Consider the following 57671-nt stretch of genomic DNA (forward strand, 5'->3'; position numbering starts at 1 on the left):
TCAACACTCCCTTTATGGCAAAAAAGAAAATATACATCTTTCCAAACTTTGCTTCTAGAGGTAATTTATACGTTGATCCGGTACTCGAATCCTCACGTACGTTTGTGTACGCTGCGGTTCGAGGTGAAGTGTCTCCTTTAAATTCCTCTCTATAAGCTGGTTTGGAAAGATATCTAATAAAAGATAAAGCCCATAAAAAAGAAAGTATGATTTATATTACTACTCCAAATCAAGCTTTAGCAAAATTACAAACAAAAGTGCAAGATTATATATATACTACAGGAGAAAAAATTTCTCTGGTAGATGAATTAATTAAGTTAAGAAGAGCAAATAGATAGTGTTTTCGGTTTATTTAAAATTTGATAAAATTATCTAAATATAGTATAGTATAGAACTTTTTATAATATTTAAAATTTTATGAGTAAGAAGCTTTATATTAAGACCTATGGCTGTCAGATGAATGTTTATGACTCCGTTAAGATGCAGGATTTGCTTTATCCTTTTGGTTATGAACCTACGGAAAATATTGAAGAAGCTGATGTTATTATCCTAAATACCTGTCATATCAGAGAGAAAGCAGCCGAGAAAACTTATTCTGAACTCGGTCGTATTAAGAAACTACAAGATACTAGAAAAAAACAAGGTTTAAATTCTGCAATAATAGTTGTAGCCGGTTGTGTTGCTCAGGCGGAAGGTGAAGAGATTTTCTCAAGAACTCCTTATGTCGATATTGTTGTCGGTCCGCAATCTTATTATAACCTACCAGAATTAATCTCAAAAGTCGTTAGACATGAAAAACATTTAATCGATCTTGATTTTGTTGAAGAAGTGAAATTTGATAATTTACCGGAACAATTATATCCGCAAGGTGCTAGTAGTTTTATATCGGTGCAAGAAGGATGCGATAAATTTTGTACTTTCTGTGTGGTGCCTTATACAAGAGGAGCTGAATTTTCAAGGAACGTAGAACAGGTTTACAGAGAAGCATTAAAAGTAGTTAGCAGCGGTGCTAAAGAAATTATGCTGCTTGGGCAAAATGTTAATGCTTATCACGGTAAAGGACCTGATGATAAGATATTTACTCTAGCCGATTTACTCAAACATCTAGCACAAATCCTAAATTTAGAGAGATTGCGTTATATGACATCACACCCGATAGATATGACTGATGATCTAATAAAACTGCACGGCACTGAACCTAAATTAATGCCGTTTTTACATCTTCCGGTGCAATCAGGTTCAAATAAAATATTAAAAGCCATGAACCGTAAGCATGATCGGGATTATTATTTTGATATAATTAATCGCTTAAGAGAAGCAAGGCCCGATATAGTTTTATCCTCTGATTTTATTATCGGTTTTCCCGGTGAAACGGATGAAGATTTTGAAGATACTTTAGATTTGGTCCGCAGAGTAAAATACGGTCAGTGCTATTCGTTTAAATATAGCCCTCGTCCCGGTACTCCGGGAGCGACTAGAACGGATCAAGTTCCGGAACACATAAAATCAGAGAGATTAACTATATTGCAAAAAGAACTAATGGCTCAGCAACTAGCTCTTAATGAAACTTGTGTCGGTAGTACTATGAAAGTTCTATTTGATCGTAGTGGTAAATTCGATGATCAAATAATAGGTAAAACTCCATACATGCAGTCTGTATATATCCAAAACCCTAATAAATCTTTACTTGGTAAAGTCATTGATGTAAAAATTACTAAAGCTGTAATGAATAGCTTAAGTGGCGAGATAGTTTAATTATGTAATTTACATATTACAAAATAAATGTTATAAATAATAGCTTATGTATGTTATTATTTACAACATGATAAAAAGACATATAACATCGTTTGTAAAGCAATCTTTAAAAGATTTTTCTGCAGTTCTTGTTATTGGAGCGAGACAAGTTGGTAAGTCTACAGTAGTAAAACAATTATATGACGAAGGAATTTTTAAATCATATATTACTTTAGACGATATTTCGCAATTAGAAGCAGTAACTAATGATCCTCACGGATTTATAAAAAATGCAAGTTATCCTCTTGCTATTGATGAGATTCAAAGAGTCCCGGATCTTTTAAAAGCTATAAAAAAGTCAATTGATGAAGATAAGAGACCGGGGCGTTTCCTTTTAACCGGATCGGCTAATATTTTTTCTTATCCGGGAGTATCTGAAAGTTTAGCAGGGCGTGTTGACATAATACATCTTGAAGGGTTAAGTTTAGGAGAAATTTTAAATCAAAATAACCCTTCTTCTTTTATATTAGATATTTTTTCAGGAGCAACTATTCCTGAATTAAAAGACAAATGGACTAAAGAGTTAGAATATAAACCAAAAATAAATAACCAATCTTTAAATGAATATATTTTCTATGGCGGATTTCCGGAAGTTATATTAAAAAAGCAAGAAAGATTTCGTGAACGTTGGTTTTCTTCTTATCAATCAGCCTATATTGAACGAGATGTACGAAATATAAATAAGTTTTTAGATGTTGTTTCCTTTGCTAAACTTTTTCGCTTGATTGGTTTACAAAGCGGTAATTTATTAAATCAAAAAAATTTAAGCATTGAAATAGGATTAGATCAAAGAACAATATCAAGATATTTAGAGATTTTAGAAACAACTTTTCAAGTAAATCAATTAACGCCTTGGTTTAGTAACACACGTAAAAGATTAATAAAAACCTCTAAAATTTATATGAATGATTCAGGTTATGTATCGTATTTAAACGGCATAACAACTCCTAACTTATTGTTAAATAGCCCTTACTATGGAACAATATTTGAAACATGGTTATGGGCGGAACTTAGAAAAATATTAACCTTAACTACGGGTATAGAGCAAGCATTTTATCGTACGCATTTAGGAAAAGAAGTTGATTTTTTTTTATATAAAGGTGATGTATTTTGTGGCATAGAGTGTAAAGCCACAGAAACTATTCAGAGCCGGCATTTTACGGGTCTTAAAGATTTATCGGAAGCATTAGCCCCACGAATTATGCGTGGCATTATACTTTATAACGGCGATGAAATAATCAGTTTTTCTGATAAATTTCTTGCACTGCCTATAAAGTGTATAATTTAAATGCTCTTTATGTCATTCCCGCATGGCGTTGTTGCGTGGATCAATTTCACCTCTGTCATCCCGTGGTCAAGCCACGGGGTGACGCAGTAGGTTTTACCGGTCCACGCAACAACGTCTTCCCGCTTACGCAGGAATGACATCGGTATCCATGTGGGCAATACCTATATTCTATTATAATGTAAAAAAATATTATCTATTAAATGTATAAATCTCTATTTTTTTGTTTAAAAATTTTTACCGTACTTATTTTATTAGGTTGCGGGATTACTGCTTATATAATATATCACTATTTACGTGATTTGCCTGATTACTCGCAGCTTGCACGTTATTATCCCCCATCGGTAACGCGTATTTATTCCCGTGACGGTAAATTAATGGAGGAGTATGCTTTTGAACGTCGTGTATTTGTACCGATTAATAGTGTACCGAGTTCATTAATAGAAAGTTTTATTGCAGCTGAGGATAAGAATTTCTATAACCATCCGGGCGTCGATTTACTTGGAATAGTTAGAGCGGCATTTTTAAATATATCTAATTATTTACATCATAGGCGTATGGAAGGAGCGTCTACAATTACTCAGCAAGTGGTTAAAAATTTTCTGCTAACTAACGAAGTTTCTCTTGAACGTAAGATTAAAGAAGTGATTCTTTCTTATATGATTTCAAGAGTATTTACTAAGGATCAAATCTTAGAATTATATCTTAATCAAACATTTTTTGGTCGTGGTGCTTACGGTGTTGCGGTAGCTGCACAAAATTATTTTAATAAATCCGTAGAGGAACTTACTATTGCAGAATCAGCTTTTATTGCGGCACTGCCTAAAGCCCCTTCCGAACTTAATCCAGAGAGAAACTACGCTAGAGTAAAAGCTCGTCGTGATTATGTAATAGCACGTATGTTTGAAGATGGTTATATAACAAAAGATGCTGCGAAAGAAGCTATGGATAGCCCGATAGTTTTATGTAAACGAGCTAAAGAAGAAACTGTTACGGCAGATTATTATGCTGCACAGGTTATAGAAGAAGTAATTAGGATGTTAAATAGTAAGGAAGAATTTTATACCGGAGGTCTTACTATTATCACTTCTTTAGATGCAAAGATGCAGCAATTAGCTGAAAATTCTCTAAGAAAAGGTCTGAGAGAGTTTGATAGAAGGCGTGGTTTTAGAAAGCCTATAGCTAATATTCCTCTTGATAATTGGCAAGAGGAGCTAAAAAAACTACCGACTCCTCCATCACTTTTAGAGTATAAATTAGCTGTAGTTCTGGATGTGAACGATAATCATGCAGAGATTGGACTTATAGACGGTAGTAAATCTAAGATGCCTATTGCTGAAATGAAATGGGCAAGAAGTAATCTTAAATCAGTTAAGACCTTGCTTAAAAAAGGTGATGTGATAGTGGTTGAGCCTATAAAAGACGGCTATGCTCTTCGTCAAATTCCTGAGGTAAACGGTGCTATTATGGTTATGAACCCAAATACCGGACAGGTACTTGCAAGCGTCGGCGGTTATGATTTTTCCACAAGTAAATTTGATAGAGTAACTCAAGCACTTCGTCAACCGGGTTCTTTGAGTAAAACCTTTGTTTATTTAGCAGCTCTTGAAAACGGTATTAAGCCGAATCAGATTTTTAACGATGGGCCTATTGAGATTTCGCAAGGTCCGGGGATGCCTAGCTGGCGTCCTAAAAATTATGAGGGTAAGTTTTTAGGTGAAATTACTATGCGTACCGGTCTTGAAAAATCTCGTAATCTTATAACTGTAAGAGTTGCAACTGCCGTAGGACTTACAAAAATCGTTGATATAATTAAGCGATTCGGTATTAATAATGAACCAAAAAAAGTTTACTCTATGGTACTTGGTTCAATTGAAACCACACTTAGCAGAATGACTAATGCCTATGCAATTATTGCTAACGGCGGTAAAAAAGTTGAACCTCATTTCGTAGAATTAATTAAAGACCGTAACGGTAAAATTATTTATAGGCGAGATAATAGAGAATGTCTTTCTTGTAATGTTTCGGATAGCAATTTAGATATCGCAATATTAGAAATACCGAAAGAAGATATTTATAGAGTTACGGATGAAGCTAGCGATTATCAAATTACTTCGTTTTTAACCGGAGCAATAGATAGAGGTACCGGCTATGCTGCGAAGAAGTTAGGGAAAATTATCGGTGGAAAAACCGGTACTAGTAACGATAGTAAAGATACATGGTTTGTAGGTTTTACACCCAAAATAGTAGTAGGTAGTTATGTTGGTTATGATACACCGAAAGAGCTTGGAAAAAGAGCAACAGGTTCAAACGTAGTATTGCCGATTTTTATTGATTTTATGAGTAATGCTTATAAGGATGAGCCATCGCTGCCTTTCAAAGTTCCAGATTCAATTAAGCTAATCGCCGTAGATAGAGCAACCGGTAAAATTACACCAAGTGGTACGGTTATGGAGGCGTTTAAAGTCAATAATGTTCAGATGCTTGAGAATGAAGATATGATCGATAATCGTGATAATAATGATATTTTTGATTATGTGTCGAGCAAAGAAGATCAGTCTCAAGAGATTTATTAAACTGTATACTTGTTTAAGCCTATGTCATTCTCGCGGAAGCGGAAATGACATAGGCCACGTAACAATACCTCCTCGCAAGGCGTTGTTGTGTGGACCGGTAAAACCCACTGTGTCACCCCGTGGCTTGACCACGGGGTCCATAAAAACAATTAAAAATACTAAAATTATTAGTATTTTTAATTGGATCCCGTGGTCAAGCCACGGGATGACAGAGGTAAAATTGATCCATGCGGGCAATGCCTCGCGGGAATGATAGCGTATATAAGAAAGCTAACTACTTATTTATTCAGAATTTTAACCTATGAAAAAAATTATTTTATATCTAACTGCACTAATATCACTTACTAAACCTTTTATAACTAAAGCTGATTGTTTTTTAGTTAAAGAAAATGACAAGATTATAAAACAAGAAGGTAATTGTGAGTCTCGTTATGCTCCATGTTCAACATTTAAAATTGTCTTAAGCTTGATGGGTTATGATGATGGGTTTTTAATTGATGAAACTCACCCGAAGTTACCTTTTAAAGAAGGATATGACGATTATCTTGAAGTTTGGAAGCAGCCGCATATGCCTAAAGACTGGATAAAAAACAGCTGTCTTTGGTATTCACGTCTTATTACTAAAGAATTAGGTTATGAAAAATTCTGTGATTATATAACAAAATTTGATTACGGTAACCAAGATATTTCCGGTGATAAAGGCAAGAATAACGGCTTAACCAATGCATGGCTTTCTAGCTCTTTAGAAATTTCTCCTGAAGAACAATTAGCTTTTCTTCAAAAACTTGTTGCAAATCAATTACCTGTAAGCCTTAAAGCTCAGGAAATGACAAAAAATATTATGTTTATTGAAGATTTTGCAGATTGGTGGAAGCTCTACGGCAAAACAGGTAGTGGCAACCGCCAGATAGAACCGTAAAACTACAAGATCGTCAAATAGAGTGGTTTGTAGGTTGGTTACAAAAAAATGATAGAACAGTTTTCTTTGTACATTTCATTGAAGATACTAAACCTTATGATTCTTATGCAGGGCGACGTTCTAAAGAACCAGTGAAAGAAAAGCTAAAAGAATTGATAAATAAAGAATTGAAATAAATTTCAATTTTTATTTTCGAGGAACAACCAACAGTGAATTTGCTATTGGTTGTTGATTAAAAAGCAAGAATCTAAGTTATCTATACAGGAGTACCTTCGTCATCATAGGAGACTCCGGTCATATCTACCGTAGTATGATCGTTATGCTCTTCAGTATCGTTAGCAGCAAGTTTATTTTCAGCAGCTCTTTCAGCTTCAATTTTATCAATATATTGTTTTAATTTAGCTTTTTTTGCGTTTTTATTTCTAACATACCAAGTTAATCCTGCAACTATTGCTACACCTATAACGGCAATTCCAGCTATACCAATTTTTATATACGGAGCAACTAAGGAAGTATCGTTATCACTCTCATCAAACATATTTTCTTGATGGTTATAAGTTGAATTGAAAGCAGTATTAGTAAGGTTTGCTACGGTGTTATTAATTGTATTATTTGCTATTTCTTTCCAGCTTTCAGTATTATTGGGAGAGGTTAATATATCATGTATTGTATCATATAGATTTTGTAATGTATTTTCTTTAAACACCTCAAATATTTCACACCTATTATAATTTAGAGTCAGATAGTCTTCCATAGTATTATTCCTTGCTATATCAAGTATATACTCGGTAGTAGGATGCGGAATTTTAGCCATTGTAAGATTTGAATAAACCCTATAAAAATCTTCTTTACATGCTTCAATTGTAGAATTATCAAATAGAAAAGAGAAATTTTCGTATTTTGTTAATATATAATCATTTATATCATTTCCGCTAATAGTTGACGTAATAATAGCTTGAGTATCACTTAATGCTTCTTTTATCGTAAAATTTCCTTGAAATATCAAATCTGCAGAATTTTTATTTAATAAAGTGATTCCTAAATGCCTAGCACTTAGATCATTGTTCACTTTTATCACATATTTTTCAATAGTTTCGGTTATAAGATACTTTAGTGAGCCTAGGTTTAATATAGTATATTTTTTATCTCCCATTGTTGTTGGTCCATCGAAGCGTGCTTTGATAGTTGTTAGTAAGTGTAATAGATAGTAATTCATTTTGCTATTCCTTTGGATTTTTAAAATTGAAAGGCATGGTAAGCGGTACTTAGTTTGATAGTCAAGAAATTATTAATAAAAATTAATAATTAATATATAATCATTGTAATTAGATGAAAAATATGAAAATTATGTAAAATTCAATATCTCTTGAAGTATCTAAAGAAATGTTATAAAGTCAAAAAGTTCATAAAAATTTGAGGATATTATGCAAGTAGTAAAAGCTTTAGAACAAATTTTAGCAGATAGCTATGCGTTATATTTTAAAACACAGAATTATCACTGGAATGTAGAAGGAGCAGAGTTTAGAAGTCTACATTTATTATTTGAAGGACAATATGAAGATTTAGCTGAAAGCTTAGATGAACTTGCTGAAAGAGTGAGAAGTTTAGGTGCTAAAGTCCCCGCATTATCAAATTTAATAAAGCTTGCATCTATAGATGAGGCAAATCCAAACATAACAGCAAACGAAATGCTTAAAAGTCTAACAAAAGATCAAGATATTATTAGAGATACATTATATAAGGGACTCAAAGTAGCACAAGCAGAGGGCGATGAGGGGACGGCCGATATGATTATTGGACGGATTAAGGTGCATGAAAAAAACAGATGGATGCTGAAGAGTAGTATACTCTAGTGTCATTCCCGCGTAGGCGGGAATCCAGGGTAAAGCGAGATAAATCGAGCTTTTCAAAAAATCTTTAAAGTACTGGATTCCTGCTTCCGCAGGAATGACATAGACCTAAATATAACAAAACCAATAAAACAAAAATAAAATGGAACAATACGATGTAGCCGTTATAGGCGGTGGTCCTGGTGGATATGTTGCAGCAATTAGAGCAGCACAATTAAAGAAAAAAGTTGTATTAATAGAAAAAGAACATTTAGGAGGAGTGTGCCTTAATTGGGGATGTATACCGACTAAATCCCTGCTTAAATCTGCTGAGGTTTTTGAATATATAAAACATGCTAAAGATTATGGAATTGATTCTAAAGGTGCTGAAATCAACATTAAGAAAATAGTCGAACGCTCAAGAGAGATTTCAAATAAACTTGCAGGCGGTGTTAAGTTACTACTGAAAAAAAACAAAGTTACCGTAATAGACGGAGTAGCAAGCCTTGCAGGGAATAAGATAATAAATATAAATGATAAACCTATAGTAAAAGCAGATAATATTATTATAGCTACCGGAGCAAGATCTAGGGTTTTAAAAGGCTTTGAGCCTGACGGCAAGCAAATATGGACTTCAAAAGAAGCTATGATACCGCAGCATGTACCGAAATCTATGATTATTGTCGGCTCAGGTGCAATAGGTATAGAATTCGCTTCATTTTATAATAGTATTGGTGTGGATGTTACCGTAATTGAGGCACATAATAGAATATTATCTGCTGAAGATATGGAAATTGCCGGAATCGCTTATAAGAGCTTTGAGAAGAAAGGCATAAAAATTATTACAAATGCTAAATTAATTAAGCAAACAAAATCAAAAGATAAGATAGAAGTTGAGCTAGAGTTATCGGGTAAAACACAAAAATTACAAGCTGAAATCTTACTTATGGCAGTAGGTATTACGGCGAATACAGAAAATTTAGGACTTGAAAAGACCAAAATTAAAGTAGAAAACGGCTATATAGTTACTAACGGATTAATGCAAACTGTGGAATCAGGAATTTATGCTATAGGCGATGTAGCAGGAGTGCCTTGTTTGGCTCATAAAGCAAGCCATGAAGGTATTATTGCAGCAGAAAGCATAGCGGGCTTAAAACCCCATGCTATCAATAAGCATAATATACCGGGTTGCACTTATTCTTCACCGCAAATAGCAAGCGTCGGACTTACGGAAGAAGCAGCGAAAGCTTTAGGTTATGAATTAAAAATCGGTAGGTTTCCTTTTATGGCTAACGGTAAGGCTTTAGTAAGCGGTGATAGCGACGGCTTAATTAAAACTATATTTGATGCTAAAACCGGTGAGTTACTCGGAGCTCATATGATAGGTTCAGAAGTAACAGAATTAATACAAGGATATGTGGTTTCAAAAAATTTAGAAGGAACGGAGTTGGATTTAATTAATACTATCTTCCCGCATCCGACTTTATCGGAAATGATGCACGAGTCGGTGTTAGCTGCATTTGATAGGGCAATACATGTATGAACAAAGATAATTTAATCGAGAATTATGCAGTGGCGTTATTTAATAATGCTATGGTTGATAATATACAAGATAAAATCTTTGAAGAAATTACCGCTATAAATCGTATAATTACCGATAATTTTGATATTAGAGAATTCCTATTTTCTCCTATAGTAAATAAGGATGATAAAATTAATGTGGTTAATTCGTTAGTAAAAAATACTAAATTTAACAAAATAGTGAATAATTTTTTATTGTTATTGGTAAAAAATTCTCGTACTGCTATTTTATCTAATATAGTAGATGCTTATAATACTTTACTATATGAAAGTAAAAACATAAAGATAGTTCAGGTTATTTCTGCAAATAAGTTACAACCTAAAGAGCAAGAGTGGATTAAATCTCGTATAGAAAAAGAATTAAATCAAAAAACAGAAATATTATTTGATATAGATAGTACTATTATTAGCGGTATTGTAATTAAATATGATAGTATGCTGCAAGATTACTCAATTAAAGGTAGTTTAGAGAAAATAACGAAAGCTTTAAAGAAAGTTAGGGTTGCTGCTTGAGTACTATTGTCATCCCGCGGCTTGACCACGGGATCCATAAGCAATCTAAAGCTATATATTATTTTATCATTTTTAACTGGATCCCGTGGAGGAGCTATAGTATCAGACATTTTTCGTTTTATGTCATTCCCTCGTAGGCGGGAATCCAGTAAAGTAAAGCTTTTTTTAAAAGCTTTACTTTAAAAAAACTATGTAATAAAAAATCTTTAAAATTAAAGATTTTTTAATATGGATTCCCGCTTTCGCGGGGATGACATCGAGATTTTTAAAAAAAATGTCCGGTACTATAGGACAAGCCACGAGATGACAACGTGCATATTAGTAGGAGACGTAAACCACATGAAACTAAAGCCTATTGAAGTAGCTGAAATATTACAAAAGGAAATAGCTAATATTAATTGCTTGAGTGAACTTGAAGAAGTTGGGCAGGTAATCTCGGTCGGTGACGGTATAGCTAAAATTTATGGTCTTGCTAATGTAAAATCCGGTGAAGTAGTAGAGTTTAAATCCGGTGTTAAGGGTCTTGTTTTAAATCTAGAAAATGATAGCGTAGGTGCTGTAATTATGGGCGATGATAACCAAGTACAGCAAGGCGATAATGTCAAAAGAACTAAAGAAGTTTTAGAAGTACCAATAGGAAAAGCTTTGCTTGGTCGTGTTGTTGATGCTCTTGGTAACCCTATTGACGGCAAAGGCGATATTGCAAGTAAAGAGTACAGACATATCGAGATGAAGGCTCCGGGAATAATAGAAAGAACGAGCGTAAGCGAACCTATACAAACCGGAATAAAGGCTATAGATTCGTTAATTCCGATAGGTAGAGGGCAAAGAGAGTTAATAATCGGTGATAGACAAACCGGAAAAACGGCGATAGCGGTTGATACTATTATTAATCAAAAACAAGCTCATTCACTTACTAATGAAAGCGATAAAATTTATTGTATTTATGTAGCTATTGGGCAGAAAAGATCAAGTGTTGCACAAATAGTAAAAAAACTAGAAGATGCTGGAGCAATGGACTATACAATCGTTGTTTCGGCTACTGCTTCGGAAGCTGCAGCTCTTCAATTCATTGCCCCTTATTCTGCCTGTAGTATGGGCGAATATTTTCGTGATAACGGTATGCATGCACTTATTATTTATGATGATTTAAGTAAGCATGCCGTCGCATATAGACAAATCTCATTATTACTTAGAAGACCTCCCGGGCGAGAAGCATATCCCGGTGACGTGTTCTACCTGCATTCAAGATTGCTTGAGCGAGCTGCTAAAATGTCAGAGAAAAAAGGCAATGGTTCACTTACTGCTCTTCCTATAATCGAGACGCAGGCAGGTGATGTATCTGCTTATATCCCAACAAATGTTATTTCAATTACCGACGGTCAAATTTTCTTAGAAAGTGAGTTATTTTATAAAGGCATAAGGCCTGCCGTTAATGTCGGTATTTCAGTAAGCCGTGTTGGTTCTGCAGCACAAATAAAGGCTATGAAGCAGGTGGCAGGTTCGGTAAAGCTAGAACTTGCTCAATTTAGAGAGCTGGAGTCTTTCTCGCAATTTGGATCAGATCTAGACCCTGCCACTAAAGCACAAATCGATCACGGTAAAAGATTAGTTGAGATATTAAAACAAGCTCAATATCATCCTTTTCCGGTAGAAGAACAAATAGTAAGTATTTATGTCGGAACTAAGAAATATTTAAATGATGTACCGCTTCAGAAAGTAAAAGAATTTGAAGATAAAATGCTTACGGAGATAAGGTTAAATAAAAAAGATATTTTGGAATCAATAAAAAACGAGCAACGTATAACCGAAGAAACCGAGCAGAAACTAAAAGCATTTTTAGAAAATTTCGTTAAGGAATTTGTGAAAGCAGGTTAATTAGTGTTATGTTATTACCGTACTCTATGTCATTCCCGCGTAGGCGGGAATCCAGTTTAAAGCAAGATAAATCGAGCTTTTAATTTTAAAAATTTAGTATGTTTGTACTTTTTAATTACTGGATTCCCGCCTACGCGGGAATGACATAGGTTTATAAAGAAATAAAACTATATGTCAAATTTAAAGCAATTAAGAACTAGAATTAAAAGCGTTAAATCTACACAAAAGATTACTAAAGCAATGCAACTAGTATCAGCTTCTAAAATGGCAAAAATAAAAAGTCAAATAGCCAATTCAAATTTTTATATTGAGGCTATTAGTAAAATGATGTCCGATATATTATCAATTGATATGTATGAGCTATCTATAGAAGAGCAGAAATTTTTTAATACTATACCGAATAAAGCAAATTTATTGATAGTTATGACATCACAGCGTGGTTTATGCGGAACGTTTAATTACAGTATAATTAAGCAAGTTAAGAATGATATTAAAGAGTTAGAAAATAAAGGCGAACAAATAAAGCTTATCATTATAGGAAAAAAAGGTTATGAAGCACTAAAAAGGCAATATGCAAATTATATTGATAGTTATTTTGAGTTACCCAAAATTCATGATGAAAATCTGATGCTGCAAGTAAAACAAAAAATTATGTCGCTAGTCGCAAATCTAGAAGTTAGTAATTGTGTTATATATTTTAATAAATTTAAGAACGCAATGACTCAAATTATGACTAGACAACAGGTTTTACCGATAGAAAAATATCATGATGATTCTAAAATAGAGAATGACCATTATGAGTATGAGGGAGAAAATCTAATTTCTAATCTAATTAATTTATATGTGAATTCCCAAATAAATTATGCTTTACTACAAAGTAGAGCAAGTGAAGAGGGAGCTAGAATGACCGCTATGGAAAATGCAACAAATAATGCTAATGATTTAATAAGTAAATTAGTTTTAAAGTTGAATAGATCAAGACAGGCTATTATTACTACGGAGTTGATAGAGATTATAGCCGGCTCTGAGGCGGTGTAGATATAAGACTGTGTCATCCCGTGGCTTGACCACGGGATCCATAAAAAACAAAAAAGACTAGATCCCGTGGTCAAGCCACGGGATGACAAAACAAAAGAAAAAATTATGACAAAAAATATCGGTAAAATTACTCAGATTATTTCAGCGGTGGTGGATGTAAAATTTACGAATAACGGTGAGTTACCGGAAATTTTAAATGCTCTAGAGTGCTATAACGATAAACAAAGGATAGTGCTGGAAGTAGCACAACATATAGGCGATGATACGGTGCGTTGTATTGCTATGGATTCTACTGAAGGATTAGTGCGGGGTGTAGAAGTAATAGATACAGGCAGTCCTATTCGTATTCCTGTAGGTACTGAGACGCTTGGGCGTATTATGAATGTTGTAGGTGAGCCGATTGACGGTAAAGGAGACATTAAAAGCTCAAATATTTCTTCTATATATAAGTCTGCTCCTGATTTTACCAATCAGTCAACCGAGCGTAATATATTAGTAACCGGTATTAAAGTTGTTGATTTACTTGCTCCTTATACTAAAGGCGGTAAGATAGGATTATTCGGTGGTGCAGGGGTAGGTAAAACCGTGTTAATTATGGAGCTTATTAATAATGTAGCTAAGGCACATGGCGGTTATACGGTATTTGCAGGAGTCGGTGAGAGAACTAGAGAGGGTAATGATCTTTACCATGAAATGATTGACTCCGGTGTGATTGACCTTGAGAAACCGGAAAATTCAAAAGTAGCTCTTGTTTATGGACAAATGAACGAGCCGCCGGGAGCAAGGGCAAGAGTTGCGTTAAGTGGTCTGACCATTGCGGAAAGTTTTAGAGATATGAATGAGGGGCAAGATGTTTTATTCTTTGTAGATAATATTTTCCGTTTTACTCAAGCAGGTTCTGAAGTATCAGCGTTGCTTGGTAGAATTCCGTCAGCGGTAGGGTATCAGCCTACTCTTGCTACTGATATGGGAGAGCTACAGGAGCGTATCACCTCTACTAAGAACGGCTCAATAACTTCCGTGCAGGCTATATATGTACCGGCAGATGATTTAACCGATCCTGCTCCTGCTACTTCTTTTGCACATTTAGATGCTACAACAGTACTTAGCCGTCAGATAGCCGAGCTTGGAATTTATCCGGCAGTTGACCCGTTAGATAGTAATTCTCAGGTACTTGACCCGATGATTGTCGGTGAAGAGCATTATAGCGTAGCAAGACAAGTGCAGCAGATTTTACAAACTTATAAATCGTTGCAGGATATCATCGCTATTTTAGGTATGGATGAGCTATCCGAAGAAGATAAACTAACCGTGTCGCGTGCTAGAAAAATACAGCGTTTCTTATCACAGCCTTTCCATGTCGCTGAAGTATTTACCGGAGCTGAAGGCAAATTTGTTAATTTAGCTGATACTATAGTAGGCTTTAAAGGGCTTGTAGAGGGTAAATACGATGATTTACCAGAAGCTGCTTTTTATATGGTTGGAACTATGGACGAGGCTATAGAGAAAGCGAAAACTCTGAAGATGTAGTCATTGTCATCCCGTGGTCAAGCCACGGGGTGACATTAAGGATAAACCAAAATATGAACGAAACAACTCTAGTCAAAATAATTACTCCTTTAAGTATTGCATTTGAAAAGCAAGCTAAAATGGTAACAATGCCGGGTGAGGAGGGTATGTTTGGAGTGCTGCCGAATCACGCTCCGATGATTGTTAGTTTAAAAGCCGGTTTAGTACAGGTTTATATAGATGATATACACAACCCACAAATTACTTATCTTGTTTCCGGCGGTGTAACCGAAGTAACGGGAAGTTATGTTAACATAGCAATGGAAACGGCTATTAACGTTACGAATTTAAGTGAAGTGGAGATAGCAACTAAGCTTCTAGAACTTCAAAAACCTTTATCAGAACAACATTAATTTGTTTTAAAAATCTACGTTTTGGGATAAGGTTATTTTAATGTCATTGCGAGGAGGCAAACCCACTGTCATCCCGTGGTCAAGCCACGGGATGACAGTGGGTTTGCCTCCTCGCAATGACGATGTTCATTCCACATAATCAAGTGAGAAACAAATGTCAAAAGTGCATAATTCAGAATATCTTAAAGAACTATCAATTGATAATACTTCCTACAAAATTTACGATATAAATAAAGCGGCAAGTGATATCGAACTCCCCTTAAAAAAGCTTCCATATAGTTTAAGAGTGTTATTTGAGAATGTATTACGTTCTAATGGTTCAAAGCAAAACTTACTTGTATTTAAAGAATGGCTAAAAACTAAAAAATCTGATGCGGAAATAGATTTTATGCCGGCAAGAGTTTTGATGCAGGATTTTACGGGTGTGCCTGCTATTGTAGACTTGGCTGCTATGCGTGATACGATGAAGAAAATAGGAGGCGATCCGTTAAAAATTAATCCGCTTATTCCTGTTGATTTGATAATAGACCATTCCGTAAGCGTTGATTCTTATGCAGCTAAGGATTCATTTGATAAAAACGTGCAAATGGAAATGAAACGTAATATAGAGCGTTATGCATTTCTTAAATGGGGGCAGCAGGCATTTAATAATTTTAAAGTAGTGCCGCCTGGTACGGGTATTTGCCATCAGGTAAATTTAGAATATTTAGCAAAAGTCGTGTGGCATAAGGACGGGCTTGCTTACCCTGATAGTTTAGTCGGAACTGATAGCCATACAACCATGGTAAACGGTGTATCGGTGCTTGGTTGGGGAGTTGGCGGAATAGAAGCAGAAGCTGCAATGCTTGGACAACCTCTTACTATGATCCTACCGGAAGTAATTGGGATAAAACTAACAGGAAAATTAACAGGCATAGCTACAGCAACCGATATAGTTTTAACCGTTACCGAGATGCTACGGAAAAAGAAAGTAGTAGGTAAATTTGTTGAGTTTTTCGGTGAGGGGCTAAAAAATCTAACGATTGCCGACCGTGCTACTATTTCTAATATGTCGCCTGAATACGGTGCTACTTGTGGCTTTTTCCCGATTGACCAAGAAACTATAAAATATTTAGAGCTAACAGGTAGAGAAAAAACGCAAATCAAATTAGTAGAAAAATACGCAAACGAGCAGAATCTTTGGTATGATTTTGAGCATGAGGCAGAATATACCAAAATTTTAGAGCTAGATTTATCGAAAGTACAAAGTTCACTCGCCGGTCCAAAACGCCCGCAAGATAGGGTAAACCTAAATGATGTAGCAAGCAGTTTTAAACATGAATTACCGAATTTTGCTTTAGAAAATAAAGACATTGATAAAAAGTATGTTGTAGCAAATCAGAATTACGAAATCGGTAACGGCGATGTGGTAATTGCAGCAATTACTAGCTGTACTAATACTTCTAATCCTAGCGTGATGATTGGTGCAGCACTTCTTGCTAAAAAAGCACTAGAACAAGGATTAAAGGTAAAGCCTTGGGTTAAAACTTCTCTTGCTCCGGGTTCAAAAGTCGTAACGGAATATTTGAAGCTTAGCGGTCTTGATAAATATTTAGATGAATTAGGGTTTAATCTAGTAGGTTACGGCTGCACTACTTGCATCGGTAATTCCGGACCTCTAAATCCGGAAATAGAGGAAACTATTAACAAAAACGGGCTAGTTGTTGCTTCTGTTTTATCCGGTAATAGGAATTTTGAAGGGCGAATTAATCCACTTACTAAAGCAAGCTATCTCGGCTCGCCTATTTTAGTTGTAGCATATGCACTTAGCGGCACTCTTAATATAGATTTAAATAATCAGCCGATAGGAAAAAATATTTATTTAAAAGATATTTGGTCAAGCAAAGAAGAGATAGATGAAGTTATTGCAAATTCAATTAATTCCTCTATGTTTATAGAAAAATATTCCGATATATTTAGCGGAACGAAAGAGTGGAAAGATTTACAGATTATAACTAGCTCTACTTATAACTGGAATAAGAATAGTACCTATATTAATAATCCGCCTTATTTTGAGGATATAGGCAGCAAGAATAGTATAAAAGATATAAAATCTGCAAAAATTCTAGCAATTTTCGGTGATTCTATTACTACCGATCATATTTCGCCGGCAGGAAGTATTAGTAAAACCAGCCCTGCTGCTAAATATTTAACGGACCATCATATAGAGCCTCTAGATTTCAACTCTTACGGATCACGTAGAGGAAATCATGAAGTGATGATGCGTGGCACATTTGCTAATATCCGTATAAAAAACGAAATGTGTAAGGGAGTAGAAGGCGGCTTTACTATAAACCAATTAAGTAGTACGCAGCAAACTATTTACGATGTGGCTATGGACTATAAAGCTAATGATGTACCTGTAGTGATTTTTGCCGGTAAAGAATATGGTAGCGGTTCGTCTAGAGATTGGGCGGCAAAAGGTCCGCAACTGCTTGGCGTAAAGGCAGTGATTGCCGAGAGCTTTGAGCGAATACATCGTTCAAATTTAGTTGGTATGGGTATTTTACCGCTAACTTTTACCGGCAATAATACAAGATTAGATTTAAAGTTAGACGGTTCGGAAACTATTGATATTATAGGCTTAAGTGAACAAATAAAGCCTTATAATCCTGTTAAATGCATGATAAAAAAACAAACTGGCGAAACAAGAACAATCGATTTAATATTGCAAATATTTACGGATAATGAGATAAATTATATAAAGCACGGCAGTATTATGCATTTTGTGGTAGAGAGTTTGAAAAAATAACTATGTATAGAGTTAATCCAAGAGTAGATCTAGCATTTAAAAAAATCTTTGGAGTAGAAGAGAACAAAGATTTATTAATATCGCTTATTAATTCTATATTAACTAAGGAGAATCAAGTAAAAGAAGTAACTCTACTTAATCCATATAATCCAAAGAGTTTTTTAAACGATGAGCTTTCTGTTTTAGATATTAAAGCCAAAGGCGAAAGCGGTAAAATGTTTAATATCGAAATTCAAGTAACGGATGAAGCAAATTATGATAAAAGAGCTTTATATTATTATGCTGGACAGCTAAAAGAAGGTTCTAGATATTCAGAATTAAACAAAACGATAGGAATCCATATACTTAATTTTACTGGCATCACAAATATTGATAAATATCATAATATATTCAGGTTAAAAGAAGATGAAACCGGTTTGAAATATTTTGAGGATATAGAGCTACACACTATAAACTCAATAAGTTTGCTGATAACATCAAAGAAGAATTATCCGATATAGTAAAAAAAGTAAAGAATGCTTTAGATATATGGGTTACTTTTTTAACTCGAAATGATTTGCTAAATAAAGATAAGCTTCCTAAAGAATTAAACAGTAAAGAGCTAAAGAAAGCATTAAATGTGCTTGAAGTAATAAATTTAAGTGATGAAGAAAGAGAAGAATATGAAAATCGCTTAAATTGGCTTAGAATTGAAGCTAGTGCTGTTAAGAAAATGGAAGAAAAAACAATAGAAAAAATAGCAAAAAAGATGTTAATTAAAAAAAGACCTATAGAAGAAATTATGGAATTTACCGAATTACCTATGAAAGAAATACAAAGATTAAAAGATGAAATCTAAGAGGCTATCAGTAAACAAATTTTAACCGGTAATTTAATTCTTTTTTGCTGCAAATTATAAGATTTTTTTGAAATATGAATAATATTCCTACAAAAATCTTATCAATTTTCGCTAAAAAAGCTCTTTAATTACTAATTAAAGTTTATTTACCGATAACCTCTAATCAGTAAAAAAGGAAAAATATATGGACAAGCATCTTAAAGAATATACCGAGAGCGGTAAGAAAAACTTAATTGTAGTATATATATTATATTTATGCGGGGTAGTAGCACCGATATTACCATTAATTGGAGTATTTTTTGCATATCTTAATAAAGATAAAGGTGATAATTTTGCTACTAGTCATTACGTGTTTTTATTCCGTACTTTTTGCCTTGGGGTACTTGGGTGGATTGTATGTTTCATATTTACGTTTATCATTATTGGAGTAGTACTATACTTTACACTTGCTGTTTGGTATGTACTTCGTGTTGCCATCGGTTTTAAATATATGATAGAGGATCAAGCTTATCCGAACCCTATGACTTATTGGATTAAATAAGATGATAAAACTGAACGTAGACGGCTCTGAAATAGAAGTACCAGAAGGTAGCACCGTTTATCAAGCTTGTACACAAGCAGGTAAAGAAATTCCTCATTTTTGTTATCATGAGCGTCTAAAAATCGCCGGTAATTGCCGTATGTGCTTGGTTGAAATGGAAAAATCACCCAAGCCTATAGCTTCTTGTGCAATGCCGGTAAGTAACGGTATGGTTATTCACACCGATACGCCTATGGTAAAAAAAGCACGCGAAGGAGTGATGGAGTTTTTACTTATTAACCATCCTCTAGATTGTCCTATTTGTGACCAAGGTGGTGAGTGCGATCTACAAGATCAGGCTTTTAGATACGGTAAAGGTACTAATAGATTTTATGAAAATAAGAGATCTATTAAAGATAAATATATGGGACCGCTGATTAAAACAGCGATGACTAGATGTATACAATGTACAAGATGTGTTAGATTTGCAAATGATATAGCCGGAATAGAAGAAATGGGAGCTATCCATCGTGGTGAGCATATGGAGGTAACTTCATATTTAGAGCAAACGCTCGATTCCGAAATATCCGGTAATATGATAGATATTTGTCCAGTCGGTGCTTTAAATTCCAAACCTTATGCTTTTAAAGCTCGTAAATGGGAACTAAAACATACTGCTAGCATTGGCGTACATGATGCCGAAGGCTCTAATATTCGTATAGATAGTAGAGGCGATGAGGTAATGAGAATATTACCTCGTGTTAATGAAGAAATAAATGAAGAGTGGCTTTCTGATAAAAACCGTTTTAGTTATGACGGTTTAAAATATCAACGTTTAGATCGCCCTTATGTTAGAAAAAACGGTAAGTTAGTAGAAGCCAGCTGGAACGAAGCTTTAAAAACGATAGCAGATAAAATTAAATCTATAAAACCGGAGAAAACTGCTGCTATTGCCGGCTCTCTTACATCTGTTGAAGCAATGTTTATGCTAAAAACATTACTGCAAAAACTTGAATGTAATAATTATAGTGTTAATCAGTTTAACTATAAAATAGATACAAACGAGCGAGGAAATTATTTATTTAATACAACTATTGCCGGCGTAGAAAAGACTGATTTATGTTTACTGATCGGAGCAAATCCAAGACAGATAGCTCCGGTGTTAAATAGCCGAATAGGACAGAAAGTGCGTGCCGGTTCATTAAAAGTAGCAAGAATAGGTGAAGGACATAACCAAACTTATAGAATTCAGGATTTAGAAAGTGATATTAAGATTATTGAGGAGCTAGCTATTGGTACTCATGAGTTTACGAAAGCCTTAAAAGCAGCAAAATATCCGATGATTATAGTAGGTGACGGCGTATATGCAAGAGATGACGGATATGCTATATTGTCGCTTATTCATAAGATAGTGGCTGAATATAATATTATGCGTGATGACTTTCAAGGCTTTAATATGCTGCATAATCACGCTTCTATAGTCGGCGGTCTTGACATCGGTTTTAATACTCCTATTAAGCTTGAAGAGTTAGAACTCACTTACCTACTTGGAGCTGATGAACTCCCATTTGATAAGCTAAAATCAGCTTTTATAATATATCAAGGACATCATGGGGATGCAGGTGCTGCGAATGCTGATGTAATTTTACCTGCGGCTGCTTATACAGAGCAGAACGGAATTTACGTAAATTTAGAAGGAAGACCGCAAATAGCAGAAAAAGCAGTATCACTTGTAGGAACAGCTAAAGAAGATATAGAAATTATTAAAGAGCTTGCCGGTTATCTGAAAATAGATATCGGAATGAGTGATTTACAAGAAGTAAGAGCCAAACTTGCTAAAGAATATAAGATATTTGCTAATATTGATAAAATTACAGAGAATAAATTTGCTAAATTTAGCTCTAAAGATAAGTTATCAAAAGAGCCTATAACTACGGAACCTATTAATTATTATATGACTGATGTAATTAGTAAAAACTCGGTCACTATGGCTAAGTGTGTAGAGGCTAAGGAAGCAAGAGACGAGGAGGCGGCATGACAATAATGTCATACCGTGGCTTGACCACGGTATCCAGTAAAAATGTTGATATAGCGTGTATTGTACTACTGGATACCGTGGTCAAGCCACGGTATGACACTGAGGTACTCTCATGCTAGAACTCTTTTTTGAATATATTCTCCCGTTAATTATAATCGCTCTAAAGGTGGTGGCGATCACTATACCTTTAATTTTATGCGTTGCGTATTTAACATATGCAGAACGTCGTGTTATTGGATTAATGCAGCTACGACGTGGACCGAATGTTGTTGGTCCGTTTGGATTACTTCAGCCTATTGCTGATGCGGTTAAGCTTTTATTCAAAGAGCCGATAATTCCAACCAATTCCGATAAAATATTATTTATTTTAGCACCGATGATAACTTTTATATTAAGTTTAATCGGCTGGGCAGTTATACCTTTTGCAAAGGGCGTAGTTCTTGCAGATATTAATGTCGGTGTTTTATATATCCTTGCTATATCATCTTTAAGCGTTTACGGCATTATTATTGCCGGTTGGGCTAGTAACTCAAAATATGCATTCCTTGGTGCTATACGTTCCTCGGCCCAAATGATTTCTTATGAAATATCTATGGGACTCGTTATTATTACTGTGTTACTTACTACCGGTACTCTCAATTTAAGTGGGATTATTGAAGCACAAAGAACAATGCCGTGGTGGATTGATTTAATGCTACTACCTATGGGTGTCGTGTTTTTTATCTCAGTGCTTGCCGAAACAAATAGGTTACCTTTTGATTTACCTGAAGCAGAATCTGAGCTAGTCGCAGGCTATAATGTTGAATATTCCTCTATGGGATTTGCTTTATTTTTCCTAGGTGAATATGCTAATATGATATTAGTTAGTGCAATGACTACGACTTTCTTTTTAGGAGGTTATTTACCGCCCTTTAATGTATCATGGTTAGATTGTATTCCGGGGTTCTTTTGGTTTGTATTTAAGGTCGGATTCTTATTGTTCTGCTTTTTATGGATTAGAGCAACCTTGCCGAGATATCGTTATGACCAACTAATGCGTTTGGGGTGGAAAGTATTTTTACCTCTAACTTTGTTTTGGGTGGTGTTAGTGTCGAGCGTGCTTGTTTATACAGATAATTTGCCGAGTGTTTAGAGGGGGAGAGTATCATTGTTCTACATTGTCATCCCGTGGCCCCGCCACGGGATGACAGGTATTTTTTTAATATTATGATAAACTATTTAAAATCATTTTTTCTATATGAGATAGTACGTGGGATGGCTTTGACCTTAAAGTACTTCTTTAAGCCCAAAGTTACCATAAATTATCCTTATGAGAAAAGTCCTGTTAGCCCTAGATTTAAGGGTGAGCATGCACTGCGTCGCTATGAAAACGGTGAAGAGCGTTGTATTGCTTGTAAGCTTTGTGAGGCAATTTGTCCGGCACAAGCGATAGTGATTGAAGCGGACGAACGAGATGACGGCAGTAGACGTACCACTCGTTATGATATAGACATGACAAAATGTATTTATTGCGGGTTATGCCAAGAAGCTTGCCCTGTAGATGCGATAGTTGAAGGACCTAATTTTGAGTTTGCAACTCTAACTCATACGGCACTTATTTACGATAAAGAAAGATTACTGCAAAACGGTGACAAATGGGAGCAGGCACTAGCTAGTAAATTACATAAGGATTATGAGTATAGGTAAATTACTATAGTACTGGATAGTTTTTGAAAATCCCTCGTCATTGCGAGGAGTTGCGTTAGCAACGATGCGGCAATCTCATAAGATAATATAAATAAGATAATATAAAAAAACTCCTGAGATTGCCACGCCGGCATAAATGCCGGCTCGCAATGACGAGTCTTTTATAAACTGTCCGGTACTATAGAATTACGCAAGCGTTACGATATCTTTAACCGGCACAACGGTTATATTGCTTTCTAATTGATATTTTCTTGTTCCGGGATATATAATAAATAATTCATCTAATTTTAAATATTCCATTGCTTTATGCATCGAAGAAGTAAGAGTAGGAGCATCGCTAAATTTAAGCTCAAAACCCAGCTTTAAACCTTTATGTCTTATAAATAAATCTAGTTCTCCTTCTTGATGTATCCCCCAGTAATAACAATCCTCACTGCGTTTATTAAAAATACGTATTATTTGCTCTAGAGCAAATCCTTCAAAGCTTGCTCCTAGTTTTGGATGTCTTAATAATTGCTCAGGTGAATAAATATCAATTAAATGGTGAAATATACCTGAATCAGTAAAATATATTTTAGGTCGTTTTTTCTGACGTTTAGAAATATTTTCAAACCAAGGATATAATTGACGTACCATAAAAGTACCGGATAAAATATCTAGATAATTTTTGACAGTATGATCACTTACTGCTAAAGACTCCCCAATTTCAGAAGCATTAAAAATATTTCCGTGATAATGAGCAAGCATAGTCCAAAAACGACGTAATGTAGCAGGCGGAATAGAGAAGCCAAGGTTTGGAATATCTTGCTCTAGAAAAGTCCTAATATATTGTTCTAACCAATCAAAGCCTGTTTTTGGATAGAGATAACAATTCGGAAATCCACCGAATAGATGTAATTGTTCTACATTATCTACTTCTAATAAAGAAAAAGGATGCACTTCTATATAAGCTATTCTGCCTGCAAGTGTTTCTGACGATTGTCTAATTAAATCTTTTGAAGCACTACCGAGTATTAAAAAACACTGCTCTGTATCTTTATCAGCTAGAACCAGCAAAATAGGAAATAAATCCGGTAATCTTTGAATTTCATCAATAATAATTAAACCTTTTTTACCTTCAAGTGCAATATACGGGTTTTCTAAAGCAGCTAAATCTCTTATATCTTCCAAATCAAAAAAATGTATTTCTTTTTGTCCTTTCGCAAATTGACGGGCTAAAGTAGTTTTGCCGCATTGCCTTGGTCCTAAAAGAGCTACAATTTTATGACTTAAAAATTGTGTTGTTATCTTTTCTAAATAATGAGGGCGTTTAACAATAGCTTTCATAAATTATAATTTTATCTTTAAAAAGATTATATCATGAAATTTCGAATGCAAGGTTCGAAATTTCATAAACTTTTGTAATTCACTATAAGTATTGCTTTTTTTGCTTGGCTTTTATAATTATAAACGATTATAAAATACTGAGAAATTATGCTTATAAAACAGATTTATAGTATGGTAGTTTGTTTTGTTATTACTATAGTTTTATTGATAACGCTTTCTATTACATTTAATGCCTTCATTACACTATTCCTACCGGAATATACTAATAAAGAGGAACTTATAAAATATAGTACTAATGAGCAATATTTAAAGCTAAAATCATATGATAAGGATTTATATGAACAATTAAAAGGGTTGCCTCCAAAGGAGCTAGAAGAAAAGAGAATTAGTTATAAGAATGAATATATAGAAGTTACTAAAGCACGTGCTGTAAGTACAATAATTAATTGTTTAATTTGGATTATAGTTAGCCTTATATTTTTTATTGTACATTGGAAAATTTATAAAAATACTCAAAACAATAATAATTAATCCAGCTGTAATGTTTGTGCAGATTTTATGGAATTTTCTAGGTGAGAGGATAGAAGAACAATACCTCCGCTATTTGCTTTCATAACAATTAAATTATTTAGCAAATCTCTATTTTCTTTGCTTAAATTAGTTTCAACTTCATCAAGTAGCCATAAGTCAGATTGGCAGGCAATAAGTCTTGCTGCGGCTACGACTTTCTGCATTCCGCTAGATAAACTATAGCATTTTTCATCTAATAAATTTTGTAATTTAAAGTAATGAATAGCAGCGTATAAGGTTTCAGCGGAATTATAAATTTCTGACCAAAATTTTAGATTCTCCAAAACAGTCATTTCGGATTTTAGACCTAAATTATGACCGATATAATTGCAGTATGGTTTAGGGATATTGTTGATATTACTATTTTTATAGTAGATATTACCGCTACTCGGTTGCATAATTCCTGCTATCATTCGCAGTAGTGAGCTTTTACCGCAACCATTAGCTCCTTTTATATAGGTGATACAAGAAGGAAGAAAAGTGATACATAGATCAAATAAATTTCTTTGTTCTATATTAAATTGTAATTGATGAAGTAATAGCATATCATGTGTCATACCGTGGCTTGACCACGGTATCCAGTAAAATTATTAGTATTTTAAATTGTTTTTTTTGGATACCGTGGTCAAGCCACGGTATGACATCGAATGCGTTTCTCAATCCGTGCCACAATGTTTCTTCGCAATGACGCTAATTTTTCAAAACCTAACTAACAAACTTTCTAGCGATAAACGAAATACATTTAAAATAGAACTGGGCATTAGACCAAAGTAAATAATCAATAATATTAAAGGAGCTATTGAGATTATTTCATATTTATATAAATCTCTGAAATGCATAATTTCTTTATTGGTAATTTCACCAAGCATAACTTCTTTATATAATTTCAGCATATAAACCGCCCCAAGGATTATGCCGAGAGCCGCTATAAAGGTTGCTATTACGTTCACCTTATAAATCCCAAGCAAGCTTAAAAATTCTCCGATAAATCCACTAGTTCCGGGTAGCCCGACAGAACCAAGCATTGCAATCATAAAAAATGTGGCAAGCACTGGCATTTTACTTGCTACACCGCCGTATTTAGCTATTTCTTTGGTGTGCAATCTTTCATATAAAGTACCGACTATTAAGAATAGGCATGAGGAAATCACGCCATGGCTAAGCATCTGAAATATTGCTCCGCTAATCCCGGTTTCGGTAAAGCTAAAAATACCTATCGTAACATATCCCATATGTGCAATTGATGAATAGGCTATCATCTTCTTCATATCTTTTTGAGCAAGAGCAACAAGGGACGCATATATTATAGCAATAACGCTAAGGTAAATTACATAAATTGCAAATTCTTGTGATACACTTGGAAATAGTGGTAGTAATACTCTTAAAAAACCGTAGCCGCCGAGTTTTAGCAGAATACCGGCAAGAATAACCGAGCCGCTGGTTGGAGCTTGTACGTGTGCATCGGGTAACCAAGTATGAAATGGAATCATAGGAATTTTAACGGCAAAAGCAATAAAGATAGCCCACCATAAAATTTGCTGAGCAAATAACGGGATGTTATAGGTAAGTTTAGAAATATAGGTTAAATCAAAACTATGAATTTTGCTATAAATATAAATTAATGAAAGTAGGAAAAATACTGAACCAAAGAAAGTATATAAGAAGAATTTAAGAGCTGCATATATTCTATTTTCGCCACCCCATACGCCTATAATGATATACATCGGCACTAATATTGCTTCAAAAAAGAGATAGAATAATAATAAATTTACTGAGGTAAATGCCCCTATACAAAAAGATTCCATTAATAAAAAACATACTAAATATTCTTTAATATATTTTTTAACGGTAAATAAGCTTCCGATTATACAAATAAGAGTAAGAAAAGAAGTTAGAGCCACAAAAAATATTGATATACCGTCAACGCCAACATGAAATTCAAGCCCGATTTTATCAAGCCAAGCATAGCGTTCAACAAATTGATAAGCGGGGTTTGAGGAGTCAAACTCTATTAAAATATAAATAGTTGAGATGAATGTTAAAACAGAACTAAGTACTGCAACATACATTACATATATCGCTTTATCTGCCTTTTTACTTTGACTAATAAACAGCAAAATATATAGCACGCTTATTAGCGGCAGGAAAATACTGATAGATATAATAGGTAATTCTAACATTCTTTTAAGATTTTATGAGTTTTGCCGTCATTGTAAGCGGGTATTGTTGTGTGAATCCCCGGTCGTCATTGCGAGGAAAAACTGTAAGTTTTGACGAAGCAATCCAGTAAAAAATTCTGTAAATCAGAATTTTTTTATTGTTTTTCTGGATTGCTGCAGCCACTTCGTGGCTTCGCAATGACGATCTATAATATCCACGCAACGATACCTCCTCGCAATGACAGTTTTAGTTTTTAATTCCATAAGTATACTAGCCTTTCCAAACGAAAACGCTAATTACAACAACAATAAACGATACAATATACAAAGCATAATTAAAAACATATCCTGTTTGTGTTTTGCAGGTCAAGACGCTAAAGCAATTAACGACTCGTGAAAAACCGTTTGGTCCAAAACGATCGATTATTTTCTGATCGCTAAGATAAAATAAAGAAGCTAAATAGTTAATAGGTTTCACAATTAAGAAATTATATATTTCGTCGAAGTAATATTTGTTATGTAATATATTGGTAATTAGTCTGAAATGTGTTGAAGTCGTTATTCCGTGGCCCCGCCACGGAATGACAGCACCGATAACAATCCCAACTATGCCAACTGCCATAGGTAGTAGCTTAATATATAAAGGCGGGTGGCTAATTAGTAGTTTATAAATATGTAAATTAAATAGACTTTCATGGAAATAGCCGTTTGGTTTGTCCATAGAAAGTAAATAATAGCCGATCATACCGCTAAAAAAGCTCCCAGCGACAAGTAATATAAGAGGATTATTCATTATTTTAGCCGGTTCATGGGCATGCTCAAAAACATCTTTTTCTATCTTAGTTTTACCATGAAATACCAACATAATAATTTTCATTGAATAAATAGCGGTAAGTATTGCTGCCACTATCCCAAAAATGAACATAAACGAGCCGCTACTATAGGCTGCTTCTAAAATCGAATCTTTAGAGTAAAACCCTGCCAAAGGATAAATACCTATCAATGCAAGTGAGCCGATTAAGAAATTTCCGTAAGTTATCGGCATTTTATTTCTTAAATCACCCATTTTAAAAATATCCTGCTCATGAACTGCATGTATTATACTGCCGGCTGATAAGAATAATAAGGCTTTAAAAAAGGCATGAGTTACTAAGTGAAATATCCCGCTATTATAGGCAGATACCCCGCAAGCCATAAACATATAACCAAGCTGGCTACAGGTAGAATAAGCAATAATCTTTTTGATATCGCTTTGCATAATAGCAATGCTTGCGGCAAAAAGACAAGTAACACCGCCTATTATTGTAATAAGCTGTAGAACTAAAGGGCTATATTCAAACAAATACGAGCAGCGTGCTACTAAGAATACTCCTGCCGTTACCATGGTTGCTGCATGAATAAGTGCGGATACCGGAGTCGGTCCTTCCATCGCATCAGACAACCATACATGTAAACCGATCTGTGCAGATTTACCCATACAGCCGATGAATAATAACAAGCAAATAACATCTAGAATAGAAAATTGTAAAAATATTTTTGTATTAGATAATAACTCTGCAGATGAAAATACATCTTTGTAATTTGCCGAACCACAATAAACAATAATCGTTATTATGCCTAAGATAAAGGCAAAATCGCTGGCTCTATTAGTTATAAAAGCTTTAATCGCTGCTTTATTGGCGGATTCTTTTGAATACCAAAAACCAATTAGTAAATATGAGCAAACGCCGACGCCCTCCCAACCAAAAAATAACTGTAAGAAATTATCAGCTGATACTAGTATTAACATAAAAAAAGTGAATAAAGAAAGAAAAGACAAGAAGCGTACAATCCCCTTATCTTCCGCCATATAGCCAAGCGAGTAGATATGCACGACGCTAGATACCCATGTTACGGCTATAAACATTATGCTAGTGAGCTGATCGATATAAATAGACCAATTTACTTTAAAATTGTCAACCTCAATCCATGGTAATAATTTAATATGGATTATATTTCCGTCTAAGCCCGCATCGCAAAATATTATTAATGAGAATAAGGCAGATAAAGATAAGAAGCCGGTTGCAATTATTTGAGCTAATTTTTTATCTATTGTCTTTGCGAATAACCCGTTTATTACGCTAGATGTAAGCGGTAACATGATGATCATTATGGCAAGATTTTGATACATCTCACCCCCTCATCTGATTAATGTCAGTGATTTCAATTGAGCCTTTATTACGGAAATATATTAGTAATATCGCAAGTCCTATTGAGGTTTCGGCAGCTGCTACGGTTAAGATTATAATACTAAAAATTTGTCCTGATAATTCTTGCATATATATGGAAAATGCAACAAAATTTATGTTAACTGCAAGCAGCATTAACTCAATGGACATTAATATATTGATAATATTTTTGCGATGCATAAATAATCCAAACATCCCAATAGTAAAAACTAAGCTGCTTAAGATTAAATAATGATTAAGCGAAATATATTCATTCATATTTAATATTCTCGACACCTTTATTTAGAGTAGGCTTTGTCATCAATACAACATTACTTTTATTATGGGAGAGTTGCTTTATAATATCTTGATGTTTTACTCCTTCACGTTTTTTTAGTGTTAACGTAATACATGCAATCATAGCAACAAATAAGATAAGTCCCGCCATTTGAAACGGTAGCATAAAATCAGTGTAAAGCACGTTACCTATTGCTTTAGTATTTGAGATACTATCTGTTATGGCAAACGATACATCCGAACTGAAATTAATATTTTTAGTGCCAAGTAAAATAATTGTTACTAAATCAGCAAACATTATTAGAGCTATAAAAATACTTAAAGCAAGATTTTCTTTTAACTGTATTATTGTCTTATTAAAATGCATATCTAGCATCATTATCACAAATAAGAATAATACTGCTACAGCTCCAACATAAATCACTATCAGCATCATAGCTAAAAATTCTGCTCCAAGCAAAATCATAAGTCCTGCACCGTTGATAAATGCAAAAATTAACCATAATACCGAATATACGGAATTTTTGCTTAAAACAACGCATAAGCTACTAATAGTTATTAATGTTGCAAATAAATAAAAAAATATGAACATGAGTTATTTTGTGTTTTTGAGTACCGCTTACATCGTCATCGATGTCATTCCCACGTAGGCGGGAATGTATAAAATGATCCATGCAACAATGCTTACAGTCGCTCGCAATGACGAAATATATATTACACCAACAAAGCATTAGAAGAAAATTTCTCGATCATCGGAGTAAATAAGCTTTCTAGTTCTTTGCATATTTCTTCTTTATTTTCTACTTTTTGACCTTCTTTACTTAAAGTTAATTCGCCTTTTTCTACATGACCAAGTACAGCCTCAATGATTGCTTTTTTATCATGTTTACCGTCCATATATCTAAGTGCAAACTTCTCAAAAAAATTAACGCCGATAGGTTCATGTTTTAAATTTGTAACCCACATAGAAGGTGTATGGGTTGCTTGATGTATCACCATTTTTGTTGTTTTAGGTTTATCAAGCTCAGGGTTATTTCGATGCTTCTGATTTGTAATACTAATATAACCTTGTAGTACTAGCTTCATTGCATTATTTAAAAGCTCAGCTTTAATTTCGTTTAATTTAGTATTATGTAGCTTTTTATTGGCTTCAGAGGTTATTTTCTCAAAGCTTAACGGATTATTTAGATTCTCGCTGAAAGTGTATAAAATAGCTTTTATGTAAGGCGAACTAGTTGTTAAATTAGAATCTTTATTACCGTTTAAGAAGAATTTTAAGGCTTCGGAAGCATTATTAAGATCTACTTCTTTAATCGGCTTTTCAGGCACTATATTAAAGATCATATTAAATTTCGTTATATCATCATTATTAATATTTCTATTAATTTTCATATCACTATGACATAGTAAGGTGGTTCTAAAACGACGATTCGTAATGAAATCCATATATTGTTCAGTTCTAACTATATCGTTCACCGCTTTTAACTGCTCTACTACTTTTGGTGGCATATTACCAAGATACATAGTCGAAAGATTACAATCGGCTAAATATTGTAAATTGTGCTTTCTTGCTTCATTCATAAATTCATGGAAGTAGAATTGAGCATTTTCTTCTTCTAGATGATCATGACGTAAATAATGATCGGTTTGTTTAGCAAGCAGCCCTGCTTCGGTTTTTAATACTTCTGCATAAGGAGTTTTAGAGTTTTCTAAGCTATCCTTAACAAATTCTAGTAACAATCTAGATTGAGCTATTCTATCACGTACATTTGCAAATGAACTAGAATGATACATCATCATATCTCTAATAGTACGGACCATATTCCAGCCAGGGAGGGTATTATAGCTAATATATGCTATTCCGTTTGAACTAAGATTTTTATTACAAACTTCAAAAATTTTATCTCTAACGGTTTTTGGTACCCAAGAAATTACGCCATGGCAAATTATATAATCAAACTTACCGAAAGAATCATCAATATCGGTTATCGAGCAATGATGGAACTCTATATTTTTTAATCCTAGTTCTTTAACATTTTTATTTGCTTCGTCAATTTGTACCTTAGACAAATCAACCCCAACAAAATGAGCTTTTGGATAAAGAACTGCATGTGGTATTAAATTACCCCCTGCTGCACAACCAAGCTCTAATATTTTTGCATTCTCGACTTCAGGAGCATTCACACCGAAAAGATTTGCAAGTGTACTTAAGTGATAAGGATTTGTAAGAGCATATGGGTAGCTTTCATACGGCACTTCATCATAAGTGTTATGATTTGAAACCGCACCATTTAGAACAGGCTTGGTAGTTTTAGCCGTTTTATCATGACCGTTAAGAGTAGAAGAAGAGTTAGTAGCTTTTGAGGACATATTTTTTCCTTATATAGTTGGATTATTCATGTCATCCCACGGCTTGACCGCGGGATCTTGTATCACAGGCTGTGTTCTGAGATCCCGTGGTCAAGCCACGGGATGACATTGCAGCTTTCATATAAATATTTCACAGAATTCTTAAAATGGCAATCTATAAGTAAATCCTACACCAAATTCTCCAACGGCTATAGTTTTTTTGATATGATTTGCCGGCACGAATTGTCCTGTTTTCATATCAAGCGTATCATAATTAATTCTTACTCTATATGCCGTTTGTAATTTTACGGTTGCATCAATACTTAAATTTGAAGTTACATCTTGTGAGACTCCAAGACCTGCTTGCCACGCAACACAATTTTTATGAGTTCTTCTTACTTTAAAATAATCACCATTTATAACACTCCACTTAGAGGAGGTAGGCTTAACTTTTACTTGTGCTATTCCACTTCCAAGTATTACAAAAGGCGTGAAAGTTTTTATTTTTTCTAAATCATAAATAAGATTTAGCATATATATATTTGATAATACTTTAGTATTATCCGGGGTTTTAGGAATAGTGAGACCATTACTTAAATTTTGCTGAGGTAATATGTAATGCAGATGATATTTAGGTTGATAAGTTGCTGAGAATTCAATAGCTATCTGTGGATATATTATATAGCCTATTTTTCCGCTATACATACTTGATTTTTTTAAAATTATTTCGGTATTTGAGTGTTTATGTCGGAATTTACTAACGACCGGTTCAACTATTCCGCCTTCTGCTCCTATATAGAACCCTGTTTCTTTTGCAAAAGCAATGTTATTAAAAATGATGATAGTAATAAAAAATAATTTTAGTAATTTAGTCATTATAATTGCTTAAAAAATAAAAAAATATTATATACCCCCTTTATTAATGGTCAATCATATTTTTTCTAATTATGGAAGCAATTATACCAAATAGTAATAAAGTAATAGTTACAATGAGCGAAACATATGCCGGAATTGCTATATAATGATGAACAAATATTTTAAAGCCAATAAATATTAAAATTAAAGCCAAAGAATATTTTATATAACTGAAACGTTCTACGATCTCTGCTAAACAAAAGAATAAGGCTCTAAGACCTAAAATAGCAAAAATATTTGAAGTATAAATTATATAAATATCATTAGTAATTGCAAATATTGCCGGTATACTATCTATAGCAAAGACTAAATCTATTGCTTCTATCAGTATTAGAGATATAAAAAGAGGGGTAAAATATAGTTTATTATTACGTTTAACAACAAATTTATCCCCTTCAAGATTAGGAGTAATATTTAGATTTTTTACTATTGACTTGTAAATATAAGAATTCTGTATATCAAAAGTTTTATGTGATACATAGAAAGTTTTTATACCTGTAGCAATAAGTATTACGGCAAAAATATATAATAACCAGGCAAATTTATTTATAAGAATAATACCGCCGTAAATCATTATGGCTCTGAATATTATTACGCCTATTATACCAAAAAATAAAACACGATGTTGATATTTCCCGGGAATTTTAAAAAATTGGAAAATAATAGAGATAACAAAAATATTATCAAGGGACATAGCTTTCTCAATGAGAAAGCAAGTATAATATTCACGAGCATGTTCTGCCCCCGTATTATAGTAAACATAGATACCGAATAAACAAGCTATTACAAAATAGAAAAGACTAAAAAGTACGCTTTCTTTAAAGCTCATTACGGTATTTTTTTTGTGTACTATTCCCAAATCGAGAACCAGTAAAGCAGCGATTACCGTATAAAAAATAATCCAACTCATTTATTTATCTCTTCATTTTATATTGCATGTGGAAATATAGTCCTCCACCAAACATAACTCTTAGCTGGAATCTGATAGTATTTTCTCCTTGTTTTAAATAAGGTTTGATATTAATAGGATTGTTTCTACTAATAGGTTGATTATTAACTTTAGCTTGTAATGCTTGACCTTGGTCATTTCCATTGTTACAGTACCTTTTCTCATCTAGAGAATTAACGTCAGTGGGGAGGCTAAGTAGCTTTGTGCCGTTGACATATATTAATGTGCAATCATCGTACCATAAATCTTCTACTCTAAAATACTCAATATCGTCCATTATTGCATCTAAAGTTACTTTGAATTCTACAGTATGCAATATTGTATTGTCCGGTTCATCTTTTGCTTCTATAAATGCCCCATCCTTTGGAAATGCCATAATGCTTCCCTGCGATACCGGTTTTTTGTTTAAGATATAGTCACCTATTTTAGTTACCGGATTATAAGGGGTCTCAGGTAATTGGCTTGATGGAAAGTCGTTATGACCGACTTTTATAGGCAATCCTGTAGATTTTCTACATCCGACATTTTGACCTAAAGGTTCAAATTCAACAACTTTTCTATCAAAGTATGATAAACAATGGCGTTCTAAAGGTTTACTAGGATCAATAACTATCCAATTCGTCGGGCATCTTCCTATTGCAAGTTCTCCTATATCGCTTTCATCCCATTCTGCATTACCGTGGGTGCTACCGGAAGGAGCATCAGCTGTGCTAGGAATTTTAGCACAAGTAGGTACTAATATAGGAGCACAAAGATCTAGCTCTTGCCAAGTTTTATCTCTTACATCCTCAGTCTCAGCTTTATATGTCGGTTCAGGAGGAGTGTTCTCATCTCCTTTTGTATATGTCACTGTATAATATTTTGATTTATCATCTAATGGTACTAATGTTGGTCCTTTGTCAGGTCCTGGCTCGATTCTATCTTTATAATCTCTACTTAAAACACATACTGGAGTATTAGGGCTATTATTATTAGTATAGCAGTTACTTGGAATATTATTTATATTGCAAGCATAAATAGTAATACCTTCCACTGTTTCTTTTAGAGTACAGCTACTTGTATTTATATCTTTGCTGCATAAACCAAGGTTTGGATATTTAAGGCTATATGTATTTTTAAAATTCTTACAATTTATAGTATTGTTGTTGTTTAGTTTAGCAAGTACACAATTTATCGAGTCATTATTGTAACCGGGAATAGGTGAACCATCAGGTAAAGTAGGAATCGGCATAGGATTACAATGTTGGAAATTTTTCGGCATCAAGCAAGCATGCGTTCCACCTTGGATATATTTACCGTTTACATATTCTAAATATTTTAAATATACTGTATCCAGGTTTGGATTTCCGCTACTATCGTAAGGTTTGGTATTTTTTTCATTTGGATCATTTTTATTTTTATATTTACCGTGAATAGTCAACTGATTTAGAGCATTCTCTTCTGAAAACGGCATAGCAATATATTTATCATTTGTCGGATCTTTTAGTGGAACTTTAGGTATAAACGCAACGGAAGAACTATACTTATAACCGGCAAGCATTACTATACTTTCTGTGTCCGTGGGGTTGGGAGGTGGAGGTCCGGCATATGCTAACGGTGTTACAAGAGTGCTTGTTTCATCTATAATGTTAATAGTCCCATCTGTTTGTTTCTCTCTTACCTGCATTGAAGCAATGAATTGCGGTTTATAATAAGCATCGTTGGCATTGTTATTAGTACAGGTAATTCCGGCATATTGTCTTGAACATTCATAAGCAGCTAGACTATAAGAATGATTTACTCTCGGTACGCAATCTATTAAATTACCGGACTCAAATAAGCAAATATTATTAGGATTTTGCTTATCGTCTTCGGTATTACTAATAGAGACATAAAGTTTTCTATCTTTACCGTTATTGTCTTTTAGGGTGACATCTGTCTTTATAGGTATTAAGCTATTTGTATCTTGCCCTTGTATCTTAGGAAACTTTACGCTTACATCCTTAAATTCGCCTATATTAACTCCCCATACTTTTTGGCAGGTAGTTGAACTAGAACTTGGACAGTCCGGTATATCGCTTATGTAGTAATCGCTAGGTGTTTCTACATTTCCAATTTTCTGTGAATATACTATTCTAAATCCCTCATTACAACCGTTAGCCGTAACACTACATGGCGTAGATATATCTGTATTAATACATGGGGTGCTGCCTGAAGTATTCTTACACGATTTAATTAAATCTTTAAAAGCCGTATTAGTATGAGTAATTTTTGCTGAAGAAAAATCTGTATTACGTGGCTCTACACAAGTTTTGAGGTCAGAGTTTGATCCTGTGCAAAGCGGAACAAGATTGCTAAAGCTAACACGTATGGTATTATTAACAATATTGTTTTTAACATTAATATTAGACGGCACTACACACGCCGGACTAGTAGAAGATTGATCAAAATTGCCGCTTGCATCTTTTATGCTACATACATTATTAGCACTAGCATTAATGCTAATATAATCTAAACTTAGGCAATATGGCGGTGGAAAAGGTCCTAAAGGTAATTGTACACAACCAAAAGAATAGCTATCTACAGAACCGTTTAATGATCCAAGTGCTTCAATAACTTTTATTATTAAACTAGGGAAAAAATTAAAAACCTCTCCTATTGCGTTAAGTATTGATTGAAGTACTTTTATAAATTCTGAATCTTGATCTATCATACCAAGAAGCTGCCCTAATAAACTTGGTAAACTTGTTCCTTTTACCGTTTCAACTAAAAATTTTAATACTTTTGCAATAGGACTAAGTTCGTTAGTTTGATGAAGAGGTTGACGATTAGGATTCCAGTCCATCGGATCAAGATGTACACCGGAATCTGAAACAAGGTTAACAAGTCCAGGGTCGCTATAAGCACAAAGTTTAGGAGATTTTAAAGTAACTATTTTTCCGTCTACACCTATTATCTTATTATCAGTTTCTGTATAACCGACTTTATTGAGATGTACTCCATCGGTATAACCTGGATCTGCAGGGGAAGGTGTGGCGTTTATTCCGGGAGGCGTAGGCATATCCGGTACGGCAACTCTAGCACAGACTCTAGTTAGAGGTAGACTGTAACCTGTAGGCCATAATACACATTCTCCATCCCAATTTAAGGTGGAGTTTTGATTCCAACAAGCTGCGGCATTACAGCTTTGAACTCTAATACGAATTTTTGGAGTAAAGTAACTACTATCAGGGGATTCTTCCGCACATCTATTGAGTAAAAAACCGATAAATGTACCTGGGTAATCAAATTTTAATAAACAAGTATCACTATCACGACCGTCGCTTTTATTCCAAGGTGGACATAATGTACCGGGTTTAAAAGGTCCTCTTTTTACTTCGTTGTTGCCACCTCTATTCCAAAACTCCGTTCTATCGCTTTGTCCGCAATTACAGGGATCGCTAAGACAATCGGCTATATCATCCCAAATAGATGCATGCACATTAAATGAGAAAAATGAAAATAAGAAAAGTAGTAAATATTTTTTTAACACTTTAATATGGTTTTTTATGTTAATTTTTTGCTGTCACTCCGTAGCTTGCCTGACCTTGTTGTATGGATTTTTATGTCATTCCCGCGAAAGCGGGAATCTAGAAAAATAACTTCAATATTGACATAGTAAGTTACATATCTGATGAAAAAATATATAAAAAACTTGTTTTTTATATATTTTACTGGATTCCCGCTTTCGCGGGAATGACATAAATTATTTCGTACCACACAAAAACAAGGTTACAGAGTGAAATATTAGTCCGTATTTAACTCATTATATAGGTAATTAATCCAATTATCCGGAGGACCTTGGTGTTGTTCAAGTATTTTGTTATAAATATCCATTTCCTCTTGTCTGCTTGATAAAATACGGACAATTCCTATTAAAGCGGCAATACTTAATTCAGAAGCTATCGATTCATTATCCTTATTAATTAAGAACATTCTTGCAGAAAGTATTAGCTGTGATAATTTTCGTATTTCCGGCTCGCTTAAACCTAAAATTTTATCTAAATCTTCTATTTTAACGTCAGACGGTAGAATAATTTTAGTATTAATTGAATCAAGCCAAGGTTTTATAGTATATTTTGGATATGACTTAAGATAAATAAAATTGAAATTACTGACGAAAATACCGTTATTTTGAGATAAATTATTATAGATTAAATTTATATTATCATAATAAACTTCAGGTCTATAAAGTTTATCAAAATTATCGGCAACAAATATTTTAGGTTTTGTGCCAATTAGGCTTAAATGATAAGTAAAAGCATAAATTACTCCTGCACAAATAGCTTGATGTTTCTTTAAATTATTATTAAATTGTTCTAAAAATTTCCTCTCCGTTGGGTAAAATTGTTTAGAAAACGGCTCATCAGAAAGTTTATATAAATTGAACCCTATAACTTTCCCTTCTTCAATGTTAAGAGATGGTCCGTCAAATAATCCGAAATATAATTGTCCTTCGGTAAAAACTTTAAGTTTATCAAGTATTTGTATTCCTCCTTCCTCCTTAAAATCCTCTAATTTTAAAATATCGGAAAAAATACGCTTTTCTTTTTCAATTGATAAAATTTTATTTCTTAATTTCTCTAGAAATGATATCTCTATTTCGCTAAGAGGTGAAATATAATGACCGCTGATTAATTTTAAAAATTCTAAAATGAAAGCTTGTGATTTTTCTGTATCATCTACTAAAAATGGATTGATAATTTGTTTGTCCGGTTCTAACCATTTGCCTTCTATTGACTCGATAAAAATTTTAGAATCATTATTATTAGAGATATAAATTATTGTTGGATCGTATTTAGTCGATTCTGATATTAGAAAGTTTAATAATACGGTTTTGCCGGTTTTTTCCGTACCAAAGATGCAAGTATTACCTTTATTCGTTTTATCATGAAAATTCATGAAATATGGAGTACCTTTCTCGGTTCGCAGTAAAGTTATAGCCTTACCCCAAGGATTATATTGATTACCGAGTGTAGTATTATGAAGAGCGGTAAGAGAAGCAATATATTCTACGGATAATGGTGACATTCTGCGGATAAAGGCAAAGTTAGCAGGTAATTGTGACCAAAATATTTGCTCAATATTAAGATCTTCTTTTACATGAATAATACCAAGTTTAAAAAGTTCGGTTGATGCTTTAGCTACGGCTGCATCTAGTTTATTTTCATCTTCTTCTATAACGGCAATTGAAATTTGCTGATTACAAAATTGAAAATTTAAATTAGCTGCATCAAGCTTATTAATCCCTTTGTGATTAAGTAAAGTTGAGTCATTAGTAATTTTTAGAATATAATCTTGACCACGCAATTTGGATGTTACTTGTTTTTTGCTAACAAAGTAAAATATTTCAGTTATTATTAATTCAATCGGTAACTGTAAAAATTTATCCAGTGTATTAGAAGGAGTTTCTTGATATTCTTTTATAGATAGTAAAGAAGCGAATTTGTTATTTTTCTCATGATCCGTAACTACCATTTTATCGCCACTAATTGTATAAATACTTCTACCTAGTGCATCGGATAAATCTATTATAGGTACCAAACAATCATTATTATTAAGGTTAGCTATTCGATTATATAAAAATAAAGGATTAGAAAAAACATTATCATTTTCAAATATTATACCAAGTTTCTCAGCACCGAATTCGTTTAAATCGTTTAAAATATTATTAGTGATATTTTCTAGTTTTTGAAAAGCTGAATCTAAGTAGTTATTTTCAAAATCAGTAATTAATTTATTAGATAAAGAATTTATTAAAGAGTTAAAATTTTTGATGTCAACTTTAGCAGAATCATGTACTATAGATATATATAAAGTATTAACGAATTTATCATTCCAATGGTTTTTTCTTTGCCATAGTGCATGAATATTTGCCGGTAATAATTTTTTGTAAGGAGTGGAATCATCTAAATTTTGTTTTTCTCGTATGGTATGTAGCCAAAAAGCAAAATCATAACCGGTTATATTCTTTTTTATAGAAGTTCTAACCATTTCACGTAAATTTTGTATGTTATCGCTTATTTTCTCTGAGTTAATGCCGTGTATTTTTATAATTTGTAGTAATTTACTGTCTTTGGTAAGTAAAGTATTTTCATTATAATGACATGCTATAGGTATAAAATTAGGAGCATTATAATTATATATATCTTTGTCAAATTTTCGTAAATTACTAAACACAAATAACCTGAATTTAAATTATCGTTTTGTATACTATGTAACGTTCAAGTGTCATCCTAGCTCACTTGTAGCGGGATCTAAATATAACTAATAATACTAATAATTTTATTACTCTGGACCCCGTGGTCAAGCCACGGGGTGACAACGGAAAAATCAACTCATGCAACCGCATCTTCTACACTACATAGCCAATTTTTCAAATTATTTAAGTATATACTCGAATAAATGAACAGTAAGTAGACGAGTATATCACAAAACTTTACCTTATTATTTATATTTAATAAACAATTATTCACTATATGTAGTGATTTTTTGTAACCCTCCCATGTAATTTATCAAGACATCAGGTATAGTTATTGATCCATCTTCATTCTGATAATTTTCAAGTATTGCAACCATAGTTCTTCCGATAGGTAATCCTGAAGCATTTAAAGTATGAACTAAGGTAGTTTCGTTACTGCCGAATTCCTTATATCTTGCTTTCATTCTACGTGCTTGAAAATCTCCACAATTAGAACAGCTAGCAATTTCACGATATTGCTTTTGTCCCGGAAGCCATACTTCTATATCATAGGTTTTTTTTGCCGCAAATCCCATATCTCCAGTGCAAAGTAACATAACACGATAAGGAAGATTCAGTTTTTGTAAAATAGTCTCTGATGCATTAGTTATATATTCATGCTCATTTTTTGATTCTTCAGGGATAGTAATAGATACTAGCTCAACTTTACCGAATTGATGTAATCTAATCATACCTCTTGTATCTCTACCGCTACTACCTGCTTCTGATCTAAAGCACGGGGTGTAAGCAACATAACGCATCGGTAATTTTTCTCTTGGTATAATAGTATCGGTGACTATATTTACTAAAGATACTTCTGCGGTTGGAATTAGTCTATAACCATTTGTTGTTGCAAAAGACTCTTCGGCAAATTTAGGTAGTTGTCCTGCATTATACATAGCATTATCTCGAACTAATACCGGAGGTGATATCTCAAAGAAGTCAAACTCTTTAGTATGAACATCAATCATAAAGTTAATTAAAGCACGTTCTAGCTTTGCTAAATCACCTTTTAACGTTACAAATCTAGCTCCAGAAATTTTAGCAGTTTGTTCAAAATCCATTAAATTTAATTTTGTACCTAGTTCAAAATGCTGTTTATTCAAAGCATTTGGATTTGTCTCTCCGTAAGTACGAACTAGTTTATTCATACTTTCATCCATTCCGTAAGGTACTTCTTCATCCGGAATATTAGGAAGCATATTTAATAGTTCATTTAATTCGTTATTATTATTTAGATCCTGTTCAAGTTTTTCTAACTTCTCATTTATATGTTTGACATCTCTTTGTAGCCCTTCAAACTCTTCGCCACTTTTAGAGGCCATATTACCTAAAATCTTTGATTTTACCTTGCGTGCATGCTGAAATTCTTGAATTAAACTCGTAATTTTTCTTTTCTCTCCGTCGAGCATAGCAATTTTACTAGACATAGGTTCAATAAATCTTTGGCTAAGCTTTTTATCGAATAATTCTTGATTTTCTCTAATCCATTTGATATTTAACATTTAGTGTCCTCGGTTTTTCTATAAAATTACATATCATTATTGAAGTTTCATATAATAAAAGTAGCGGTATTGCAAGAGCAAACTGGCTTAAAATGTCAGGAGGCGTTAATATTCCTGCAATAATAAAGTTAATTACCACGGCAATGCGTCTTTTTTGCTTAAGTGTTTGTACCTTAACTATTTTTAGTATATTTAATATTATTATCACAACTGGTAGTTGAAAAGCGGCTCCAAAAGCAATAATTAAATGAATAACTAAATTTAGATACTCGCTAATTCTTGCTTCCAGAACTATCGGTACTATCATATCACGCTTTTCAAAACTAAGAAAAAAATTCCAAGCTTTCGGCATTACAAAGTAAAAAACAAAAATACTACCGCACCAAAATAAAATAGGCGACATAAAAAGAATAAAAGCGATAATTTTTCTTTCATGGTGGTGTAACCCTGGATTGATAAATAAATAACACTCCAAAGCAATTATAGGTATAATAATAGTAAAAGCAGTAAAAGCTGCAAGTTTAATATAGGTAAAAAATGCTTCTGTAAGCCCTGTATAAATTATATTTCGTACCGTATCACCGCTTAGCTTAGCAAGCGGTTTTAATAAAAAACTATAAATATTGCCGCTAAAATAATAGCAAATAGCAAATATAATTATAAAAGCAGTAAATATTCTAAGAAGTCTTATTTTTAATTCTAATAAATGTTCTTGAAAACTATATAATTTCATAAAAATTTTGACTCTTCATTTCGCAGAAGTATATATATCAATATTATAAACCTTTTTTAATAATTGTCATATCTTTTTAGAAATATTCACAAAGTCTAGTTTCTTTCTATATATTTTATAAAATATCGGTATAAATAACATGCTAAACAGAGTGTTACCTAAAAAGAATACAGACCAAGTAAGATATTTTGCACAAATACCGCCAAGGCTAGCTAGAATAATACGGCTAAGAGAGCTAAAAGATGCAATAATAGAATATTGCGTGGCAACAAATTCACTATTGCAAAGGCTAGCAAAATAGATAGAGATAATAGTTCCTGCAAAGCCTGCACAAAAGTTTTGTACTGTAACTGTTATTATAAATATCCTTATATCATAGCCGATAGTAGCAAGAATCATAAACATAAGAGGTGATAATAATTGAATAACTCCACCAATTAAGACACTATGAAATATACCCATTTTTGTAGCTAAAACGCCGCCTAAAGCTCCTCCGACGATCATGATCAGTAACCCGTAAGCTTTGTAAATAACGGCAATTTCATGAGTAGTAAAACTTAAATCTAGAAATAAAGGCGAACTCATAGCCATAGGTATAGAATCCGCAGCTTTATATAAAAAGACAAACAATATAATTAGCAATAAATATTGTTGTTCATTTTTTAAAGATATAATACTTTTTTTAATAACTTCAAAATATTGTTGTAATCCTATTAAATTAGTAGTCGTATGACGTTTTTCTTTAGGTTTCGGTTCTTTGATACATAAGATTACTATAGGACCAACTACAGTAATGAATAAAGCAAATTTATATACTGTATCCCAGCCGAAAATAATTGATGAATATAAAGCACCGACGCTGCCAAGTAACATACCTAAACGAAACCCTATGCTACTAAAGGTAAAAGCCATTGAAAGCTCTTCTTTAGATGTAGGTCTCTCAATTCTATATGCGTCAAGTACAATATCTTGCGTAGAACTGCAGAATGAAATAATAAATAAGATAATTGCAGTAGTATATAAGTTATTACAAGGGCTTACGTTTAAGAACCCCGTCATCGCTAGGATTAAAAATATTTGTGATACCAATGCCCAGCCACGCCTGTGACCGAATTTAGAACATAAAAAAGGTATAGAGTATTTATCTATAAAAGGTGACCATATGACCTTTAAGCAATACGGAAAAGCAGCTAGTGATATCGAACCTATTATATCAGTGGTGTATTTTGCTTCGGATAATTGATATGGAACTGTGAAAAAAATTAAATTAAACGTAAGACCGGAAATTAAGCCTAAAAGTAAAATACCGATTAAATATAATTTTTTGTACACGGAATATAACTATTTATAGTTCATTTTTAAGGAGTAAGGCGCTACTTTGGAAAATATTTTACCGACTACCGGTATTTTAGTTACAATAGTGCTGATTAAGAAAAAGGAAGGAATAACATTTCCTTTAACCGTAATTAATTGCTGTTTGGTATCAATATTACCTTTCATAGTAAAATCAAAGAACGGTCCATGTGCTTCCGTATCGAAAATTGTAATTATATTTCCTCTATAATTAAATTTACCGGTCATATCTTCAAATAAAATATTTTTATTATTAGTTATTGAACTAAGAAAACCCGGCAACGAAACAAAGGAAACAAGCCGTGTTAAAAAAGGAGTATCGACTACCGTAAAATGTTTTATAGAAAATTTGCCGTCTAATATCGGCACTATTTCCCCTTTTTTTACTTCATATCTTCTTGTATTTAAGTTGATGTTAATCTGACCGTTTTGCATAGTGGTATACATTCCAAGGCCCTTAAGTAATGCTCCGGCATTATCGGATTCAATTAGCCATTGTTCAAAACTGTCCTTAGCGGTAAGCGACATCTTAACTTTTTTATTATCGATATTAGCATTTAGAAAACCGGAAAAACACCGTACTTTATCACATTTAATTGCTAAATCAAGATTACCTAGAATTATATTATTCTTTAAAATTATTTTTGATATATTAGTTTTTAAATTAATATTACGTGTAGAATCTCCCTCTTTTTCTAAAAACTGCATCATATTAGCATTTGATAAATCTAATCCGCTTCCATAAAGTTTCGTAGTAAGATTATGGTTATCTATGATTATTTTTCCTTTTAAATCCGTATGATTATGTTTAACAGAGGCTAGATTAATATTATAAATATTTTTCTTAATTAGGGCATTACCGTTAATTTTTAGATTATCCTGCCCCGACAGGTTAAATTCAAGATTTCTATCGAAATTTTTATCATTTAATTTAGTATATAAATATAAATTAGCTTTTTTATATAATTTTTTATGAATAGATACTTTATCTATATAGAATTCTAAATTATCAAGATTAGAATTAACGGTAATAAAACTCTCATTGTTATGCTGTTTTTTATACTCAAAATTTAAAATGCTGCTGCCTGAAATTAATTTAAATACTCCAAATCTTTGATTATTTGCCGTAATATTACTTTTTATTTTAAGTAAACACTCATTATTTTTATCTGATATATCATGATCATAAGTAAAGCTGCTTGCATAATTATTAATTTTACCCTTACCGTTAATATTTAGTTTGTTGTCTTTAAAGCTACCTTTGGCTTCACCGTTTTGTAATAGGATATTATTGTCTAAGGTGTTAAAAGAGATATTTGTTAATGTCGACAAAACATTATAGCTATTAGGGATATTTGGGCTAATAGGAATTATTAGCTCTATTATTGAATTTGCCGTTCCTTTGATTTTTTTAAGATCAATATTTTGAGCTTTAATATTTTGATAAGCATCATTTGGAACAAAGGCAATTAAGTCGTTAATTTCACCTTTAGCAGTAGCATTAAAAACAAATTGTGATTTATCCGGTCCTTCCCATTTGAAAGTCATAATACCGTCTGAAACAACACTTTTACCGCTATATGCTTCATTAATTAGAAATTTTATTTCTGGTCCTGAAATGATTATATTGGTATCAACTTTAGTCAAAGGCGGTAAATCTGTATGATATTTATATTCAAAATTCGAGATATGTAAATTTGCTTTTAAATTATCTTCTACTAAAATATTTTTTTTTAAAAATTTTTTATCTAATTTAATATTTAATTCTCCGTTTTGGATGTAACCTTGTTTTATATGTTCTCGTAAATATGAGATTATAGGGTTATCCGGAATAATTTTTTCGACTGTTTGATAAATTATTAAAGGCATATTTGCGGCAGCTGCACTTGCATCGATATTTTTATCGGTTATTATACCGCTTAGTGATAAAAAAGCTTTGTCTCCAAAGGTAAGTTTGCAATTAACGGTCTTTGGATTATCTTTAGAATAGGTGGTTTTATATGAGCATAAAGCATTTCCTAGAGGTAAGTCCGCTCCTTGCTCATCGGTTAAGATATCACTTTTTATTGAAGTTAGTTGTATGTCGGTTAGGGAATCTTTTTTAATTATATTTAATGAATAATCCCCGGTTGTTGAAGTGTTTATAATCTCTTCATCGTTATTTGAGATTACGGAAATTTTATCAATATTAAAATTAGCCTCTATTAACGAATTAGAGAAGAAATTTTTGAAATTAAAGAAAAGATTAAAATCGTTAATTTCTCCTCTAGCATTATCTATAAGACTTAAGGAAATTTTATCTATGGATAATCGGTTTTCTTTAAATTCTAAATTATGTAGTACAGCCTTTATATCATTTTTACTTAAATAAAATTCAATTATTTTTTTCAAAGGTTCATTTAAGTGTCCTTTATTTGCAATATAAACAGTTAGAGTTATAGCCAAAGATAATGAAATTAAAATTATAAAAATACTAATAAAGGTTTTTTTAATAAAATTCATTTGAGCTTGTAAATCTATTGAAATATGATAAAAGCTTTATATACGTAGATAGAGCTTCAAAATTGGCTACGTCGTCCTATAAGTTCTGCGATGCTCACGTATTAAGTATACGCTCTGCTTCTTGCCTTATAGACTCCTTGCTCTTTTTGAAGTTGATCTTCGTCTATACTATTCTTTTTGAGGTATACACTTGGAATATAACGTATAATCTAAAAATTTAATATAAAAATCACAAAAAATTATGAATATTACATTTATCGGTAGCGGATATGTGGGATTAGTCTCAGGTATTATTATGAGCTATTTAGGTCATAATGTTACTTGTCTTGATAATGATGAGGTTAAAATATCCAAATTAAATAAGCAAATATTACCGATTTATGAAGCTAAACTTGATGAATATTTTAAGCAGGCTTTAGCAAAAGATAGATTAAAATTTACAAATATTTATAATAATGAACTTCAAAATGCCGAGGCAATATTTATTACGGTCGGTACGCCTTCAAAAGAGTCGGGAGAAGCAGATTTAAAATATGTCTATGATGCTATTGATAAAGTTTCCGAGCATATAAATAAAGATTGTTTAATAGTCATAAAATCTACTGTTCCGCCTGATAGTTGCAGTAATATTATAGCTTATTTAAAATCAAAAGGCTTTTCATTTAATGTTGCTTCTAATCCTGAGTTTTTAAGAGAGGGGAGTGCGGTAGAAGATTTTTTATATCCTGATCGCATAGTTATCGGTGTAAATAATAAAGAATCAGAGGAAATATTGCGAAAAATTTATGCACCTTTAATAGAACAAGGTGCAAAGTTCGTGGTTACCGATTTAGTGACAAGCAAGCTTATTAAATATGCTTCCAATAGCTTTTTAGCTACCAAAATTGCTTTTATTAACGAGATGGCTGATTTATGTGAAAAAATCGGCGGTAATATTAAAGATTTATCTAAAGGTGTAGGACTTGATCAAAGAATCGGTCAAAATTTTTTAAATGCAGGACCGGGTTTTGGCGGTTCATGTTTTCCAAAAGATATTCTAGCATTAAATAATCTTGTAGAAAATCATCATATCGATTGTAAGATTCTTAAGGCAGTAATTAAAAGTAATAAGCAGCGTCCAAGTAATATGGTAGATAAAATAGCTACTTTGTTAGACGGAGATTTAAAAGGTAAAAATATAGCAATTTTAGGCTTAACATATAAAGCAGGAACAGATGATGTTAGGGCAAGTCCTGCCATCGAAATTGTAAAGATCTTATTAAATGAAGATGTATATGTTAAAGCATTTGATCCTATCGGTCTTGAAAATGCTAAAAAGAATTTAGAACATAAAAATTTGCTATATTTAGATTCGGTAGCTGAAGCCTGTAAATCAGTAGATATTATAGTTATTGCAACTGAATGGTTAGAATTCAAAGAACTTAATTGGCAAGGAATTTATGATTTAGTAAAATCCCCGATAATCATTGACCTTAGAAATATACTAGATAATGAAGCAATGAAAAAAATCGGTTTTAGATATTGTGCAGTCGGAAGTAAGATTTAGCCTTGGTGTATGGAACGGAAAACACACTCGGTGTCATACCGTGGTCCCGCCGGCTTTGTTGCATGGCTCAAAAACCCGCTCGGTGTCATACCGTGGCTTGTCCACGGTATTCAGTAAAATAACTAAAAATACTAAAATTATTAGTATTTTTAACTGGGTCCCGTGAATAGTCGAGCCATGCAACAACGCTGGCCCCGCCACGGTATCCAAAAAAAATAAAAAAGACTAGACCCCGTGGTCAAGCGAACTAGGTGACACAGTGTCATGAAGACAATAAACTTTAACATTAATAAAAAATGCGAGCTGAATTTATTCATTTAAGAACTCAAAGCTCTTATTCTTTTCTAGAAAGTGCATTAACGATCGAGAAAGTAGTAGAGCTTGCTTCATCAAATAAAATGCCTGCTATTTGTTTGGCAGATAAGGGAAATTTATTCGGCTCGTTAGAATTTGCATTATACGCAGTAAAAAAAGGACTGCAGCCGATACACGGAGTTATTCTAAATATAAAATACGATATAGATATTTTTGCTCAAATTTTACTTATAGCTAAAGATGAAACCGGCTATAAAAATTTACTCAAACTATCAAGCCTTACTTTTACTAAAAATGATCGTAAGCTATGCGATCACATTGATTTTGAAGATTTAATTGAATATCAAGAGGGATTAATAGCATTATGCTGTTATACCGACGGTATTGTCGGAAAATGCTTGCTAGCTCGGAGCGAAGAGCAAGCGATGCTATTTGCACGTAAATTACAGGAAATTTTAGGAGATCGTTTTTACTTTGAGATTATGAGACACGAACTACCGGAAGAACAGTTTATTGAAGATAGTTATATTAGAATTGCTGCCGAGCTTGCTATTCCGCTTGTTGCTACTAATAAAGTTTTGTTTAGCGAAAAAAGCATGCATGATGCACATGATGTATTATTATGTATATCAGCTGGCGTTACTAAAGAATATCCTGATCGTAAAACAGTTAGTGAAAATTGTTATTTTAGATCACCGCATGAGATGATAGAGCTTTTTTCTGATTTACCTAGTGCCATACAAAATACTGTGAATTTAAGAGAGCGTTGTTATTTTGCAGCACATGCAAACCCGCCTATGCTGCCTAATTTTGCCACCAAAGATATTAGTGAAACGGATTTAATTAGAAAAGATGCAAAAGAAGGGTTGTTTGCAAGGCTTGCTACAAAGTTTAAATCTGAAAATATTTCATTAGAAAAGCAAGAAGAATTGAAAATCGAATATTTTGCTCGTCTTAATTATGAGCTGGATATTATCTGTAATATGAATTTTGCCGGTTATTTTTTAATTGTGTCCGATTTTATTAAATGGAGTAAAAAAGAGGGTATTTTAGTTGGACCGGGTAGAGGCTCAGGAGCAGGCTCGGTTGTTGCTTGGAGCTTGCTTATTACTGATCTCGATCCGATTAAATTCGGCTTATTATTTGAAAGATTTTTAAATCCTGAACGTATTTCAATGCCTGACTTCGATATTGATTTTTGTCAAGAAAGACGTGAAGAAGTAATTAATTACGTACGCTCTAAATACGGCAATAATAGAGTAGGACAGATTATAACTTTCGGTAAAATGCAGGCAAAGGCTGTAATTAAGGATGTTGCTCGCGTACTTAGTTTACCTTATAAATTTGCTGATTATCTAACGGAGCTTGTACCTTTTAGTGCGGTTAATCCCGTTAGCCTAGAACAGGCGATGCGTGAAGTTCCGGAGCTTGCAAATGCTGCTAAAGGTAATGGGCTGTATAATTTGGAGGGTGAAGCGGAGTTAATTAAGCTAGTGCTTGATACTTCGTTAATTCTTGAGGGGTTACATAGGCATTCCTCAACTCATGCTGCAGGAATCGTAATAGCAGGTACTGATTTAGTCGATATAGTACCGGTATATAAAGATGCTAATTCCGATATGCTGGTAGTCGGTTATTCTATGAAATATTCCGAAATTGCCGGTTTAATTAAATTTGATTTTTTAGGACTGCAAACCCTAACGGTTATTACCGATTGTAAGAAACTACTTAAAGAACAAGGAATAGAAGTAGATTTTAACAATATGATCTTTGATGATAATAAGACTTATCAAATGTTGTGTAAAGGTAAAGGAGTCGGCGTTTTCCAATTTGAAAGTATCGGGATGAAAGATGCACTTAGGCGCCTTAAACCTGATTCTATACATGATTTGATAGCTCTTGGGGCTTTATATCGTCCGGGTCCTATGGAAAATATCCCTACCTATATAGCTTGTAAGCATAAATTACAACAGCCTGATTATTTACATGAGCTACTAAAGCCAATCCTAGAAGAAACTTATGGAGTGGTGATATATCAGGAGCAGGTACAAAGAATTGCTCAGATTCTTGCAGGTTATACCCTAGGAGCTGCTGATTTGCTTCGTAGAGCAATGGGTAAGAAGATAAAGAAAGAAATGGAGGAGCAGGAAGAAATCTTCGTTAAAGGAGCAATTGCTAATAATATTTCGGAATCTCAAGCTAGATCCATTTTTGCAACCGTGGCTAAATTTGCAGGTTACGGTTTTAATAAGGCACATGCTGCAGCTTACGGCGTTATTTCATACCAAACCGCATATCTTAAAGCTAATTACCCGGCAGAGTTTTTAGTAGCATGTTTAAATCTTGAATTAAATAATCACGACAAAATTAATTTATTTCTGCAGGAAGCAAAAGATAGCGGCATAAAAATTATTGCTCCTAATATTAATATTTCTGAAGGATATTTTAGTGTAAAGTCTTCGGACACTGTCATCCCACATAGTGTAGAGCCTGTCATACCGCGTCTTGACCGCGGTATCCAGGAAAAAGACTTAAAAGATCCCGCTACAAGCTCGCGTGATGATATCGAGAGTGCAATAATCTTCGCCTTAGGGGCTATTAAGGGAGTTACGCCGAATTTCGGTAAGTTAGTGACGGACGAGCGAAAAGCAAGAGGAGCGTTTAAATCAATTACCGATTTTATTGAAAGATTACCGCCAAAAGCTATTAATAGTAAATTACTAAAAAATTTAATTAAATCAGGCTGTTTTGATGAGCTACATGATAATCGATTGCAATTATTTTCAAGTATTCCGAAATTGCTTGCTTATTCAACTTCATATCACGAAGAGCAAGAATCTAATCAATTTAGTTTAATTAAAGTTTCTAGTTTAAGTCCAACTATTTTAGTATCAAGTGATTATGCAGATAAAAATACTTTAGCTTTTTATGAATTTGAGGCTATGGGTTTATTTATCTCTAATCATCCTCTTACGCAGTATCAAGAAATATTTAGCCGTTTAAATATTTTAAATAGTGCGGATTTACATAATAACTTACCTGACGGTGCTAACCGAATAAATCTTGCCGGTGTAATACAAAAAAAGGATTCTCGTATGTCGGCAAGAGGTAGATTCGTGACGCTCGTGCTTTCCGACCCTGAGAATATATTTGAACTTAGTATTTTTAGTGAGGAAGTTTTAAAAGATTATGTACATTTACTCGATGTTAAAAGTTTGGTAGTTGTTAATTGTGATATAGTTAAAGATGAAGGAGGAATAAAACTAACGGCAAAAAGCTTTTCATCAATTGAGGATGCAATTAATAATAAACAATTTGAGTTACAGCTTTACCCACAAAATTATGAAGAATTACGGCAGATAGTAACCTTGCTTGCAGCTCGCACTAATAACGGGGACCAGAGTAATGCTAAAGCTACAATCTATTTACAAAGCGAAGATGTAAAGAATTTTGTAGCAAAAATTACATTACCTGAAAAGTTTTTTCTTCAAGGGCAAGATTTTGAGATTTTAAAAGGATATAGTAAATAGTGGGGTTTGTTACTCGGCTTTCTATGTTATTCCTGCGAGGCATTGTTGTGTGGCTCTTGAAAAACGCTCGGTCTACATAGGTACTAGTAGTAATTTCGCCGCATACTAAAACTAGACCGGTTGTTACAAATGTTTCACAGGCAACACGACCACTAGGGTCATGTTTTAGAATTTCATCAAGTACCATATCTGAAATTTGATCAGCAATTTTGTCCGGATGCCCTTCAGAAACCGGCTCAGATGTGAATATAAAATTTTCATATATTACGCTCCTTTTTAAAATAATTGATGCAGATAGCCTCTTATATTTTTATAAGTTCGTTTAAAGCTTTTTTAACTATACCGTTTAAAGTATAGCCGTGTTGCATCGCATATAAGCTTACTTCTTTATGTAGTTTAGGTTCAATTCTTACATTAAAACTACCTTTAAAAGGTTTATCAGGTATTTTACCGACTATATTACAATCTTCTAAGTAACTATCTACAGATTCTTGAAATGACTTTATTAAAGTTTTAGCGTCGGATGCTTTATAACTTATCAAATCTCTTATAAATTCTACTTTACCGAAAAGTAGTTCTTCGGAAGCATTAAAATGTACTGATCCTAAATAACCTTTATAGTTCATCAAATCACTTTTTATCATATTAATTCCTCCTCTTCTAACTTTTTTATTATCTGTTCAATTAAATAAGATTTTATAATTGGCTGAGGATGAGGTTTATGTAGATTAATAATTAATCCAGTTTTTTTATTATAAAATTTTCTTCTAGAACCACCGGTTTTGCCTCTTACAATTTCTTCAAAATGCAAGCTACCAAATAATCTAGTTAATTCATCCCATGTAATAGTTTATCTATTGAACTCAAGTTATTATTTTTTACTACTTATAACCTTACTATAAACATATTTGTTGATTTATGCAACTAAATTTAGTCACTTAAATTAAATAGTATGTAGACGAAGTTTAATTTGGAAAAGAGCAAGGCATTTCATATTTTTTGACCGCAGCGTACATACTAGTACGTGAGGATTAAAAAATATGAAACAACGACGCCAATTTTTCAAATTAAACGAGTATACTCAATGAATCTCCATCCAGTTATTACCTACTCTAATTTCGGTTATAATCGGTACATCCATATTAGTAGAGTTTTCCATAATTTTTTTGATAATAGGCGTTACGAGTTCTACTTCATCCTCTGGTACTTCAAACAGTAATTCATCATGAATTTGCAGTACTAATCTGGTTTTAAGCTTATTTTTTTCTATTTCTTGATCTAGATTGATCATAGCAATTTTAATTATATCGGCATTAGTTCCTTGAATAGGAGCATTAATAGCTGCACGTTCTGCAAATTGTTTAAGTTTTTTATCATGAATTAGAGATACAAAACATTTTCTGCCAAAGAAATTTATGACATAGCCGTTGCTACTTGCAAAAGCTTTTGTTTGCTCCATATATTCTTGTACTCCTTTATATTCAGCAAAATATTTCTTGATATATTCGGATGCTTCGCTGTTACTAACATTTAATTGCTTAGCAAGCCCAAAAGCACTTATACCGTAAATGATACCGAAATTTATGGCTTTTGCTTTACGTCTATGTTCGCTAGTTAGTTCATGTTTTTGCAAGTTAAAGATTTGACAAGCCGTTTGAGTATGGATATCGTCTTTATTGATAAATGCTTGTTTTAGTGCATCTATATTTGCGATATGGCTTAATATTCTAAGCTCAATTTGAGAATAATCGGCAGATATTAATTTATAACTTTTTTCAGCGATAAAAGCTTGTCTTATTTTATTACCCTCACTAGAGCGAATCGGTACATTTTGCAGATTAGGTTCTTGTGAGCTAAGTCTTCCTGTAGTGGTAGAAGTTTGTAAAAATGTCGTATGTACTCGCCTCGTTATATTATCTATCTGTTTCGGTAAACTATCGGTGTAAGTATTCTTTAATTTCGTAAGCTGTCGCCATCTTAGTAACAAATCTGCTATATTATATCCGTGTTCGCTAAGTTTTTCTAGTATTTCCGCTCCTGTTGAGTAAGAGCTTGCTTTAGCCGAAGCTTTACCGAAAGGTAGCTGCATTTTTTCAAATAAAATCTCGCCTAATTGTTTTGGCGAACCGATATTAAATTTAGTTCCGCTAAGAGCAAAAATTTCTTCTTCAAGTCTAGCTATTTCTGCTCCAAATTCAGCAGATAACTGATTTAGATAATTTGCGTCTACTTTAATTCCAATTTTTTCCATTTTATCTAAAATAAAACAAATAGGTAAATCAATATCGCTGTAAAGTCTAAAGGCTTTATTATCTTTAAGCTCCAGTATATTTTGTTTATAAAGTGAAGTAAAATCGGCTACTATTTTTGCCGATTCATTAATTATATTTTCCTCTTTTAAAGCCTCTTCAAATAAATTTTTCTGTGATAAACCGGCAGATAACGTATATTGCATTAGTTCTAAATCCTCTATAGCCATAATTTCATGAGATTGTTCTGCATAGAATTTAAGTAGAGGCTTTAGAGAGTAGGTAATTTTTTTTATAGATTTATCGGTTAGTAAATTGAAGATTATATCCGAAAACCAGTTGTTATTATTTTTAGTATTATAGGAAAATAGATCATGGGAAGTGTTAGAAATTTTAATAATATAGCTTTGGTTTTTCAATGATAAAATAAGAGCAACATTATCCCCTTTATGCTGCAGTAAATATATCCCGAATATTCCTATTTTCTCAGCTTTTTTAGCAAAATCCGCTAACTCGCTAGCGTTACTGATTTCTTTTGCTTCGGTTACTTTATTGTCTATTATCTCTTTATGGTCATTAATTTTAATATCAAATAAATTTTCTGCTCTTTTATATAAAGATTTAAAACCGTATTCCTGTAAAAATCCTGTTAATTTATCGCTATTTGGAGGTGACCATTCTAAATTATTCAGCTGAAAATCTAAATCAACATTAGAATCAAGCCCGATTAATTGCCATGAAATTAACGCCGCTTCTTTAGAATTTTGTAAAGTTTCACGTTGTTTTAGGTTTGAAACTTGGTCTAAAGAGTTAAATATATTTTCTACAGAACCAAATTGCGTTATAAGACTACTTGCTGTTTTTGGTCCAATAGACGGCACACCCGGAATATTATCCGATCTATCGCCGATTAAAGCCATCACTTCACGTAATTTATCAGAAGTAGTACCGAACTTTTTAACCACATCATCTTCCGTAATGTATTTTCCTTTTAACGGATCATATATTTTGATGTTTTTACCCATTAACTGCAATAAATCTTTATCGGAAGAGATGACAACTACATCTTCGCCGAGTGCAGCTGTTTTAGCGGCAAAGGTTGCAATAATGTCATCGGCTTCATAACCGTTTTTCTCTAGAATAGGAAAATTTAAGTTACTAGCAACATCCCGAACTAATGGTAATTGTACTACTAAATCCTCAGGTGGAGGCGGGCGGTTAGCTTTATATTCAGGATAAATATGATGGCGGAAATTTTTCCCGCCGCTATCAAACACTACAGCGACATGTTTAGGCTTAAAGTCACTCAGCAATTTTAGTAGCATTGAGGTAAAGCCGTAAAGAGCACCGACAGGTTCACCTTTCGGAGAAGTTAAAGGCTGTTGTGCATAATAGGCTCTAAAAACAAATCCGTATCCGTCTATGAGCAATAAGGTATTTTTTTGAGTCATCTCGTGATTTTATTTTTAATTCTATCGTCATGGTGAGTGAACGTTAGTGTTATTGCATCGCTCATTTTATGTCATTCCCGCGGAGGCGGGAATCCAGCATAAAGCGAGATAAATCGAGCTTTTAATTTCAAAAATTTGCTGTATTTATACTTTTTTTCTGGATTCCCGCCTCCGCGGGAATAACCTAGAGTAGGTTTTTCAATCTATGCGGGCAATGATGTAGTAAAACCTCACAACCCGACTAGACTTTTAGCAAAATCATGTCGGTTGAATATTTTTAAGTCCTCTATCTTCTCGCCTATACCGATAAAGTATACGGGTAGATTAAATTTCTGTACCACTCCGACAAGCACTCCGGCTTTAGCACTACCGTCTAATTTAGTCACGATAAGCCCCGTCAAATTAGTAGCATCATTAAAATGTTCTACTTGGTTATAAGTATTTTGTCCTGTAATAGCATCAATTACTAAAACGCTATGAGTAGGAGCATTCTCGTCTAGTTTTTTTATAACCTTTACAATCTTAGACAGTTCATCCATCAAATTTTTCTTATTATGAAGCCTGCCTGCCGTATCGATAAAAAGTATATCGATATTTTGTTTTATCGACTCTTCCATAGCACGGTAAGCAACGCTTGCAGGATCAGCCGATTCTTCACCGGTAATAAGTAGTGCATTTGCTCTATCTACCCAAGTTCTTAGCTGATTTACGGCAGCAGATCTAAAAGTATCACAGGCCGCAACCGCTACTTTTTTCCCTTGTGCTGAGTACATTGCAGCAAGTTTACCTATAGTGGTGGTTTTACCTGCTCCATTAACACCGCAAACTAAAATTACGTTTAATTTATTTTCGTTTAGTGTAAAAGGAATTTCTGATTTTGATAACTGCTGCTCTATTAATTCAGCTAGGGCTTCTTTTACTGTATCACTATCTATTTCTTTATCAAATTTTACCTTTTTAAACTCTTCAATAATATTAGTTACTACCGAAACGCTCATATCACTTGCAATAAGCAGCTCTTCAAGCTCTTCTAGAGTTTCTGCATCTAATTTTTTCTTGTAAAATATTTTGTCGATACCTTCCGATATTTTATTAGAAGTTTTAGATAAACTTTGTTTTAATTTACTAAATATCGAAATCATATTAGATAGTTTTTATTTTGTAATGATGTCATTCCCGCGTAGGCGGGAAGGAAGTAAAAACCTATAAAAATAAGTTTTTATAGGTTTATCAAGTATTATTAGAATGATTTATTATGGATTCCTGCTTTCGCAGGAATGACATAGTAAATAATGGTGACTAAGTTACTTATCTCTTCTTCTTATTCTTGCTTTTGTTTTTATTTCCGTCGGTAGTTTTATTGAATCTACCTAAATTTTTAACAAATTTTTGTAGTCCGTTAAGTTCCGTTCCATATGTCCTAGTATATTCACGTACTGTTTCTATATCTTGTCTATGAGAATCATCTATTACTACTACTTCCTGTATAAAATTATTAGCATCAAACGTAATTTTTACTATCTTCTGTTTTTCAATTTTTGGATTGAGCCAAGCTCTTTGAGACATAACTCTTTCAACATAATACCAGGTATTTTGGGAATATTCCGGTACCATAGTAGGTATACCTATTAACTCTACGACTTCTGTTTTATTTAGTTTTTTAGATTCTAATTTTACAAGTGCCGAATCATCGATGGACTGCCCTCTATTTTCGATAGTTTTGCAGCCGCTTAAGGAAAAAAAGGCTAATATACTAAAAATGTATGTTATAAAAATTTTCATAAGTTTAATTTTATCTAGATTTTATTACAAGATTATAATATACTGCTTCACTAATTTGACAAATACTTTTTAATTTATATTTAGAGAGGCTAATAATGGCAGTTCCAAAGAAGAAAACATCAAAATCAAGACGTAACATGAGACGTTCGCACTTAGCACTTGGCAAAGTTAACGTAATAGTTGACTCGCAAACCGGTGAATATAAGCTTCCACATCACGTTTCTTTAGTCGACGGTACTTATAATAATCGTCAAGTAGTAACAAAGAAAATTGAAACTGAAGAAGAAGTAGCCTAAAGATTTTATGACCTGTAAAATTATTGGTTGCGGCGGGTATCTTCCTTCAAAAATAGTTAGTAATGACGAGCTTGCAAAATTTGTAGATACTAACGATGAATGGATTAGAACAAGAACAGGTATTACGCAGCGTCATATAGCAGGTGATACAGAATATACTTCCCATCTTG

At 33.2% G+C, this 57671-nt stretch carries 50 protein-coding genes and 3 pseudogenes (1 of these 53 running past the window's edge); 28 read left to right on the top strand and 25 right to left on the bottom strand.

Going from position 1 to position 57671, the window contains the following annotated elements:
* Positions 1–208: palindromic element RPE1 domain-containing protein (locus tag SB78_RS08400; RefSeq protein ID WP_146625052.1), on the bottom strand; the 208-nt coding region annotated here is incomplete at its 3' end.
* On the opposite strand from SB78_RS08400, the gene SB78_RS10275 reads away from it, so the two are divergent.
* The 3 genes from SB78_RS10275 to SB78_RS05660 all read left to right on the top strand — a co-directional run bounded on the left by SB78_RS10275 (position 162) and on the right by SB78_RS05660 (position 3082).
* A complete protein-coding gene (locus SB78_RS10275) occupies positions 162–338 on the top strand; it encodes a hypothetical protein (RefSeq protein WP_199402811.1) in 177 nt (58 codons plus the stop codon). The genes SB78_RS08400 and SB78_RS10275 overlap by 47 nt on opposite strands.
* A 79-nt stretch (positions 339–417) precedes the next feature.
* Positions 418–1755 carry a tRNA (N6-isopentenyl adenosine(37)-C2)-methylthiotransferase MiaB gene (gene miaB / locus SB78_RS05655; protein ID WP_041079253.1) on the top strand — a complete coding sequence of 446 codons (1338 nt, stop codon included), beginning with the start codon at positions 418–420 and terminating at the stop codon, positions 1753–1755.
* A 67-nt stretch (positions 1756–1822) separates the two neighbouring features.
* A complete protein-coding gene (locus SB78_RS05660) occupies positions 1823–3082 on the top strand; it encodes an ATP-binding protein (RefSeq protein ID WP_041079255.1) in 1260 nt (419 codons plus the stop codon).
* On the opposite strand, the gene SB78_RS10280 is transcribed toward SB78_RS05660, so the two are convergent.
* Positions 3079–3222 (bottom strand): hypothetical protein, encoded by a 144-nt coding sequence (locus tag SB78_RS10280; protein ID WP_199402813.1) that lies wholly within the window; start codon positions 3220–3222, stop codon positions 3079–3081. The genes SB78_RS05660 and SB78_RS10280 overlap by 4 nt on opposite strands.
* 60 nt (positions 3223–3282) lie before the next feature.
* Between SB78_RS10280 and SB78_RS05665 the strand changes: the two genes are divergently transcribed.
* The 3 genes and pseudogenes from SB78_RS05665 (at position 3283) to SB78_RS05670 (ending at position 6750) form a co-directional block, all read left to right on the top strand.
* Positions 3283–5655, top strand: coding sequence for a penicillin-binding protein 1A (locus tag SB78_RS05665; RefSeq protein WP_041079256.1), 2373 nt, complete (start codon positions 3283–3285; stop codon positions 5653–5655).
* Positions 5656–5740: 85 nt separating this feature from the next.
* A complete protein-coding gene (locus SB78_RS08405) occupies positions 5741–5908 on the top strand; it encodes a proline/betaine transporter (RefSeq protein ID WP_081420991.1) in 168 nt (55 codons plus the stop codon).
* 216 nt (positions 5909–6124) lie between these two features.
* Positions 6125–6750 (top strand): annotated as a pseudogene (locus SB78_RS05670) (penicillin-binding transpeptidase domain-containing protein).
* Between the two features lie 80 nt (positions 6751–6830).
* Here the strand turns inward: SB78_RS05670 and SB78_RS11170 are convergent.
* Positions 6831–7790 carry a hypothetical protein gene (locus tag SB78_RS11170; protein WP_241773788.1) on the bottom strand — a complete coding sequence of 320 codons (960 nt, stop codon included), beginning with the start codon at positions 7788–7790 and terminating at the stop codon, positions 6831–6833.
* A 208-nt stretch (positions 7791–7998) separates the two neighbouring features.
* On the opposite strand from SB78_RS11170, the gene SB78_RS05680 reads away from it, so the two are divergent.
* From SB78_RS05680 to nuoI, 16 genes are all read left to right on the top strand, one after another.
* Positions 7999–8427: a Dps family protein gene (locus tag SB78_RS05680; RefSeq protein ID WP_041079258.1), complete on the top strand. Its 429-nt coding sequence runs from the start codon at positions 7999–8001 to the stop codon at positions 8425–8427.
* A 139-nt stretch (positions 8428–8566) separates the two neighbouring features.
* Complete coding sequence (lpdA, locus tag SB78_RS05685) at positions 8567–9946, top strand: dihydrolipoyl dehydrogenase (protein WP_041079260.1); 1380 nt, start codon at positions 8567–8569, stop codon at positions 9944–9946.
* Positions 9943–10497, top strand: coding sequence for an ATP synthase F1 subunit delta (atpH, locus tag SB78_RS05690; RefSeq protein WP_041079262.1), 555 nt, complete (start codon positions 9943–9945; stop codon positions 10495–10497). The genes lpdA and atpH overlap by 4 nt, the downstream gene beginning before the upstream one ends.
* A gap of 6 nt (positions 10498–10503) precedes the next feature.
* A complete protein-coding gene (locus tag SB78_RS11175) occupies positions 10504–10680 on the top strand; it encodes a hypothetical protein (protein WP_241773789.1) in 177 nt (58 codons plus the stop codon).
* 156 nt (positions 10681–10836) lie between these two features.
* Complete coding sequence (gene atpA, locus SB78_RS05695; protein WP_041079264.1) at positions 10837–12375, top strand: F0F1 ATP synthase subunit alpha; 1539 nt, start codon at positions 10837–10839, stop codon at positions 12373–12375.
* A 171-nt stretch (positions 12376–12546) separates the two neighbouring features.
* Positions 12547–13413: an ATP synthase F1 subunit gamma gene (gene atpG, locus SB78_RS05700; RefSeq protein ID WP_041079266.1), complete on the top strand. Its 867-nt coding sequence runs from the start codon at positions 12547–12549 to the stop codon at positions 13411–13413.
* A gap of 105 nt (positions 13414–13518) precedes the next feature.
* A complete protein-coding gene (gene atpD, locus SB78_RS05705) occupies positions 13519–14943 on the top strand; it encodes a F0F1 ATP synthase subunit beta (RefSeq protein ID WP_041079268.1) in 1425 nt (474 codons plus the stop codon).
* A 53-nt stretch (positions 14944–14996) separates the two neighbouring features.
* A complete protein-coding gene (locus tag SB78_RS05710; protein ID WP_041079271.1) occupies positions 14997–15335 on the top strand; it encodes a F0F1 ATP synthase subunit epsilon in 339 nt (112 codons plus the stop codon).
* A gap of 154 nt (positions 15336–15489) precedes the next feature.
* Positions 15490–18126, top strand: a complete 2637-nt coding sequence (gene acnA / locus SB78_RS05715; RefSeq protein ID WP_041079273.1) for an aconitate hydratase AcnA — start codon at positions 15490–15492, stop codon at positions 18124–18126.
* Between the two features lie 2 nt (positions 18127–18128).
* Positions 18129–18626 carry an Rpn family recombination-promoting nuclease/putative transposase gene (locus SB78_RS09420; protein ID WP_052458502.1) on the top strand — a complete coding sequence of 166 codons (498 nt, stop codon included), beginning with the start codon at positions 18129–18131 and terminating at the stop codon, positions 18624–18626.
* Positions 18627–18682: 56 nt separating this feature from the next.
* Positions 18683–18964 carry a hypothetical protein gene (locus SB78_RS09425; protein ID WP_041079275.1) on the top strand — a complete coding sequence of 94 codons (282 nt, stop codon included), beginning with the start codon at positions 18683–18685 and terminating at the stop codon, positions 18962–18964.
* Between the two features lie 184 nt (positions 18965–19148).
* The gene (locus tag SB78_RS05730; RefSeq protein ID WP_041079277.1) at positions 19149–19505 is read left to right on the top strand and encodes a DUF4870 family protein; all 357 of its coding nucleotides are present in this window, start codon (positions 19149–19151) and stop codon (positions 19503–19505) included.
* 1 nt (position 19506) lies between these two features.
* Positions 19507–21522 carry an NADH-quinone oxidoreductase subunit NuoG gene (nuoG, locus tag SB78_RS05735; protein ID WP_041079278.1) on the top strand — a complete coding sequence of 672 codons (2016 nt, stop codon included), beginning with the start codon at positions 19507–19509 and terminating at the stop codon, positions 21520–21522.
* Positions 21519–21641, top strand: coding sequence for a palindromic element RPE4 domain-containing protein (locus tag SB78_RS08415; RefSeq protein ID WP_081420987.1), 123 nt, complete (start codon positions 21519–21521; stop codon positions 21639–21641). The genes nuoG and SB78_RS08415 overlap by 4 nt, the downstream gene beginning before the upstream one ends.
* Positions 21635–22654: an NADH-quinone oxidoreductase subunit NuoH gene (gene nuoH / locus SB78_RS05740; RefSeq protein WP_041079279.1), complete on the top strand. Its 1020-nt coding sequence runs from the start codon at positions 21635–21637 to the stop codon at positions 22652–22654. The genes SB78_RS08415 and nuoH overlap by 7 nt, the downstream gene beginning before the upstream one ends.
* A gap of 74 nt (positions 22655–22728) precedes the next feature.
* Positions 22729–23208, top strand: coding sequence for an NADH-quinone oxidoreductase subunit NuoI (nuoI, locus tag SB78_RS05745; RefSeq protein WP_041079281.1), 480 nt, complete (start codon positions 22729–22731; stop codon positions 23206–23208).
* A gap of 186 nt (positions 23209–23394) precedes the next feature.
* Here the strand turns inward: nuoI and SB78_RS05750 are convergent, their stop codons facing one another.
* Positions 23395–24534, bottom strand: a complete 1140-nt coding sequence (locus SB78_RS05750) for an ATP-binding protein (RefSeq protein ID WP_041079283.1) — start codon at positions 24532–24534, stop codon at positions 23395–23397.
* A 147-nt stretch (positions 24535–24681) separates the two neighbouring features.
* Between SB78_RS05750 and SB78_RS05755 the strand changes: the two genes are divergently transcribed.
* On the top strand, positions 24682–25065 hold the full coding sequence (locus tag SB78_RS05755) for a hypothetical protein (protein ID WP_041079285.1): 384 nt from the start codon (positions 24682–24684) through the stop codon (positions 25063–25065).
* On the opposite strand, the gene ccmA is transcribed toward SB78_RS05755, so the two are convergent.
* Positions 25062–25649 carry a heme ABC exporter ATP-binding protein CcmA gene (gene ccmA / locus SB78_RS05760; protein ID WP_041079358.1) on the bottom strand — a complete coding sequence of 196 codons (588 nt, stop codon included), beginning with the start codon at positions 25647–25649 and terminating at the stop codon, positions 25062–25064. The two genes, SB78_RS05755 and ccmA, sit on opposite strands and share 4 nt — an antisense overlap.
* Between ccmA and SB78_RS12000 the strand changes: the two are divergent.
* Positions 25639–25752: pseudogene (locus SB78_RS12000) on the top strand (palindromic element RPE4 domain-containing protein); the annotation flags it as partial. The gene ccmA and the pseudogene SB78_RS12000 overlap by 11 nt on opposite strands.
* Positions 25753–25802: 50 nt before the next feature.
* On the opposite strand, the gene SB78_RS05765 reads toward SB78_RS12000, so the two are convergent.
* The 14 genes from SB78_RS05765 to SB78_RS05825 form a co-directional block, all read right to left on the bottom strand.
* Complete coding sequence (locus SB78_RS05765; protein WP_041079287.1) at positions 25803–27284, bottom strand: NADH-quinone oxidoreductase subunit M; 1482 nt, start codon at positions 27282–27284, stop codon at positions 25803–25805.
* 250 nt (positions 27285–27534) lie between these two features.
* Complete coding sequence (gene nuoL, locus SB78_RS05770; RefSeq protein ID WP_041079289.1) at positions 27535–29433, bottom strand: NADH-quinone oxidoreductase subunit L; 1899 nt, start codon at positions 29431–29433, stop codon at positions 27535–27537.
* Between the two features lies 1 nt (position 29434).
* Positions 29435–29749: an NADH-quinone oxidoreductase subunit NuoK gene (gene nuoK, locus SB78_RS05775; RefSeq protein ID WP_011271556.1), complete on the bottom strand. Its 315-nt coding sequence runs from the start codon at positions 29747–29749 to the stop codon at positions 29435–29437.
* Positions 29742–30359: an NADH-quinone oxidoreductase subunit J gene (locus SB78_RS05780; protein WP_041079291.1), complete on the bottom strand. Its 618-nt coding sequence runs from the start codon at positions 30357–30359 to the stop codon at positions 29742–29744. Before SB78_RS05780 ends, nuoK begins: the two co-directional genes overlap by 8 nt.
* 122 nt (positions 30360–30481) lie before the next feature.
* Positions 30482–32137 (bottom strand): methyltransferase regulatory domain-containing protein, encoded by a 1656-nt coding sequence (locus tag SB78_RS05785; RefSeq protein ID WP_041079293.1) that lies wholly within the window; start codon positions 32135–32137, stop codon positions 30482–30484.
* Positions 32138–32168: 31 nt separating this feature from the next.
* On the bottom strand, positions 32169–32258 hold the full coding sequence (locus SB78_RS09435; RefSeq protein WP_146625048.1) for a palindromic element RPE4 domain-containing protein: 90 nt from the start codon (positions 32256–32258) through the stop codon (positions 32169–32171).
* Positions 32259–32278: 20 nt separating this feature from the next.
* Complete coding sequence (locus tag SB78_RS05790) at positions 32279–32992, bottom strand: outer membrane protein (RefSeq protein WP_041079295.1); 714 nt, start codon at positions 32990–32992, stop codon at positions 32279–32281.
* 43 nt (positions 32993–33035) lie between these two features.
* On the bottom strand, positions 33036–33941 hold the full coding sequence (locus tag SB78_RS05795; RefSeq protein ID WP_041079297.1) for a TerC/Alx family metal homeostasis membrane protein: 906 nt from the start codon (positions 33939–33941) through the stop codon (positions 33036–33038).
* 4 nt (positions 33942–33945) lie between these two features.
* Complete coding sequence (locus SB78_RS05800) at positions 33946–37491, bottom strand: hypothetical protein (protein WP_041079299.1); 3546 nt, start codon at positions 37489–37491, stop codon at positions 33946–33948.
* Positions 37492–37745: 254 nt separating this feature from the next.
* A complete protein-coding gene (locus tag SB78_RS05805) occupies positions 37746–40178 on the bottom strand; it encodes a VirB4 family type IV secretion/conjugal transfer ATPase (RefSeq protein WP_041079301.1) in 2433 nt (810 codons plus the stop codon).
* 288 nt (positions 40179–40466) lie between these two features.
* On the bottom strand, positions 40467–41744 hold the full coding sequence (serS, locus tag SB78_RS05810) for a serine--tRNA ligase (protein ID WP_041079303.1): 1278 nt from the start codon (positions 41742–41744) through the stop codon (positions 40467–40469).
* Complete coding sequence (gene tatC / locus SB78_RS05815) at positions 41722–42477, bottom strand: twin-arginine translocase subunit TatC (RefSeq protein WP_041079304.1); 756 nt, start codon at positions 42475–42477, stop codon at positions 41722–41724. The genes serS and tatC overlap by 23 nt, the downstream gene beginning before the upstream one ends.
* A gap of 66 nt (positions 42478–42543) precedes the next feature.
* Positions 42544–43809, bottom strand: a complete 1266-nt coding sequence (locus tag SB78_RS05820) for an MFS transporter (protein WP_041079307.1) — start codon at positions 43807–43809, stop codon at positions 42544–42546.
* Between the two features lie 9 nt (positions 43810–43818).
* The gene (locus SB78_RS05825; protein ID WP_041079309.1) at positions 43819–46332 is read right to left on the bottom strand and encodes a YhdP family protein; all 2514 of its coding nucleotides are present in this window, start codon (positions 46330–46332) and stop codon (positions 43819–43821) included.
* A 241-nt stretch (positions 46333–46573) separates the two neighbouring features.
* On the opposite strand from SB78_RS05825, the gene SB78_RS05830 reads away from it, so the two are divergent.
* Together SB78_RS05830 and dnaE are read left to right on the top strand one after the other, a co-directional pair.
* On the top strand, positions 46574–47878 hold the full coding sequence (locus SB78_RS05830; RefSeq protein WP_041079311.1) for a UDP-glucose dehydrogenase family protein: 1305 nt from the start codon (positions 46574–46576) through the stop codon (positions 47876–47878).
* Positions 47879–48174: 296 nt separating this feature from the next.
* A complete protein-coding gene (gene dnaE, locus SB78_RS05835) occupies positions 48175–51723 on the top strand; it encodes a DNA polymerase III subunit alpha (protein ID WP_041079313.1) in 3549 nt (1182 codons plus the stop codon).
* 70 nt (positions 51724–51793) lie between these two features.
* Here dnaE and SB78_RS08425 read toward each other — a convergent pair.
* From SB78_RS08425 to SB78_RS05860, 6 genes and pseudogenes are all read right to left on the bottom strand, one after another.
* Positions 51794–51988: pseudogene (locus SB78_RS08425) on the bottom strand (S-adenosylmethionine synthetase N-terminal domain-containing protein); the annotation flags it as partial.
* A gap of 37 nt (positions 51989–52025) precedes the next feature.
* Complete coding sequence (locus SB78_RS05840; protein ID WP_041079315.1) at positions 52026–52367, bottom strand: type II toxin-antitoxin system HicB family antitoxin; 342 nt, start codon at positions 52365–52367, stop codon at positions 52026–52028.
* Positions 52364–52570 (bottom strand): type II toxin-antitoxin system HicA family toxin, encoded by a 207-nt coding sequence (locus SB78_RS05845; protein WP_052458504.1) that lies wholly within the window; start codon positions 52568–52570, stop codon positions 52364–52366. Before SB78_RS05845 ends, SB78_RS05840 begins: the two co-directional genes overlap by 4 nt.
* Before the next feature lie 234 nt (positions 52571–52804).
* Complete coding sequence (gene polA, locus SB78_RS05850) at positions 52805–55423, bottom strand: DNA polymerase I (RefSeq protein WP_041079317.1); 2619 nt, start codon at positions 55421–55423, stop codon at positions 52805–52807.
* A gap of 230 nt (positions 55424–55653) precedes the next feature.
* Positions 55654–56565 (bottom strand): signal recognition particle-docking protein FtsY, encoded by a 912-nt coding sequence (gene ftsY, locus SB78_RS05855; RefSeq protein ID WP_041079319.1) that lies wholly within the window; start codon positions 56563–56565, stop codon positions 55654–55656.
* A 166-nt stretch (positions 56566–56731) separates the two neighbouring features.
* The gene (locus SB78_RS05860) at positions 56732–57205 is read right to left on the bottom strand and encodes an outer membrane protein assembly factor BamE (RefSeq protein WP_041079321.1); all 474 of its coding nucleotides are present in this window, start codon (positions 57203–57205) and stop codon (positions 56732–56734) included.
* Between the two features lie 95 nt (positions 57206–57300).
* Here SB78_RS05860 and rpmF point away from each other — a divergent pair, with 95 nt between their 5' ends.
* The gene (rpmF, locus tag SB78_RS05865; RefSeq protein WP_008579275.1) at positions 57301–57501 is read left to right on the top strand and encodes a 50S ribosomal protein L32; all 201 of its coding nucleotides are present in this window, start codon (positions 57301–57303) and stop codon (positions 57499–57501) included.
* Between the two features lie 7 nt (positions 57502–57508).
* A protein-coding gene (fabH, locus tag SB78_RS05870) for a beta-ketoacyl-ACP synthase III (RefSeq protein WP_041079323.1) crosses the window boundary here: on the top strand, positions 57509–57671 show its start. It continues 791 nt past the right edge of the window; only the first 163 of its 954 coding nucleotides appear in the window; it begins with the start codon at positions 57509–57511; its stop codon lies beyond the right edge, outside the window.

The organism is Rickettsia asembonensis, from assembly GCF_000828125.2.
In the GTDB taxonomy this organism is placed as follows: Bacteria; Pseudomonadota; Alphaproteobacteria; order Rickettsiales; family Rickettsiaceae; genus Rickettsia; species Rickettsia asembonensis.

What these genes read in the sequence shown, in the direction of transcription:
- miaB (WP_041079253.1), top strand. Translation starts at nt 418, where the DNA reads ATGAGTAAGAAGCTTTATATTAAGACCTATGGCTGTCAGATGAATGTT.
- SB78_RS05660 (WP_041079255.1), top strand. Translation starts at nt 1,823, where the DNA reads ATGATAAAAAGACATATAACATCGTTTGTAAAGCAATCTTTAAAAGAT.
- SB78_RS10280 (WP_199402813.1), bottom strand. Translation starts at nt 3,222, where the DNA reads ATGTCATTCCTGCGTAAGCGGGAAGACGTTGTTGCGTGGACCGGTAAA.
- SB78_RS05665 (WP_041079256.1), top strand. Translation starts at nt 3,283, where the DNA reads ATGTATAAATCTCTATTTTTTTGTTTAAAAATTTTTACCGTACTTATT.
- SB78_RS11170 (WP_241773788.1), bottom strand. Translation starts at nt 7,790, where the DNA reads ATGAATTACTATCTATTACACTTACTAACAACTATCAAAGCACGCTTC.
- SB78_RS05680 (WP_041079258.1), top strand. Translation starts at nt 7,999, where the DNA reads ATGCAAGTAGTAAAAGCTTTAGAACAAATTTTAGCAGATAGCTATGCG.
- lpdA (WP_041079260.1), top strand. Translation starts at nt 8,567, where the DNA reads ATGGAACAATACGATGTAGCCGTTATAGGCGGTGGTCCTGGTGGATAT.
- atpH (WP_041079262.1), top strand. Translation starts at nt 9,943, where the DNA reads ATGAACAAAGATAATTTAATCGAGAATTATGCAGTGGCGTTATTTAAT.
- atpA (WP_041079264.1), top strand. Translation starts at nt 10,837, where the DNA reads ATGAAACTAAAGCCTATTGAAGTAGCTGAAATATTACAAAAGGAAATA.
- atpG (WP_041079266.1), top strand. Translation starts at nt 12,547, where the DNA reads ATGTCAAATTTAAAGCAATTAAGAACTAGAATTAAAAGCGTTAAATCT.
- atpD (WP_041079268.1), top strand. Translation starts at nt 13,519, where the DNA reads ATGACAAAAAATATCGGTAAAATTACTCAGATTATTTCAGCGGTGGTG.
- SB78_RS05710 (WP_041079271.1), top strand. Translation starts at nt 14,997, where the DNA reads ATGAACGAAACAACTCTAGTCAAAATAATTACTCCTTTAAGTATTGCA.
- acnA (WP_041079273.1), top strand. Translation starts at nt 15,490, where the DNA reads ATGTCAAAAGTGCATAATTCAGAATATCTTAAAGAACTATCAATTGAT.
- SB78_RS09420 (WP_052458502.1), top strand. Translation starts at nt 18,129, where the DNA reads ATGTATAGAGTTAATCCAAGAGTAGATCTAGCATTTAAAAAAATCTTT.
- SB78_RS05730 (WP_041079277.1), top strand. Translation starts at nt 19,149, where the DNA reads ATGGACAAGCATCTTAAAGAATATACCGAGAGCGGTAAGAAAAACTTA.
- nuoG (WP_041079278.1), top strand. Translation starts at nt 19,507, where the DNA reads ATGATAAAACTGAACGTAGACGGCTCTGAAATAGAAGTACCAGAAGGT.
- SB78_RS08415 (WP_081420987.1), top strand. Translation starts at nt 21,519, where the DNA reads ATGACAATAATGTCATACCGTGGCTTGACCACGGTATCCAGTAAAAAT.
- nuoH (WP_041079279.1), top strand. Translation starts at nt 21,635, where the DNA reads ATGCTAGAACTCTTTTTTGAATATATTCTCCCGTTAATTATAATCGCT.
- nuoI (WP_041079281.1), top strand. Translation starts at nt 22,729, where the DNA reads ATGATAAACTATTTAAAATCATTTTTTCTATATGAGATAGTACGTGGG.
- SB78_RS05750 (WP_041079283.1), bottom strand. Translation starts at nt 24,534, where the DNA reads ATGAAAGCTATTGTTAAACGCCCTCATTATTTAGAAAAGATAACAACA.
- SB78_RS05755 (WP_041079285.1), top strand. Translation starts at nt 24,682, where the DNA reads ATGCTTATAAAACAGATTTATAGTATGGTAGTTTGTTTTGTTATTACT.
- ccmA (WP_041079358.1), bottom strand. Translation starts at nt 25,649, where the DNA reads ATGCTATTACTTCATCAATTACAATTTAATATAGAACAAAGAAATTTA.
- SB78_RS05765 (WP_041079287.1), bottom strand. Translation starts at nt 27,284, where the DNA reads ATGTTAGAATTACCTATTATATCTATCAGTATTTTCCTGCCGCTAATA.
- nuoL (WP_041079289.1), bottom strand. Translation starts at nt 29,433, where the DNA reads ATGTATCAAAATCTTGCCATAATGATCATCATGTTACCGCTTACATCT.
- nuoK (WP_011271556.1), bottom strand. Translation starts at nt 29,749, where the DNA reads ATGAATGAATATATTTCGCTTAATCATTATTTAATCTTAAGCAGCTTA.
- SB78_RS05780 (WP_041079291.1), bottom strand. Translation starts at nt 30,359, where the DNA reads ATGTTCATATTTTTTTATTTATTTGCAACATTAATAACTATTAGTAGC.
- SB78_RS05785 (WP_041079293.1), bottom strand. Translation starts at nt 32,137, where the DNA reads ATGTCCTCAAAAGCTACTAACTCTTCTTCTACTCTTAACGGTCATGAT.
- SB78_RS09435 (WP_146625048.1), bottom strand. Translation starts at nt 32,258, where the DNA reads ATGAAAGCTGCAATGTCATCCCGTGGCTTGACCACGGGATCTCAGAAC.
- SB78_RS05790 (WP_041079295.1), bottom strand. Translation starts at nt 32,992, where the DNA reads ATGACTAAATTACTAAAATTATTTTTTATTACTATCATCATTTTTAAT.
- SB78_RS05795 (WP_041079297.1), bottom strand. Translation starts at nt 33,941, where the DNA reads ATGAGTTGGATTATTTTTTATACGGTAATCGCTGCTTTACTGGTTCTC.
- serS (WP_041079303.1), bottom strand. Translation starts at nt 41,744, where the DNA reads ATGTTAAATATCAAATGGATTAGAGAAAATCAAGAATTATTCGATAAA.
- tatC (WP_041079304.1), bottom strand. Translation starts at nt 42,477, where the DNA reads ATGAAATTATATAGTTTTCAAGAACATTTATTAGAATTAAAAATAAGA.
- SB78_RS05825 (WP_041079309.1), bottom strand. Translation starts at nt 46,332, where the DNA reads ATGAATTTTATTAAAAAAACCTTTATTAGTATTTTTATAATTTTAATT.
- SB78_RS05830 (WP_041079311.1), top strand. Translation starts at nt 46,574, where the DNA reads ATGAATATTACATTTATCGGTAGCGGATATGTGGGATTAGTCTCAGGT.
- dnaE (WP_041079313.1), top strand. Translation starts at nt 48,175, where the DNA reads ATGCGAGCTGAATTTATTCATTTAAGAACTCAAAGCTCTTATTCTTTT.
- SB78_RS05840 (WP_041079315.1), bottom strand. Translation starts at nt 52,367, where the DNA reads ATGATAAAAAGTGATTTGATGAACTATAAAGGTTATTTAGGATCAGTA.
- polA (WP_041079317.1), bottom strand. Translation starts at nt 55,423, where the DNA reads ATGACTCAAAAAAATACCTTATTGCTCATAGACGGATACGGATTTGTT.
- ftsY (WP_041079319.1), bottom strand. Translation starts at nt 56,565, where the DNA reads ATGATTTCGATATTTAGTAAATTAAAACAAAGTTTATCTAAAACTTCT.
- SB78_RS05860 (WP_041079321.1), bottom strand. Translation starts at nt 57,205, where the DNA reads ATGAAAATTTTTATAACATACATTTTTAGTATATTAGCCTTTTTTTCC.
- rpmF (WP_008579275.1), top strand. Translation starts at nt 57,301, where the DNA reads ATGGCAGTTCCAAAGAAGAAAACATCAAAATCAAGACGTAACATGAGA.